Source organism: Flavobacteriales bacterium (assembly GCA_021296215.1).
GTDB lineage: Bacteria > Bacteroidota > Bacteroidia > Flavobacteriales > ECT2AJA-044 > ECT2AJA-044.
The window spans coordinates 1-55,950 of sequence record JAGWBA010000003.1 but is presented as its reverse complement, the minus strand read 5'-3'; the positions used below and the strand labels follow the sequence as shown (position 1 = coordinate 55,950).

General features: G+C 50.8%; 66 protein-coding genes and 1 pseudogene (1 of these 67 only partly in view). 27 read left to right on the top strand and 40 right to left on the bottom strand.

All coding sequences use genetic code 11. The features are described 5' to 3' along the window. The 3 genes in view from J4F31_01075 to J4F31_01065 are tightly spaced (at most 13 nt apart) and all read left to right on the top strand, a layout consistent with a single transcriptional unit that may run on beyond the window. A protein-coding gene (locus J4F31_01075; protein ID MCE2495173.1) for an isoleucine--tRNA ligase crosses the window boundary here: on the top strand, positions 1–1,590 show its 3' end. It extends 1,812 nt beyond the left edge of the window; 1,590 of the gene's 3,402 nt are visible here — the last part of the coding sequence; its start codon lies beyond the left edge, outside the window; it ends in the stop codon at positions 1,588–1,590. A 4-nt stretch (positions 1,591–1,594) separates the two neighbouring features. Continuing rightward, on the top strand, positions 1,595–1,981 hold the full coding sequence (locus J4F31_01070) for a TraR/DksA C4-type zinc finger protein (protein ID MCE2495172.1): 387 nt from the start codon (positions 1,595–1,597) through the stop codon (positions 1,979–1,981). 13 nt (positions 1,982–1,994) lie between these two features. After that, positions 1,995–2,597: a lipoprotein signal peptidase gene (locus tag J4F31_01065; protein ID MCE2495171.1), complete on the top strand. Its 603-nt coding sequence runs from the start codon at positions 1,995–1,997 to the stop codon at positions 2,595–2,597. Between the two features lie 138 nt (positions 2,598–2,735). Here the strand turns inward: J4F31_01065 and J4F31_01060 are convergent, their stop codons facing one another. Next, a complete protein-coding gene (locus tag J4F31_01060; protein ID MCE2495170.1) occupies positions 2,736–3,347 on the bottom strand; it encodes an MCP four helix bundle domain-containing protein in 612 nt (203 codons plus the stop codon). 324 nt (positions 3,348–3,671) lie between these two features. Here J4F31_01060 and folE point away from each other — a divergent pair, with 324 nt between their 5' ends. From folE to J4F31_01045, 3 genes are all read left to right on the top strand, one after another. Further along, the gene (gene folE, locus J4F31_01055; GenBank protein ID MCE2495169.1) at positions 3,672–4,358 is read left to right on the top strand and encodes a GTP cyclohydrolase I FolE; all 687 of its coding nucleotides are present in this window, start codon (positions 3,672–3,674) and stop codon (positions 4,356–4,358) included. Positions 4,359–4,426: 68 nt separating this feature from the next. After that, a complete protein-coding gene (locus J4F31_01050) occupies positions 4,427–5,437 on the top strand; it encodes a hypothetical protein (protein ID MCE2495168.1) in 1,011 nt (336 codons plus the stop codon). 8 nt (positions 5,438–5,445) lie between these two features. After that, complete coding sequence (locus J4F31_01045) at positions 5,446–6,039, top strand: hypothetical protein (GenBank protein MCE2495167.1); 594 nt, start codon at positions 5,446–5,448, stop codon at positions 6,037–6,039. 90 nt (positions 6,040–6,129) lie between these two features. On the opposite strand, the gene J4F31_01040 is transcribed toward J4F31_01045, so the two are convergent. Continuing rightward, entirely contained in the window at positions 6,130–6,819 is a 690-nt protein-coding gene (locus J4F31_01040; protein ID MCE2495166.1) for a hypothetical protein, read from the bottom strand. Positions 6,820–6,866: 47 nt separating this feature from the next. Between J4F31_01040 and J4F31_01035 the strand changes: the two genes are divergently transcribed. The 10 genes from J4F31_01035 (at position 6,867) to lgt (ending at position 16,048) form a co-directional block, all read left to right on the top strand. Continuing rightward, positions 6,867–8,471 (top strand): hypothetical protein, encoded by a 1,605-nt coding sequence (locus tag J4F31_01035; protein ID MCE2495165.1) that lies wholly within the window; start codon positions 6,867–6,869, stop codon positions 8,469–8,471. Between the two features lie 154 nt (positions 8,472–8,625). Then, the gene (cysS, locus tag J4F31_01030) at positions 8,626–10,113 is read left to right on the top strand and encodes a cysteine--tRNA ligase (GenBank protein ID MCE2495164.1); all 1,488 of its coding nucleotides are present in this window, start codon (positions 8,626–8,628) and stop codon (positions 10,111–10,113) included. Between the two features lie 3 nt (positions 10,114–10,116). Next, positions 10,117–10,638, top strand: a complete 522-nt coding sequence (locus J4F31_01025) for a dCTP deaminase (GenBank protein ID MCE2495163.1) — start codon at positions 10,117–10,119, stop codon at positions 10,636–10,638. A gap of 5 nt (positions 10,639–10,643) precedes the next feature. Further along, positions 10,644–10,901 carry a membrane protein insertion efficiency factor YidD gene (yidD, locus tag J4F31_01020; GenBank protein ID MCE2495162.1) on the top strand — a complete coding sequence of 86 codons (258 nt, stop codon included), beginning with the start codon at positions 10,644–10,646 and terminating at the stop codon, positions 10,899–10,901. A gap of 101 nt (positions 10,902–11,002) precedes the next feature. Continuing rightward, complete coding sequence (locus J4F31_01015; protein MCE2495161.1) at positions 11,003–11,347, top strand: helix-turn-helix transcriptional regulator; 345 nt, start codon at positions 11,003–11,005, stop codon at positions 11,345–11,347. A 423-nt stretch (positions 11,348–11,770) separates the two neighbouring features. After that, positions 11,771–12,004 (top strand): hypothetical protein, encoded by a 234-nt coding sequence (locus J4F31_01010; GenBank protein MCE2495160.1) that lies wholly within the window; start codon positions 11,771–11,773, stop codon positions 12,002–12,004. 39 nt (positions 12,005–12,043) lie between these two features. Beyond that, a complete protein-coding gene (locus J4F31_01005) occupies positions 12,044–12,820 on the top strand; it encodes an enoyl-CoA hydratase/isomerase family protein (protein MCE2495159.1) in 777 nt (258 codons plus the stop codon). Continuing rightward, entirely contained in the window at positions 12,817–13,977 is a 1,161-nt protein-coding gene (locus J4F31_01000) for a 3-hydroxybutyryl-CoA dehydrogenase (protein MCE2495158.1), read from the top strand. The genes J4F31_01005 and J4F31_01000 overlap by 4 nt, the downstream gene beginning before the upstream one ends. Positions 13,978–14,201: 224 nt before the next feature. Beyond that, positions 14,202–15,230, top strand: a complete 1,029-nt coding sequence (locus J4F31_00995; GenBank protein ID MCE2495157.1) for a hypothetical protein — start codon at positions 14,202–14,204, stop codon at positions 15,228–15,230. Between the two features lie 17 nt (positions 15,231–15,247). After that, positions 15,248–16,048: a prolipoprotein diacylglyceryl transferase gene (gene lgt / locus J4F31_00990; GenBank protein ID MCE2495156.1), complete on the top strand. Its 801-nt coding sequence runs from the start codon at positions 15,248–15,250 to the stop codon at positions 16,046–16,048. Positions 16,049–16,128: 80 nt separating this feature from the next. Here lgt and J4F31_00985 read toward each other — a convergent pair whose 3' ends face one another. From J4F31_00985 to paaA, 5 genes are all read right to left on the bottom strand, one after another. Continuing rightward, a complete protein-coding gene (locus J4F31_00985; protein ID MCE2495155.1) occupies positions 16,129–16,485 on the bottom strand; it encodes a four helix bundle protein in 357 nt (118 codons plus the stop codon). 120 nt (positions 16,486–16,605) lie between these two features. Next, positions 16,606–17,094 (bottom strand): phenylacetate-CoA oxygenase subunit PaaJ, encoded by a 489-nt coding sequence (paaJ, locus tag J4F31_00980; protein MCE2495154.1) that lies wholly within the window; start codon positions 17,092–17,094, stop codon positions 16,606–16,608. 1 nt (position 17,095) lies between these two features. Beyond that, positions 17,096–17,854 carry a phenylacetate-CoA oxygenase subunit PaaC gene (gene paaC, locus J4F31_00975; protein ID MCE2495153.1) on the bottom strand — a complete coding sequence of 253 codons (759 nt, stop codon included), beginning with the start codon at positions 17,852–17,854 and terminating at the stop codon, positions 17,096–17,098. Positions 17,855–17,860: 6 nt separating this feature from the next. Next, positions 17,861–18,157, bottom strand: a complete 297-nt coding sequence (gene paaB / locus J4F31_00970; GenBank protein MCE2495152.1) for a 1,2-phenylacetyl-CoA epoxidase subunit B — start codon at positions 18,155–18,157, stop codon at positions 17,861–17,863. Then, positions 18,154–19,098 carry a 1,2-phenylacetyl-CoA epoxidase subunit A gene (gene paaA / locus J4F31_00965; protein ID MCE2495151.1) on the bottom strand — a complete coding sequence of 315 codons (945 nt, stop codon included), beginning with the start codon at positions 19,096–19,098 and terminating at the stop codon, positions 18,154–18,156. Before paaA ends, paaB begins: the two co-directional genes overlap by 4 nt. Before the next feature lie 101 nt (positions 19,099–19,199). On the opposite strand from paaA, the gene paaK reads away from it, so the two are divergent. Then, on the top strand, positions 19,200–20,276 hold the full coding sequence (gene paaK, locus J4F31_00960) for a phenylacetate-CoA oxygenase/reductase subunit PaaK (protein MCE2495150.1): 1,077 nt from the start codon (positions 19,200–19,202) through the stop codon (positions 20,274–20,276). Continuing rightward, positions 20,269–20,769 carry a cupin domain-containing protein gene (locus tag J4F31_00955; GenBank protein ID MCE2495149.1) on the top strand — a complete coding sequence of 167 codons (501 nt, stop codon included), beginning with the start codon at positions 20,269–20,271 and terminating at the stop codon, positions 20,767–20,769. Before paaK ends, J4F31_00955 begins: the two co-directional genes overlap by 8 nt. A gap of 45 nt (positions 20,770–20,814) precedes the next feature. Here the strand turns inward: J4F31_00955 and J4F31_00950 are convergent. The 4 genes and pseudogenes from J4F31_00950 to J4F31_00935 all read right to left on the bottom strand — a co-directional run bounded on the left by J4F31_00950 (position 20,815) and on the right by J4F31_00935 (position 24,173). Beyond that, positions 20,815–21,324 (bottom strand): annotated as a pseudogene (locus tag J4F31_00950) (ORF6N domain-containing protein). A 342-nt stretch (positions 21,325–21,666) separates the two neighbouring features. After that, complete coding sequence (locus J4F31_00945; protein MCE2495148.1) at positions 21,667–22,839, bottom strand: outer membrane beta-barrel protein; 1,173 nt, start codon at positions 22,837–22,839, stop codon at positions 21,667–21,669. 27 nt (positions 22,840–22,866) lie between these two features. Further along, a complete protein-coding gene (locus tag J4F31_00940; protein MCE2495147.1) occupies positions 22,867–23,622 on the bottom strand; it encodes an anti-sigma factor in 756 nt (251 codons plus the stop codon). After that, entirely contained in the window at positions 23,619–24,173 is a 555-nt protein-coding gene (locus tag J4F31_00935) for an RNA polymerase sigma factor (GenBank protein MCE2495146.1), read from the bottom strand. The genes J4F31_00940 and J4F31_00935 overlap by 4 nt, the downstream gene beginning before the upstream one ends. 176 nt (positions 24,174–24,349) lie before the next feature. On the opposite strand from J4F31_00935, the gene rnr reads away from it, so the two are divergent. Then, positions 24,350–26,509, top strand: a complete 2,160-nt coding sequence (gene rnr, locus J4F31_00930) for a ribonuclease R (GenBank protein ID MCE2495145.1) — start codon at positions 24,350–24,352, stop codon at positions 26,507–26,509. Here the strand turns inward: rnr and J4F31_00925 are convergent. From J4F31_00925 to J4F31_00905, 5 genes are all read right to left on the bottom strand, one after another. Then, positions 26,506–27,993, bottom strand: a complete 1,488-nt coding sequence (locus J4F31_00925) for a glycosyltransferase family 39 protein (protein MCE2495144.1) — start codon at positions 27,991–27,993, stop codon at positions 26,506–26,508. The genes rnr and J4F31_00925 overlap by 4 nt on opposite strands. 1 nt (position 27,994) lies before the next feature. Then, on the bottom strand, positions 27,995–28,756 hold the full coding sequence (locus tag J4F31_00920; protein ID MCE2495143.1) for a class I SAM-dependent methyltransferase: 762 nt from the start codon (positions 28,754–28,756) through the stop codon (positions 27,995–27,997). A gap of 89 nt (positions 28,757–28,845) precedes the next feature. Then, positions 28,846–29,217 carry a hypothetical protein gene (locus J4F31_00915; GenBank protein ID MCE2495142.1) on the bottom strand — a complete coding sequence of 124 codons (372 nt, stop codon included), beginning with the start codon at positions 29,215–29,217 and terminating at the stop codon, positions 28,846–28,848. A 157-nt stretch (positions 29,218–29,374) separates the two neighbouring features. Continuing rightward, entirely contained in the window at positions 29,375–30,211 is an 837-nt protein-coding gene (locus J4F31_00910; protein ID MCE2495141.1) for a tetratricopeptide repeat protein, read from the bottom strand. A 24-nt stretch (positions 30,212–30,235) separates the two neighbouring features. After that, on the bottom strand, positions 30,236–31,030 hold the full coding sequence (locus J4F31_00905) for a helix-turn-helix domain-containing protein (GenBank protein MCE2495140.1): 795 nt from the start codon (positions 31,028–31,030) through the stop codon (positions 30,236–30,238). A 112-nt stretch (positions 31,031–31,142) separates the two neighbouring features. Here J4F31_00905 and dinB point away from each other — a divergent pair, with 112 nt between their 5' ends. Next, entirely contained in the window at positions 31,143–32,360 is a 1,218-nt protein-coding gene (gene dinB / locus J4F31_00900) for a DNA polymerase IV (GenBank protein MCE2495139.1), read from the top strand. A 397-nt stretch (positions 32,361–32,757) separates the two neighbouring features. Continuing rightward, positions 32,758–35,697, top strand: coding sequence for a DNA polymerase III subunit alpha (locus tag J4F31_00895; protein ID MCE2495138.1), 2,940 nt, complete (start codon positions 32,758–32,760; stop codon positions 35,695–35,697). Here J4F31_00895 and J4F31_00890 read toward each other — a convergent pair. The 7 genes from J4F31_00890 to J4F31_00860 all read right to left on the bottom strand — a co-directional run bounded on the left by J4F31_00890 (position 35,694) and on the right by J4F31_00860 (position 40,182). Continuing rightward, complete coding sequence (locus J4F31_00890) at positions 35,694–36,383, bottom strand: hypothetical protein (GenBank protein MCE2495137.1); 690 nt, start codon at positions 36,381–36,383, stop codon at positions 35,694–35,696. The two genes, J4F31_00895 and J4F31_00890, sit on opposite strands and share 4 nt — an antisense overlap. A 12-nt stretch (positions 36,384–36,395) precedes the next feature. Continuing rightward, a complete protein-coding gene (locus J4F31_00885; protein MCE2495136.1) occupies positions 36,396–36,578 on the bottom strand; it encodes a hypothetical protein in 183 nt (60 codons plus the stop codon). Next, positions 36,579–37,457 (bottom strand): hypothetical protein, encoded by an 879-nt coding sequence (locus J4F31_00880; GenBank protein ID MCE2495135.1) that lies wholly within the window; start codon positions 37,455–37,457, stop codon positions 36,579–36,581. Continuing rightward, positions 37,458–38,336: a hypothetical protein gene (locus J4F31_00875; GenBank protein ID MCE2495134.1), complete on the bottom strand. Its 879-nt coding sequence runs from the start codon at positions 38,334–38,336 to the stop codon at positions 37,458–37,460. A gap of 66 nt (positions 38,337–38,402) precedes the next feature. Further along, the gene (locus tag J4F31_00870; GenBank protein ID MCE2495133.1) at positions 38,403–38,735 is read right to left on the bottom strand and encodes a hypothetical protein; all 333 of its coding nucleotides are present in this window, start codon (positions 38,733–38,735) and stop codon (positions 38,403–38,405) included. Continuing rightward, on the bottom strand, positions 38,720–39,256 hold the full coding sequence (locus tag J4F31_00865; protein ID MCE2495132.1) for a DUF1697 domain-containing protein: 537 nt from the start codon (positions 39,254–39,256) through the stop codon (positions 38,720–38,722). Before J4F31_00865 ends, J4F31_00870 begins: the two co-directional genes overlap by 16 nt. An 11-nt stretch (positions 39,257–39,267) precedes the next feature. Further along, a complete protein-coding gene (locus J4F31_00860) occupies positions 39,268–40,182 on the bottom strand; it encodes a LysR family transcriptional regulator (protein ID MCE2495131.1) in 915 nt (304 codons plus the stop codon). Positions 40,183–40,274: 92 nt separating this feature from the next. On the opposite strand from J4F31_00860, the gene J4F31_00855 reads away from it, so the two are divergent. Then, positions 40,275–41,711 (top strand): NADP-dependent isocitrate dehydrogenase, encoded by a 1,437-nt coding sequence (locus tag J4F31_00855; GenBank protein MCE2495130.1) that lies wholly within the window; start codon positions 40,275–40,277, stop codon positions 41,709–41,711. Between the two features lie 9 nt (positions 41,712–41,720). Next, positions 41,721–41,966 (top strand): hypothetical protein, encoded by a 246-nt coding sequence (locus J4F31_00850; GenBank protein MCE2495129.1) that lies wholly within the window; start codon positions 41,721–41,723, stop codon positions 41,964–41,966. Here J4F31_00850 and J4F31_00845 read toward each other — a convergent pair. Genes J4F31_00845 through J4F31_00835 form a run of 3 tightly spaced genes read right to left on the bottom strand, consistent with a single transcriptional unit; the run spans position 41,963 to position 43,613 of the window. Next, the gene (locus J4F31_00845; protein ID MCE2495128.1) at positions 41,963–42,613 is read right to left on the bottom strand and encodes a hypothetical protein; all 651 of its coding nucleotides are present in this window, start codon (positions 42,611–42,613) and stop codon (positions 41,963–41,965) included. The two genes, J4F31_00850 and J4F31_00845, sit on opposite strands and share 4 nt — an antisense overlap. Positions 42,614–42,633: 20 nt before the next feature. Then, positions 42,634–43,083 (bottom strand): peptide-methionine (R)-S-oxide reductase MsrB, encoded by a 450-nt coding sequence (gene msrB, locus J4F31_00840; GenBank protein ID MCE2495127.1) that lies wholly within the window; start codon positions 43,081–43,083, stop codon positions 42,634–42,636. Continuing rightward, a complete protein-coding gene (locus J4F31_00835) occupies positions 43,080–43,613 on the bottom strand; it encodes a DinB family protein (GenBank protein MCE2495126.1) in 534 nt (177 codons plus the stop codon). The genes msrB and J4F31_00835 overlap by 4 nt, the downstream gene beginning before the upstream one ends. Positions 43,614–43,663: 50 nt before the next feature. Here J4F31_00835 and J4F31_00830 point away from each other — a divergent pair, with 50 nt between their 5' ends. Further along, a complete protein-coding gene (locus J4F31_00830) occupies positions 43,664–44,080 on the top strand; it encodes a hypothetical protein (protein MCE2495125.1) in 417 nt (138 codons plus the stop codon). An 18-nt stretch (positions 44,081–44,098) separates the two neighbouring features. On the opposite strand, the gene J4F31_00825 is transcribed toward J4F31_00830, so the two are convergent. The 11 genes from J4F31_00825 to J4F31_00775 form a co-directional block, all read right to left on the bottom strand. Continuing rightward, positions 44,099–44,281, bottom strand: a complete 183-nt coding sequence (locus J4F31_00825; protein MCE2495124.1) for an SsrA-binding protein — start codon at positions 44,279–44,281, stop codon at positions 44,099–44,101. Further along, a complete protein-coding gene (gene ppk2 / locus J4F31_00820) occupies positions 44,281–45,093 on the bottom strand; it encodes a polyphosphate kinase 2 (GenBank protein MCE2495123.1) in 813 nt (270 codons plus the stop codon). Before ppk2 (J4F31_00820) ends, J4F31_00825 begins: the two co-directional genes overlap by 1 nt. Position 45,094: 1 nt before the next feature. Next, a complete protein-coding gene (gene ppk2 / locus J4F31_00815) occupies positions 45,095–45,940 on the bottom strand; it encodes a polyphosphate kinase 2 (GenBank protein MCE2495122.1) in 846 nt (281 codons plus the stop codon). A gap of 59 nt (positions 45,941–45,999) precedes the next feature. Next, the gene (locus J4F31_00810; protein MCE2495121.1) at positions 46,000–46,428 is read right to left on the bottom strand and encodes an amino acid racemase; all 429 of its coding nucleotides are present in this window, start codon (positions 46,426–46,428) and stop codon (positions 46,000–46,002) included. Continuing rightward, positions 46,421–46,672 carry an aspartate/glutamate racemase family protein gene (locus J4F31_00805; GenBank protein ID MCE2495120.1) on the bottom strand — a complete coding sequence of 84 codons (252 nt, stop codon included), beginning with the start codon at positions 46,670–46,672 and terminating at the stop codon, positions 46,421–46,423. Before J4F31_00805 ends, J4F31_00810 begins: the two co-directional genes overlap by 8 nt. A gap of 45 nt (positions 46,673–46,717) precedes the next feature. Continuing rightward, positions 46,718–47,230, bottom strand: a complete 513-nt coding sequence (locus J4F31_00800) for a dihydrofolate reductase family protein (protein ID MCE2495119.1) — start codon at positions 47,228–47,230, stop codon at positions 46,718–46,720. Position 47,231: 1 nt separating this feature from the next. Continuing rightward, positions 47,232–47,648, bottom strand: coding sequence for a PH domain-containing protein (locus J4F31_00795; protein ID MCE2495118.1), 417 nt, complete (start codon positions 47,646–47,648; stop codon positions 47,232–47,234). Continuing rightward, positions 47,618–48,205 carry a hypothetical protein gene (locus J4F31_00790; protein MCE2495117.1) on the bottom strand — a complete coding sequence of 196 codons (588 nt, stop codon included), beginning with the start codon at positions 48,203–48,205 and terminating at the stop codon, positions 47,618–47,620. The genes J4F31_00795 and J4F31_00790 overlap by 31 nt, the downstream gene beginning before the upstream one ends. Further along, complete coding sequence (locus J4F31_00785) at positions 48,159–50,567, bottom strand: TonB-dependent receptor (GenBank protein MCE2495116.1); 2,409 nt, start codon at positions 50,565–50,567, stop codon at positions 48,159–48,161. Before J4F31_00785 ends, J4F31_00790 begins: the two co-directional genes overlap by 47 nt. A gap of 71 nt (positions 50,568–50,638) precedes the next feature. Then, positions 50,639–51,514 carry a T9SS type A sorting domain-containing protein gene (locus J4F31_00780; protein MCE2495115.1) on the bottom strand — a complete coding sequence of 292 codons (876 nt, stop codon included), beginning with the start codon at positions 51,512–51,514 and terminating at the stop codon, positions 50,639–50,641. 81 nt (positions 51,515–51,595) lie between these two features. Then, complete coding sequence (locus tag J4F31_00775; protein ID MCE2495114.1) at positions 51,596–51,967, bottom strand: hypothetical protein; 372 nt, start codon at positions 51,965–51,967, stop codon at positions 51,596–51,598. Between the two features lie 267 nt (positions 51,968–52,234). Between J4F31_00775 and J4F31_00770 the strand changes: the two genes are divergently transcribed. Continuing rightward, a complete protein-coding gene (locus tag J4F31_00770) occupies positions 52,235–52,597 on the top strand; it encodes a hypothetical protein (GenBank protein MCE2495113.1) in 363 nt (120 codons plus the stop codon). Between the two features lie 9 nt (positions 52,598–52,606). Beyond that, positions 52,607–53,242, top strand: a complete 636-nt coding sequence (locus tag J4F31_00765) for a hemolysin III family protein (protein ID MCE2495112.1) — start codon at positions 52,607–52,609, stop codon at positions 53,240–53,242. Here J4F31_00765 and J4F31_00760 read toward each other — a convergent pair. The 3 genes from J4F31_00760 to J4F31_00750 all read right to left on the bottom strand — a co-directional run bounded on the left by J4F31_00760 (position 53,239) and on the right by J4F31_00750 (position 55,095). Next, positions 53,239–53,601 carry a hypothetical protein gene (locus J4F31_00760; GenBank protein MCE2495111.1) on the bottom strand — a complete coding sequence of 121 codons (363 nt, stop codon included), beginning with the start codon at positions 53,599–53,601 and terminating at the stop codon, positions 53,239–53,241. The two genes, J4F31_00765 and J4F31_00760, sit on opposite strands and share 4 nt — an antisense overlap. A 113-nt stretch (positions 53,602–53,714) precedes the next feature. Continuing rightward, positions 53,715–54,617 carry an SPFH domain-containing protein gene (locus J4F31_00755; GenBank protein MCE2495110.1) on the bottom strand — a complete coding sequence of 301 codons (903 nt, stop codon included), beginning with the start codon at positions 54,615–54,617 and terminating at the stop codon, positions 53,715–53,717. Between the two features lies 1 nt (position 54,618). Then, the gene (locus J4F31_00750) at positions 54,619–55,095 is read right to left on the bottom strand and encodes a GNAT family N-acetyltransferase (GenBank protein MCE2495109.1); all 477 of its coding nucleotides are present in this window, start codon (positions 55,093–55,095) and stop codon (positions 54,619–54,621) included. Positions 55,096–55,367: 272 nt separating this feature from the next. Here J4F31_00750 and J4F31_00745 point away from each other — a divergent pair, with 272 nt between their 5' ends. Next, positions 55,368–55,838: a hypothetical protein gene (locus J4F31_00745; protein ID MCE2495108.1), complete on the top strand. Its 471-nt coding sequence runs from the start codon at positions 55,368–55,370 to the stop codon at positions 55,836–55,838. The last annotated feature ends 112 nt before the right edge of the window (positions 55,839–55,950 follow it).

Below are 55,950 nucleotides of genomic sequence, written 5' to 3'. Positions count from 1 at the left end.
TGGTTCGATTCGGGCTCCATGCCCTATGCGCAATTGCACTATCCGTTCCAGAATAAAGAGCTGATCGACAACAAGGAGTATTATCCGGCCGACTTCATCGCTGAAGGTGTTGATCAGACGCGAGGTTGGTTCTTTACCCTGCACGCTATCGGAACCATGGTATTCGATAGTGTGGCGTATAAGAATGTGGTGTCGAACGGACTAGTACTCGACAAGAACGGACAAAAAATGTCGAAGCGACTCGGCAATGCCGTGAATCCGTTCGAGACATTGAAGAAGTATGGAGCCGATGCTACCCGATGGTATATGATCAGTAATGCGCAGCCCTGGGATAATTTACGGTTCGACCTAGAGGGGATTGCTGAGGTTCAGCGCAAATTCTTTGGAACACTGTACAACACGTACGGATTCTTTGCGCTGTATGCCAACATCGATGGGTTTGACGATTCGGAAGCTGAAGTGCCTGTAAGTGATCGGGCCGAGATCGATCGCTGGATTCTATCGGAACTGAATACGTTGGTCAAGACGGTCGAGCAGGCATACGATGACTACGAGCCTACCCGAGCTGCTCGGGCGATCAGTTATTTCGTAACTGAAAACTTGAGTAACTGGCACGTTCGTTTGAGTCGACGTCGTTTTTGGAAAGGCGAATTCGGCCCCGACAAGCATGCTGCGTACCAGACTCTTTATCGATGCCTTAAAACGGTGGCCAAACTCATGGCGCCAATAGCGCCTTTCTTTGCGGAGCTTTTGTACCGAGATTTGAATGGCGTTACGGGAAAAGAAGCTCATGAAAGTGTGCACTTGAGTTCGTTCCCGGCATATGTGCAAAACGAGGTCGATCATGACTTGGAAGAGCGTATGCGCAAGGCTCAAACGATTACGAGTTTGATCTTGAGCTTGCGGAAGAAAGAAAAAATTCGAGTGCGTCAGCCATTGCAAAAAGTGATGGTTCCGGTACTCGATGAAACCAGTGCAAGGCAGTTAAACGCCGTACAGGATTTGGTCTTGTCGGAGGTTAATGTCAAGGAGATGGAACTTATCTCCGAAGACAGCGGAGTATTGGTGAAGAAGATTAAGCCGAATTTTAAGATATTAGGGCCTCGCTATGGGCGCCTGATGAAACAAATCGCCTCGGCGTTGGCTCAATTTGACCAACAGACGATACGCGAAATCGAGCGAGCTGACGTTTATCAGCTAAATATCGACGGAGAATCCGTTACTTTAAATAAGGATGACGTCGAGATCACCAGCGAGGATATTCCGGGCTGGCTCGTTGCCTCTGAAAATGGCCTAACGGTCGCTTTGGATGTGACGATGACGGATGCCCTGCGAGAAGAAGGTACGGCCCGCGAATTGGTTAACCGTATCCAGAATCTCAGAAAGGATTCGGGGCTGGAAGTGACCGATCGAATTGTGTTGGAAATGAAAAGGCATCCGGCCTTGGTGAGTGCTGTAGAGAATAATCGGTCTTATATTTGCAGTGAAACGTTGGCCGAAGAATTGAATATGGTAGATCAACTTTCGAATGAAGGTGTTACCGTAGAGTTTGATGATGTCGAGACCGAAATTGTGATCAATAAAGTATAAGGCTATGGCAGAGAAGGAAAAAACACACTACAGTGACGAGGAGCTAGGAGAGTTCCGCAAGATCATTCTCGAAAAGATCGGGAAAGCAGAAGCTGACTTGGCCGCCATCAAAGCGACCTATGTTAATGATGTAAATAATGGAACCGACGATACTTCACCAACGTTCAAGGCCTTCGAAGAAGGGTCTAGCACGATGAGTAAAGAGGCTAATGCTCAATTGGCTAGTCGTCAGGTGAAATTCATTCGCGACCTCAAGAATGCCCTGGTGCGAATCGAAAATAAGACCTATGGAATTTGCCGAGTGACTGGCAAGCTCATCAGCAAAGAGCGCCTTATGTTGGTGCCACATGCCACTATGAGCATCGAAGCCAAGAACTTGAGCAAGCGCTAAGGCGCCCCGGGTCTTGAAGAAAGCGTACCTCATCATCGCCGCTGTGCTCCTGATCGATCAGATCGTGAAGGTGTACATTAAAACGAACTTTTATCTCGGAGAAGAGATCAGAGTATTCGACTGGTGGCGTATACACTTTACTGAGAACAATGGAATGGCCTTTGGACTGGAGTTCGGAGGTGTATGGGGAAAGCTCGCGCTGAGTCTGTTCCGCATCGGAGCCGTCATTGCGATTGGGTACTATTTGAAGTCGCTGATCGATAAGGGAGCCAAGGGCATTGTAGTGGTCGCTTTCTCACTCATCATGGCCGGTGCTTTGGGAAATATTATCGATTCGGCCTTCTACGGACTTTTATTCGGTGAGAGCTATGGCCAGGTCGCAGCCTTTTTACCCGATGGAGGCGGTTACGCCGGATTCTTGCAAGGCCGTGTGGTCGATATGCTCTACTTCCCTATTTGGAAGGGTTATTTACCCGACTGGCTGCCTTTTTGGGGTGGCGATTACTTCGTTTTCTTTAGACCTGTATTCAACATTGCCGACAGCGCTATTTCGATCGGTGTGGCTTTGTTGATCTTATTTCAGAAGCAGGCGTTTTCGGCGATGGAAGCTGAGTAGTCCTTAGGGTTTAGTGTTGAGTTCTTAGTCGGCAGTCGGCGGTGGGCCATGAACCATGAACGATGAACCATGAACCATGAACTGTGAGTGTTCTTCGTTTGGTGAAATAAGTCAAGCTCCGGAATTTCGATCAACGATTCAACCTTCCTCCATTTTTTTCCGACGCGGATCGTACATCACGATGATTTGGATCAGCACGGCGATCACGATTAGCAAGTAGATCTCGATCTGGGTGAATAGTTTGACTTTGTCCAGGGCTTTGTTGCTTAGCAGCATTTCGCGACGTCCTTCTTCGAGTTGGATCTTGGAGAGTTCATCGAGGTGGCCCTTTACCACTTCGGTCTGTTCGAATAGGGTATCGAAATTCAGCGGTTTTGAGCTCAGGACCGTAGCTTCAACGTTCTGTAACTTTTTCAGACTACTTTGGAGGTCGCCGAAAACCCTTCCCTCTTTATCCGTGAGCTTTGTGCTGCGGTATTGGTCTAAGATTCCCTGTACATCCTTATTTACTCGCTGGTTTTGAGTTCGAAAAAAGGAGGTGTCGGACCGCAACGCAGCGACTTCCTTTTGGTGTGTGATCTCGTGCAAGTCGAGAATGAGGTCTTTAGCGACCAGTCGATCTTCGTAAATGGTTACGGCGGAGTTGCGGACTTGAGTGAAGTTATTCTGATCGATCAGGTTGGTGGCCACAACCAATCCGAACACGAGCAGTATGCCCAGGGTCCATTTTATCTTTGTGTAGGTCGTCATAGGGTAGACATTTTGACGGAACACATAAATATATGAATAGTAATACTATTATGTGGAAAATGTTCTATTGAGGGCGGTGGGCAGCGGGCCATGGGTATCCTAATAGGTTTCACCTACTCGTTGTGTTGCTATGTACTTGCGGCGCTAGCTAATGTACTTTGGCAAAGCCAAAATCTCCTTTCGCCAATGGCGAAAAGTTGTTTCGTATCTTTGCGGCTTTATTTCATTCAGGCCCAGAGATTGAGATAGCCAAACGCGATGATGTCGCGGGGTCGGATGGAACCTTTCTGTCCGCAGGGCGTTTGTACGGAAAAGCAGAAGAAAATGAGCTTGAAACACGATATAGACACGAAGCGCGAATCGTGCGAGGAGATGGGCGATCACCATGCCTCGGGCGATTACACCCGGACTCCGATGCGCAGTGATGCCTTTGCTATGAGTGATGATCAGAAGATGAACATCATTTCGGAGAAGGTGTACGACATTATGCACACGCTCGGTTTGGATATGACCGACGACAGCCTCAAGGGTACGCCTTTTAGGGTCGCGAAGATGTACGTGCAAGAGATTTTTGGCGGCCTACGGCCGGATGAGAAACCGAAGATGTCGACGTTCAACAACTCGTACCAGTATGGCGAAATGTTGGTGGAGAAGAATATTTCACTGTACTCTACCTGTGAACACCACTTGTTGCCGATCGTGGGTAAGGCCCACATCGCATATATCAGCAATGGCCGAGTGATCGGATTGTCGAAGATGAACAGGATCGTAGATTACTACGCTCGTCGCCCGCAGGTTCAGGAGCGTTTGACGATGCAAATCGTTAAGGATCTACAAGAAGCGTTGAATACCGAGGATGTGGCCTGCGTAATCGACACCAAGCACCTTTGTGTGAATTCGCGCGGTATCCGCGATATCGATAGCTCTACAGTGACTGCCGAATACGGCGGCAAGTTCCAAGACCTCGAAGTGAGGAAGGAGTTCTTGGACTACATCAATATGGAGCTGTAATTGATTACTGCGGCTTGACAGCATTATCATTCATTTAAAGGGTAGTATAAAACCGAGCTTTTGAATAAATGTCTCCGATCGATAGGTCTCGCAGCGGTATTAGTTATACTTCTACCCTGATTTCATCGGAGCAGAGCGTAGATGGCCCTGAATTAGAGGTTCAAAATGCTACACGATTAGAACTGCCAAAGGGTATTTCAGAGCCTTATTTTTTCGAGGACACCAGCGAAGGGGAATTATACGCCTATGCTTTCACGAAGAAACGAAAGGATATGGTCGTCTTTTCCGTGGACCCGGAGCGAGGAACCGTGAGTACCATCATTGAGATTCCAAGCAAGATATATTCCGTTAAAAGGGATGCGGCAGCACCGGTAGATTGGGAGGCTATCAAGGGTAAGCCGGTTTGGGCATTCCAGGGGACGGCCCGTTTCCTATTCACTTATTCGAATGTAAAAGAGGACGTCAAACTTCTTTTGACCCTGGATGTGGATCTTCATGCGGGACTAGTTTCACCAATGAAAGTAATTCACAAGCAGCATTCTGAAAATGGCGATAATGGAGGTATAAAGTTTCAAGTTGATCAGGAACAAAATGCTTTGGCTTTAGGGTCGTATCCTTCCATTGATAAGGAGCCAGCCAAGTTTGATCTTCGAATAATTAACCGGAATCGGACCGACCGGTGGAGAAAGAATTTTGAAATTCCGCCGACCTATTTTTTAATGCGCTTACGCGATATTCAATTTGATTCGCAAGGGCGAATGGAATATGGATTCATGCGTTATGAAGAAGTGGGTGAAGACAAATGGGAAACGCATTTCGACTTTTACCGATTCGACCTCGAATCGGACCGGCCCATGTATGCCACACTCGATTTCAAAATCGATCGGGACCAAGGTCTTTCGATTTCGAAATGGGATAGCCAGTTTTTACCCAACGGAGACTTGTTCATTGAAGGATCGTGCCGAGTAAAGCATTATACCGATTATAACGGTGTTTTTGGAGCACTAATAGACGCTCAATCCTGGCAGTTGGGAAGGTGTTTCACGAATCCGTTTCAAGGGCGCAATCAGAGAAAATAGAACAATTTTTGTCTTTTCACGAGTACACTAAGAAAACGGAAGAAAACTATAAGACCCCGAACTTTAGGATCGACTTCATGGAGCGTACTGAATCAGGAAAGGTGCTTATGCTCATGGAGGATTATCACTGGGAGGAATACACAGAAGGCAACCCTGCAAGTCAAGTTGTTACGCGACAGTACGCGGTTATACGTGGCTATATTCTCGCAGTACAATTCGCTGAATCCGGTGCGATAAACTGGATCACCCTTGTTCCCAAATCTCAAATCGAGCGCACTCCCTACCTAAGCTTGACATTTTTAAGTTATTCGGCTGTTAGAAAGGGTGCTGATCTGTTGATCGCGTACTTGGATGAAAAAGAAAACCTAGGCACTTTTCCGAACATCGAAAAACCTTGGGGTATAAGAAAACCCAACTTCGTAGGCGTTACGATTGACGATCTAGGGGGAATGGATTATAAAGTTATCAATGAGGGTTATGAGATAAAGGACTATACCCTTCGCCCTTCGTTCTACTACAATTATAATGGGGAATATTTACTGTATTTCCCTCACACTCGAGCGCCGGATCATTTTTTAATACTACCGGTCGGAGAGCGGTGATCGGCTCCGAAGTGCTTTTCTCGTATTTTAATAAGCGAGAGTTAACGCTTCACATTCAGGTTCCTGAGCAAATCCTCGGGAAATAGGGGGTTACAATAGGTAGACGAGCTTGTATCCAATGCGCAACATTAATGTGTTTCCTTGGCTCGTGTACAGCCCTGGTGATTCACCTGGTACAGCGGGTTCGAAGTTGTCGCCTTCAGAGAACTGCAAACGAGCATTTCTGACGCCAAACCCGTATAACCCTTCCAAACAAAAGCGTTCGTTGGAGTGGTGAACTGCACCCCAGTTCAAAGAAAAGTCCGTAAAATGCATGAACGTTGGCTGTTCAAAATCTTCGTACGTATAAGTCGAGTTATAGCGGCGGTCGTTGAACTCGATCTCGAAGAAGCATCCTTCGTAGAATTGGTCATCGTAGTAGAAACGAACTTTACTAAAGACTCCGACACTGGCGTCTGGCGACCCGTATATGTCGTAGGTACTTCCGACAAAAGGGTCGTTTCCCGCCAGGAACCCCCACTCCGAGAAGTACCAAAAATTCTTGATCAAATAACTTACTCCAACTTCAACGGAAACCTGTTCAGAAAATCCGTATTCCAATGAAACGGGTATCTCACCACGGAGGGCATCGGTAAAACCGAGCTTCAGTGCCAGGCTCGATTGATATGCCTTTTTTCTGGATGAGTTGCGGACCGTCTCATCGGATTCAATGATTCGTTGCCCGAATAGTAAAGTAGGGATTAGGCAGAAAACCGAAACCAGAGTTGCTTTGGTGAACATTTGCTAGTATTTTGGCCAAAAATAAATATTCTCTCCACCCAATCAAAATGAAACGACTAATTATCCTGCTTTTCGTTATTTGTTCAGTCCTTGTTTCAAGTGCCCAAGTAAGCGAGAATCCATTTCGTCGAAAGCAAACCGTAAGCTTTGAGATTCCGAAAGGAGTTTTAGATCCGAGCTATTATTTAGATAAGGAAAATGACGTCGTCATCGGTGTGGGGCACACCAGAAAGTCAAAAGAGCTCATTTTTTATCAGGTTGATCCTTACAGAGGGGACATGCGGGAGATCGTAGAGATCGATCTCGGAAAATTGAAATACGGCCGCGTGGATGCATGGTATTGGAAGGGGCTCTCGCTCAGTAAGCGTCCGATCATCATCGAAAACGGGGTGGCTACTTTGTTCTTGTTGTCCTACGATAAAAAGACCAGAGTAAAGACCGTACTGGGAATGGATATTGACCTACGCACCGGTGTTTATAGCCGACCTATCGAGTATTGGACTCAAGAAGTCGATCGTAAGGTAACCGGGATTACGAGGTACGACTACAATGAAGAAAAACAGCAGCTGGTTTTTTATTCTACGATGTCTGAAGAAGATCGGGATAGAGCAATAGTATCGGTCGGAATCGTAGACCTCGGTGGTGACTTGGTTTGGAAGAAAACCGTGGATATGGAAACGGATAATGAGTTTCTGACCTTCCACGGAATCGACCTCATGGATAACGGCGAGGTGGTATTGACCATGGAAGAAGAAAAGATGGAGGCGAATGGGACCCCCCGTCAAGTGCTTTACTTCCACAAATTCTCCGCCGATGGAGAAGAACTCCAAACGACATCGCGGGTACAAGAGCTAATGGGAGAGATCACCGCATTTGCCCGAACTTTTGCAACACGAAAGATGGAGTCGGGCGATTTCTTGATTTCCGGAACTTACGGAGGAAGTGAGCGAGGAACATTTGCAGGCGCATTTACTTTTATCATCGATCGCGAAAAATGGGAATGTGGGGAGGTCAACCTAATGCCCCTTTCGAACAGTGTTTGGAACCGTTTGACTGAAAACCACAAGGAAATACCCGATCGCAAGAGTACCGAAGGGTTTAAAGACATGTACATGGATACGAAGTGGTTCAGGCCATCCAATGATGGCGGATACTTCCACGTCGTAGAGAATCATTACGGCCGTTGGGTTCAAATCAGTGATGGTGTGGGCGGCACGGTCACCTATTGGGAGTCTTGTGCCAACGATATTGTGGTAATCAAGCTCGATAAAGCGGGCGTTCCCGAGTGGATGGATGTAGTGCCGAAAGAACAGCGTCAGTCGACGCAAACGACCTATGAATCGACTGTAGGATCAAAGGTTATTGAGCTCAACGACGGTATCGGAATCATGTACATCGATCACCCCAACAACCAAAATCGCTGGCCGGAAGATGTAAGCAAACCCTACATTGGAATGAGAGGCCAGTTAGTTCTGGTCGGGGTAAGTGAAGGGCGCCAAATGGAATACAACAGTGTGATGCCCAACGAATGGAAAAATGTTCCCATTTATTTGAATAATGCACAGTACTACAAAGGAGAAAATGAAGAGTGGCTCATTTTTAGCGATGTGGATAAAGGGAAAAAGGGAGGGTTCATTCTAATGAAAGAATGACCTGAATTCGAGGGAAAATCACTTTCTTTGTACCGGAAACGAGAACTATAATGCGTCATTCTATTATTTCTGTGCTCTACTCTGCCGGCTGTTGCTGTTGTTGCTGATTCACCCCTTTTGAATCGTTCGTTCAACAACCGCAAAACCAGCTATTATGGATCTGACCAAAGAATTTCCCCTAAGTATTTATAACTCTCTCGGACGCGAGAAACAAATTTTCAAACCAATAAACCCGCCTTTCGTGGGCATGTACGTTTGTGGCCCTACCGTCTATGGTGAGCCGCACCTCGGACATGCGCGCGCAGCCGTGGTATTCGATATCGTATTCCGATACTTGAAATACCTCGGGTACAAGGTGCGCTATGTACGCAACATTACCGATGTAGGTCACCTCGAAGACGAGTTGGCAGGCGCAGGTGAAGACAAGATTACGAAAAAGGCGCGCTTGGAGCAGTTGGAGCCGATGGAGATCGTGCAGAAGTATACGTATACGTATCACGACGCCTATGCTAAACTCAATACATTGCCTCCGAGTATTGAACCGAGCGCTACCGGACATATTCCCGAGCAGATCAAGATCGTGGAGACGATCCTGAAAAACGGGTATGCCTATGAGGTCAACGGAAGCGTGTACCTCGATATGGACAAGTACGTGAAGGACTATCCTTTTGGGCAGTTATCGGGCAAGGTGCTCGAAGACCTGCAAAGTGGAAGTCGTTCTCTCGATGGCCAATCGGAGAAACGCGACCCCAAGGATTTTACCTTGTGGAAGAAGGCCAAGCAGGAACACATCATGAAATGGGATTCGCCCTGGGGCGAGGGATTCCCCGGGTGGCACCTCGAGTGTACGGCGATGAGTTCGAAGTATTTGGGCGATACCTTTGACATCCACGGTGGTGGAATGGATCTTCAGTTTCCACACCACGAGGGCGAGATCGCACAGAGTTGCACGGCACATGGCAAGGTTCCGGTGAATTACTGGATGCACAACAATATGTTGACTATCGAGGGACAGAAGATGGCCAAGAGCAAAGGGAATTTCATCAACTTCGAGCAGATGATCACCGGTGATCACGATTTGTTGGAGCGCGCCTATTCGCCTATGATCATCCGCTATTTCATGCTTCAAGCGCATTATCGTTCGCCGATCGATTTCGGAAACGAGGCTTTGCAGGCAGCGGAGAAGGGGTATCAGAAGATGATGCAGGCCATGGCCGACATAGGCCGTATGAAGGCCGGAGGAAATGACGAATTCGATGTTGCAGCTTGGAAGGAGAAGGCACTTGCTGCAATGAACGACGATTTCAATACCCCCATCTTGATCGCCGAGTTGTTCGATGCCGTGCGTGTGATCAACTCGAACATCAATGGAAAGTTGGAGCTGACACAAGGAGCCATTGACGAGCTTTCGGCGTTCTTCACCGCCATGATCGAAGACGTACTAGGTCTCGAAAGGGAAGCATCGGCCCGCGAGGGCCAGAAGGATATGAACGGCGTAATGCAATTGGTGATCGACCTGCGGAATACCGCGAGGGCGGATAAAGATTGGGCGACGTCGGACAAGATCCGCGATGAGTTAGCCGAGCTTGGCATTCAATTGAAAGATAGTAAAGAGGGAACCTTTTGGATCCAAAACGGATAAGGTATGATTCTATCTGGGAAGCAAATTCTGTCGCACATGGGGCAGGACATCAAGATCGAGCCGTTCAATGAAGGGCAGCTGAACCCCAATTCGTACAACTTGCGCTTGCACAATGAGGTGTTGGTGTACGACAACGATGTGCTCGATATGAAGGAGGTCAATACGGCCACCAAGATGATCATTCCGGAGGAGGGGCTGTTGCTCGAGACCGGAAAATTGTATCTGGGCCGTACCACTGAGCATACCACTACGGAGCGTTTTGTGCCGATGCTCGAGGGTCGTTCGTCGATCGGTCGCTTGGGCTTGTTCGTGCACGTGACGGCCGGTTTCGGCGATGTTGGATTCAGCGGATACTGGACACTCGAAATGTTCTGCGTACAGCCGATTCGTATTTATCCGGGCGTTGAGATTTGCCAAATCTTCTACCACAGCATAGATGGCGAATTCGACAAGTACAAATCGAACAAGTACCAGCACAACAAAGAGGTACAGCCCAGCATGTTGTACAAAGATTTTCAGAAGTGAAAACGCTGAGGGCCATACTGCAAGTGCCCTTCATTTTTCTGATTCGCGTTTACCAATACGTTCTGAGTCCGATATTGCCGCGCAATTGTCGGCACTATCCGACTTGCTCGAATTACACCATCGAAGCCATTCGGGAGTGGGGTGTCATTCGCGGAATCTGGCTAGGAGCCAAGCGCATTGCGCGTTGTCGTCCGTGGGGAACCTCGGGTTACGATCCGGTGCCTAAGCGGCACGATGGGAAACACCACGGTCATCAGCATTAGGCGTTCGGCCAATACATCACCTCGTTGGGGCCAAGACTAAAATGCGCATTCCCATTACATGCCTAAAATTCTTATGTATATTTACCTAAGAATCTTAGGTAATGAAAGAAAACTCGTTCTACAAGGGAAGTTTAGAGACCATCATTCTCCGGTTGCTCGAAGAGAATGGGCGTATGTACGGATACGAGATCACCAAGAAGGTGAAGGAGGTGACTTCGGGCGGGCTCGAAATAACAGAGGGAGCGCTGTACCCTAGTTTACACAAGTTAGAAAGTAAAGGATGGCTATCGACAGAAACGCTGCGGGTCGATGGACGCCGCCGAAAGTATTATTCGATCACCCCACAAGGCGGCCATGCGGCTAAGCAGAAAATGGATGAACTGGCCGATTACCTACAAAACATGCAACTCTTGTTGAATCCAAACAATGGACCACTATGGAGTTAAATCAAGACCAAATAGAACAAATCAGAGCTTTCGTTAAACAGAAGGGGATCGAATTCTATGACCACAGGAAGAGTTGGTCGACCACCTAGCCTCATCTGCAGAAGAGCGCATGACCGAAAACCCCGACCTTACTCCGGATGAGGCTATTCGCATAACGCATAAAGAATTCGGGATCTTCGGTTTCGATGATGTGCTCGTGGAGCGACAAAAATCATTGGGCAACTACTACTACCGGCGTTTGTGGGTTCATTTTCTCCATTTTTGGAAGCCACCTCAGATCTTCATGACCCTTTTGTCCGGCATAGGAGCCCGGCACATCGTATTCCGATACGATGTGCCGGTTGGGCCCTCGCGGGTGGGTTCGGAGTGCTGTTCCTTTATTGGCTCCTTCTGGTCATCCGTGATCGCCGTGAACGCAAAAGAATGCCCAAACTACTTTTTGATGGAATCGCACGTAGTGTGTCGTTCTCCCTACTCTTTATACCGCTCAACCTGCTCAATATGTTCAACGTATTCGATGAAACCATGAGTTTAGCTGCCAAGTGGTACATCGTACTCGCCTTTCCGGTAACCTTGGTCTTGGTGCTGGCTTCACGCCGGGTGATCAACGAATCGTTTCGCGATATCCGAGAGCAATATCCCGAGTTGGCTTCGTAATCCGTGAATAGTACCTTTGGGTCAAACGTACATTGACCCATGGATTCCATTCTTTTTGAACAGCGCGATGCCGTTGCGATCATTCGGCTGAATAGACCCGACAAATACAACAGCTTCAACAGACCCATGGCCTTGGCCATGCAAGAGCAACTCGATGCCTGCGAGGCCGATGACAGCATCCGAGCAATTTACATCATTGGGGAGGGAAAGGCCTTTTGCGCCGGTCAGGATTTGGCCGAAGCCATAGACCCCGAAGGCCCTGAGCTTACCAAGATCGTCAGCGAGCACTACAACCCCATCATTAAAAAAATTCGCCGCATTCGCAAGCCGATCGTAGCTGCCGTGAACGGTGTTGCGGCGGGTGCAGGGGCCAACATTGTCCTGGCGTGCGACGTGGTCGTAGCGACCGAAAGCGCGAGCTTTATTCAGGCCTTTAGCAAGATCGGACTCATTCCCGACAGTGGCGGCACCTTCTTTTTACCGCGATTGATCGGATTCCAAAAGGCATGTGCCCTAATGATGCTGGGCGATAAGGTTCCGGCCGTTGAGGCCGAAAGACTGGGCATGCTCTACAAAGTCTTTTCAGACGATACCTTCGCCGAAGAGTCGATGGCCATTGCCGTTCAGCTGTCGCAGATGCCGACCAAGGGGCTTGGATTCACCAAATGCGCGCTGAACCGAAGCATGCGCAATGGCCTCGATAAGCAACTCGCGCTCGAGGACGAACTGCAAACAAGTGCCGGTGGTACGGCCGATTACAAGGAGGGCGTGAATGCTTTCCTGGAAAAACGCAAACCCAAATTCACCGGAAAATGAAGATCGGAGTCGTAGGATCGGGATCGATGGGCAGCGGAATTGCCCAAGTCGCAGCACAAAGCGGTCACGAAGTGGTGTTGTTCGACATCGCGCCGCAGGCGCTGGAAAAGGCCATGGCCGCACTGAAGAAGATCATAACGCGCTTGGTCGAAAAAGGGCGATTGACGGAGGAAGAGACGGGCGCCCTCATCGGGCGGATTCACACCTCTAGCGATCTGCAGGACTTTGCCGGTTGTGGGTTGGTGATTGAGGCCATTGTAGAGAAGATCGAGGTAAAGCAAAAGCTTTTTTGGGACCTTCAAGACATTGTGGGGGAGGACTGCATTTTGGCGACCAATACATCGTCGCTGTCGATTGCGGCCATCGCGAGTTCCCTAGACCAGCCCGAGCGCGCCATCGGCATCCACTTTTTTAATCCGGCCCCGCTGATGCCGCTCGTCGAGATTATTCCGGCCGTACAAACTTCACCTGACATCACCGATGCCGCGCGTCGATTGATCGACTCGTGGGGAAAGGTGACCGTGTTGGCGAAGGATACTCCGGGTTTCATTGTGAATCGAGTGGCCAGACCGTTTTATGGGGAAGCACTCCGTATTTACGAAGAAGGCTTTGCCGATTTCGCGACCATCGATTGGGCCATGAAGGAGCTGGGTGGTTTTCGCATGGGGCCTTTTGAGTTGATGGACTTCATTGGGAACGATGTCAACTACGCCGTAACCGAAAGTGTGTTCGCTGCATTTTACTACGACCCGCGTTATCGGCCCAGCTTCACGCAAAAAAGACATTCGGAGGCTGGCTGGCTGGGGCGCAAAAGCGGTCGCGGTTACTACGACTACCGAGATGGAGCCCCAAAACCCGAGCCAATTAAGGACAAAGAGCTCGGTGAGAACATCGTTTGGCGCATCTTGGCCATGCTCATTAACGAAGCGGCAGATGCCCTGTATTTGAACATCGCAACTCGGGAAGATCTCGATCTGGCCATGACCAAGGGGGTGAACTACCCGAAAGGGCTTTTAAAATGGGCCGATGAAAAGGGTATTCAACACACGCTCGAAACACTAGAAAGGCTACAGGCCGAATACGGTGAGGATCGGTACCGACCGAGCCCAATACTTAGGCGCATGGTGCGTTTGAATGAGAAGTTCTATAGTGAATAGTAGCGAGTTCTTATTTCATAGTTTTAAGTTCTTAGTGGGGTATGTGTTACAATAGATTCTTCTACTTTTCTAAAACATCATTGTGGAGGCCTTGCTCTCCCATCAACTCGCTCGAAGAGCGAATGTACTTTTGTATGGCGAAAATATCCGGGCGTAAGCCAATATCCCATTTTTCCTCGCCCGCAGGGCGAATATCCTTTGGCCGTGCCAGAACTTCCCGGCTTTTGCCAGTATCCCTTTTTTTGTTCATGGTTCACGGTCCATGGTCCATAGCCCAACAGTTCCATTTCGAGCTCGATCGCTTACCTCAAGACATGAGCTGTAGAGCGGCGGAGGCTTGGAACGCGAGTACCTTTTGGTTGGGAGGTGATGACTTTCGCGTAGCGAGTACCTATGACGGGGGTCGAACGTGGAGTGTCGATACGTTGATTCCGCCCGTGGACATTGCCGAGCCCTTGCAATACCGGGCTATTGAAATGCTGGACGACAGTACGATATTGGTGTTATCGGCCGGGAGTCCCGGAGTATTGTGGTGCACGGAAGATGCCGGACAAAGTTGGAACATCGTTTGGCGGGAAGATTCCGAATTAGTTTTCATGGACGCTCTGCGGTTTTCACCGGAGGGCTACGGTTGGATGTTCGGGGATCCATTCGATGGGGCCTTTGCTATCTACAGGTCGCTGGATCGGGGACTGACCTGGAGTCGGATCGATGCGGAACTATTGCCGGAGCCCTTGGAGGGCGAAGCGGGGTTCGCAGCGAGTGATCAGCTGATCGGGTTCGCAAAGAATTGCACGTATATCGCGACGGGCGGAAAAAGCAATCGGATCCTTCGCACGTGTGATCACGGGAGTTCTTGGGATGCGATCGCCACACCGATGCCCAAAGGTTCGGCAATGATGGGACCCATGGGGATGGCGCTGACCGATTCGGTCGGTTTCATGGTAGGGGGTGATTGGGAACATCCGGAGCTGAATACACAGAGTATGGCCCGTACTTACGACGGGGGCCAGACGTGGGTGAATTTTATGCCGTCGAGCAATCCCGGTCACCGTACGGGGATAGTGCTACTTCCTGCCGCAGGCAGAGAACCATCCATATTGGTGGTAGGCCGAAAGGGAGCGGATGTACTAATTGAGGGCGAGTGGAGTTCTATTACCGAACGGGGCTTTTACACGGTGGTGCCCGTGCCCGGAACGCGCCGATATCTAATGGCCGGCAAGGGGATTTGGGCCCTGCTCGATTGGTATTAATTTCTACCTTAGCGACTATGCTCAGCTACATCACTTGGATCGTTGAACCCGAGATTTTTCCGAACGTCGATTGGCTGCCCGTGCGCTGGTATGGGCTCATGTTTGCGTTTGCGTTTTTCTTTGGCTATACGATTGTGCAGCGCATGTTCGTGTATGAGAAACTGAACGAGAAATGGCTCGACGGCCTGTTGATCTACACTATGGTGGGGACCATAGTTGGGGCGCGACTGGGACACGTGTTCTTTTACGATTGGGAGTATTACTCGCAGAATTTGGGCGAGATCATCATGATCAACAATGGTGGGTTAGCGAGTCATGGGGCTGCGATCGGAATCATTCTGTCGCTTTATTTGTGGTCGCGCAAGTATTCGAAGAAATCGGTGCTGTGGATCTTGGATCGAATCGTAATCGTGGTGGCCTTGGCGGGTTTCTTTATTCGAATGGGAAACCTATTCAACCACGAAATCATTGGTGTGGCATCGGATGTACCCTGGGCGTTCATATTTACTAAGGCCTATGTGGCGGATCCTTTGACCCCGAGGCACCCCGCGCAACTGTATGAGGCCCTTTGTTATTTAGCGATTTTCATTGTGATGATCCGACAGTACTATCGAAGCAACTGGAAAGACCTTCAGGGATTTTTCTTCGGCTTCTTTTTGGTGGCCATTTTTTGGGTGCGCTTTTTCGTGGAGTTCATCAAGGAGAATCAGGTTGAGTTCGAAGAGGGCATGGCCCTGAACATGGGGCAATGGTTGAGTATTCCGGCCGTGTTGGTAGGGGCGTATTTCATGTACCGCGGTAGAGGCCATAAGCCGTGAGTCATAAGCCGTAAGCCATGAGCCATGGGCTTTGAACCATGGACTATGAACTGAGGCTTTAGAGGGATAGTAAAACGGGCTTACGCAGCTTTCAGCTTCTTTCGTAAGCCTAAGAGTTGCTTTCTCAACGAAGAGATCATTTCTTGAAGAATATCCAAGTCGATTGGTTTGAGGTAAGATAATTGGTGAGCTGCAATAAGCTGAGTTTCGAGTTCAAAAAGTGATCCGGTTGCGATTTCGATGAACCTCGAGAATTCTACAGGGCTACTACGACTGCTGCCCTCCGCGATATTTGACGGAACTGAGAGTGCCGCACGCCGTAATTGCGAAGTAAGACCATAAACCTCTTCTTTTGGAAATTGCCGTGTGACTTTGAAAATGCTAGTATAAAGCGCCAATCCGTCTTCCCGGACAGTGTAATTTCTAAAATTTCTCATGCTTACAATATCCCTAGTATAAGGGACTGATCATGACACCTGAGGCCAAAACGTAATTTTTAGTGGAAGATCATGAAGTTCATGGTCCATAGTCCATGGTTCACGGACTATTTCAAATGCCTAGAGGCATTTGAAATAGTCAAACGGCTCCAGGCAATCATCACATTGGTACATCGCCTTGCACGCCGTTGAGCCAAACTGACTCACCATATGCGTATTGGTCGATTTACACTGAGGGCAACGCACCTTATCCGCTTCTCCAAATAGGGCTTTTTTATTGACGCTGCCTGCGGCAGGAGGCGCAATTCCGTATTCTTCCAACTTTTTACGGCCGCTGTCGGTCATCCAGTCCGTCGTCCACGCGGGATCCAACACGGTTTTAACTTCCGCATCGGCGTATCCGTGCTCGGCTAGTTTTTCCTTGATCTCTTCTTCGATGGTGTTCATCGCAGGGCATCCACTGTAAGTCGGGGTAATGGTGACCACAGGATTCTCCCCATCCATATCGACCCGGCGAACAATGCCCAAGTCAACGACGGTCAGCACGGGAATTTCCGGATCGCTGACCTCTTCCATCCACTGCCAGATGTCGTGGGTCACCGCCATCATTTTACCATTTTGCGTTTGGAATACTGCGCTGTAGGTACTGCAGGTCGGTCAACAAGTATCCGAGGTGCTCGGAATGCACGCCTTTGCGCCCGCCCGAGTGCATCCAGCCACTTTCCGGAACGTTCAAAGTAGCTTCTTCAAGGATCTCCTTGACCTTGGCTTCCCAAAGTGGTTTCAGCTCGGCTAAATTCGGTGCAATTCCTACGCCTAAGAGTGTTTCATCGACCTCGTCCATCTCGAATAACTCACCGGTGTAGGCCCAGAGTTCATTCAACGGCTCCTGCACTCGGCGGTGACTTTCGTCAGTACCGTCACCGAGGCGGATCATCCACTCGCTCGAGTAACGCAAGTGATAGGTCACTTCTTTCAACGACTTACGGGCTATGGCCCCGAGCTGTTCGTCCGCACTGTTCGACAACCGCTCGAGCTGAAGGTAGTGGAACACATCGAATAAGAATTGGCGAACAATGGTTCGACCGAAGTCACCGTTTGGCAACTCGGTAAGCAACACATTGCTAAACTCGCGTTCGCGTCGCATGTAAGCCAAATCATCTTCGCTTCGGCCTTTACTTTCCAATTCGCCCGCATAGGTCAAGTAACTGCGGCTTTGTCCAATGAGGTCCAGCGCCATATTGATAAGAGCAATGTCTTGCTCCAAAATTGGACCGTGGCCACACCACTCGCTTAAGCGATGTCCAAGGATGAGGCTATTGTCGCCCATGCGAAGGGCGTAATTAAAAAGTGCTTCTTTAATCTCCATGGCGACTTACATATGTCCGACTTCCTTCGGGATATCGTAGAAGGTCGGGTGTCGGTAAACTTTATCGTCGGCCGGTTCGAAGAGCGATTCGCCTTCGGTCGGATTAGAAGCGTGCATGTGCTTCGACTCCACGACCCAAATGCTGATTCCCTCAGATCGGCGCGTATAAACGTCGCGGGCGTTTTCGATGGCCATTTCGGCATCGGCGGCATGCAAGGACCCTACGTGTTTGTGGTGCAGACCTGATTTACTGCGGATAAAGACTTCCCAAAGGGGCCAGTCACTCGGTTTTTTCTCACTCATGCTTCTTGTGCTTTACGCTGACGTCGCTTTTCGGCATATGCATTGGCAGCCTCACGAACCCACATACCTTCTTCCTTGGCTTTGAGTCGAGCCGCAATGCGCTCCTTGTTGCAAGGGCCATTTCCCTTGATCACGTCGTAGAATTCGTTCCAATCGATCTCACCAAAATCGTATTGACTGCGGTCCTCATTCCACTTCAAATCGTCGTCAGGTACGCGCAAACCAATAAACTCGGCCTGCGGTACGGTTTTATCTACAAACTCCTGACGGAACTCGTCGTTACTTTTTCTCTTGATCTTCCACTTCATGCTCTGTGCCGAGTTGGGCGAGTCCGCATCGCTTGGTCCAAACATCATGAGCGATGGCCACCACCAGCGGGTCAGTGCGTCTTGAGCCATTTCTTTTTGCTCGGGAGTTCCATTCGCCAAGGTCGAAATGATCTCGTACCCCTGACGTTGGTGAAAGCTCTCTTCTTTACACACCCGAATCATGGCTCGCGCATAAGGACCGTAAGAGGTCCGGCAGAGTGGAACCTGATTCTGGATGGCAGCACCATCTACCAACCAACCTATGGCACCGATATCGGCCCAGGTCAAAGTGGGGTAGTTAAAGATGCTCGAGTATTTTGCCTTTCCCGTATGCAGATCGTCGATGGTATCCTCGCGCTTTACACCCAAGGTTTCCACAGCACTGTACAGATAAAGCCCGTGACCGGCCTCGTCTTGAATTTTCGCCAATAAGGCTGCTTTACGTCGCAACGACGGTGCACGCGTGATCCAGTTCGCCTCGGGCAACATACCCACCACCTCGCTGTGCGCGTGCTGTGAGATCTGTCGAATGAGGGTCTTCCGATACGCTTCGGGCATCCAATCGCGCGGCTCTATCTTTTCCTCGCGGTCGATCTTTGCCTGAAACGCTTCTTCCAGTTTCTTTTCGTCCATAATAGTAGCTTGAACCAGTTTACAAGTATACGAAAAACGGGTGAGGGCAAAGAATTGTTTGGTCCACGTAAAACCCTATTTTTGCTGAGCTTAACCGACGAATCATGCCTCATTTTCATACGCTTGCGGTCGCAGAGATCCGCCGCGAAACCGAGGAGTGCGTCAGCATTGCCTTCGACGTACCTGAAACGCTCGCCTCCGAGTACCAATACATTCAAGGGCAATACCTGACCCTCAAAACAGATATCGATGGCGAGGAAGTTCGCCGTTCTTACTCCATTTGCAGCTGTCCGCTCGACAACGAATTACGCGTTGCAGTGAAGGAGGTTCCGGGCGGAAAATTCTCGACCTATGCTAATCAGGAACTCAGCCCGGGTGATGAACTCAAGGTCATGACACCCATCGGAAAGTTCTACACCGAGCTCGATGCCTCCAACGGCAAGCACTATGTAGCCTTCGTCGCCGGGTCCGGAATCACGCCGGTGATGTCGATCATGAAGTCGGTTTTGCGCACCGAACCCAACAGTTATTTCACGTTGTTCTACGGAAACAAGAATTTCGACAGTATCATCTTCCGCGACGAGATCGAGGCACTCAAAAACGATTACCTCCAGCGACTGAGCGTGTACCACTTGCTCAGTCGTGAGATCACCGACGCCCCTCTTTTTAATGGTCGCCTCAGCGGCGAGAAGGCCAATCATTTCCTCGATCGACTCTTCGACTGGAAAAAGGTTGATGAGTTCTTTTTGTGCGGGCCAGGCGAAATGATCATGGACATTAAGGACACCCTCATTCAAAAAGGGGTCGACAAGAAAAAGGTGCACTTCGAACTCTTTACTACCCCAGGACAGCCAAAAGCTGCCCCAAAACCGGTAGTCGAAAAGGCCGAAGAAGATTACGATAGCCAATTAGAGGTAACCCTGGACGGAATTACCTACAGTTTCGGTCTCGACGAGGATGGACCCAATGTACTCGACGCCGCTTTGCACCACGGTGCTGATGTTCCCTTTGCATGCAAAGGGGCAGTGTGCTGTACTTGTAAAGCCAAAGTGCTCGAGGGAGAAGTCGAAATGGAAATGAACTACGCTCTCGAGGACGGTGAGCTCGAGGCCAAATATGTCCTTACCTGTCAATCGCATCCGCGCACTGCAAAAGTGAGCATCAGTTTCGATGAGTAGGATCGATGAATTAGTCGAGGCTTTAAAACTGAAGCCTCACCCCGAGGGCGGATTCTTTCGCGAGAACTACCGGAGCGAACGCTATATTCCGCAAGAAGCACTTCACAAGGCCTATCGCGGGTCGCGCAGCCAGAGCACCGCCATCTACTTTCTCTTACCCAAAACTTCCTTTTCGGCATGGCACCGTATCCATCAAGATGAGATCTGGCACCATTACGAAGGAGGGGTCATTCGGATCCATATGATCAGCATCCTCGGAAACTACGCCCGGGTCGATGTCGGCAAGGATCTGGCCGCAGGCCAAGAATACCAAGTCATTATTCCCGGACAAACGTGGTTTGCTTGCGAAGTCGTTGAAGGAGATTATGCCTTGGCCGGATGCACCGTTGCTCCTGGATTCGATTTTTCGGATTTTCAAATGCCTACTCGGGCCGAAATGCTCGGGAAATATTCCGAACACGAAGAAGTCATTACGCGGTTGACGCGGGAATGACCCATTTTCACAACATCTCTTCAGCTATGGTCGGTCGTAAGATCATTAGAAACCGATCGGTTTGGGCTTCGCTTTTTTCTCTTGAACGAACTTTTTAAGGTAGCTAAAGACAAGAGCAATTTGCTCGTCCTGAGCCCCGATCTTTTTCTTGACTTTCTCTAGCTCAATGATCAATTCTTGATGATTCAGAAGCAGTTCTCTCATTCTTGTGAATACCCGAATGATCTGGATATTCACCTGAATGGCGACATCACTGGATAAAACGCTCGATAGCATTGCCACACCTTGTTCCGAAAAAACATAAGGGCGTTTTCGCCGTTCTCCCCACCTTGAAGTCGCAAAATGAGACTTCAAGTTCTTCTACTCCTCTTCTGTGAGTTGAAACATGAAGTTTTCTGGAGAACGGGCCACGTTTCTCTTGACTTGCTCGTTTAACCTTTTGGTCTCCACTTGGTACAACTCGGATAAATCGCTGTCGAGCATAACTTTGGAACCTCTTAATACATAGATCTTACTCAGAAGAACGTCCTCCGAAACTTCCATTTCATTCATGATCCTATCCTGGCTAACAAAGTGAAAAGTACGTTGCCCCAGGGCCGGGTACATAACGAATAGGTTCCGTTATTCCCGGGAAGAATTGATTTGTCGTATGGTTACGGTTTCGGTCAGGTAGGAACTAAAGTAGTCCATACAACGCGTCAAGTAAGCTTGATCGATAGTGCTCACAATAAAAAGCCCCGGACTCCTCCTGGGCTTTTCCACTTTAACAAGCAAGTGTTAAGTGTTTCTGCTACGAAATAAATCTAAACGATAGGTCTATTTGTTCTGATGCAATTCGCTTGCCAAAGTTTAATTAACTCAAACCTTCATCACTAAGACGATCGGCAAGCCAATTCATTACAGCACGATTCCGAAAACTACCGGAGTAAGTTCCGGGCCGCGGTTTTCTTGGAAAAGTGTGTTGAGGGCATAGCGTGCGAAGAAGTTTACTCCGGCCACCCCGATCTGGGCTTGCAAACCATATTGAAAATCCGTCAAGAAGAAGTCCGACTTCACCTTGGTATTAACCTTTTCGTTGTTGCCTTCGCGATACTTGAACTTTCCGCTCGACCCGATGCGGAGCCCGGCGTACCCTCCGATGCCCATATTGAACCCGTTTTCAGTAGCGCGATTATCGCTGAAGTCGAGTTGCAACATCAGGGGAATGTTCAAGGTGGTGACGTTCATTTTGTTTTTGTCGTACGAAGACTGCAGATTGTCAGGAAAAATTGTTTCATCTTCGGTTTTCACCGGAATATGGGTTCCTTCGTAGTTGTAGTTGCTCCAGGCCATTTCGATTCCGTACTTGATGTGGGCCGGACTGTTTTCGTTACCGAGGCGTGTTTTAGCTCCAAAGCCAAGCCCCCAGTGCATGCTCCAAGTGCGCAAAGCGTAATCGTCCGTTCCGGCAGCGGGGAATTGTCCGTCGGCATCGAGGTAGTTATTGAGTCCGATGCTCAGGTCGAAGTAACCGATGGTAGGATCGCCTTCATCGTCCCAGTCCCAATTCCAGTCCTCATCCCAGTCCTCATCCCACTCATCGTCGTCCGACTCCCGGTTGAATTCGTAATCAAAATCTTCTTCATCATCGCCCATGGCCTCGATGATCACACGGCGCCCCATTTCTTCATTGAGGAGTTCCAGGGCTTCCATTTGAGCTTCGAGTTCTTCTTCCATGGCCTCAACTTGGCGCTCGAGTTCTTCTTCTGCGCGCTCGCGTCGCTCTTCAGCCTCGTCGTCGCTGATCTCGCCGGCTTTGCGCGCCTCTTCAATGGCCTTCATTTCGCGAGCCATTTCTTCGCTGGCAGCGGTCATGCTGCGTGTGATCTCCTGCACCATACGGTTGATGTCGACACTCGACAAACCGTTGAGGCCACTGCTCGAGTCGGTCTGAATAATGATCTTGGTACCGTTCGATTCAATGATTACTGTGTCTCCTTCGCCACCGGGAACTCCGGCCGCGAACGTTGGCATACTTACGAAAAGGCCCGCCAACAAGGCCATCGCTAATTTCAGGGTTTTGGTTTTCATAATGATTGGTGTTAAGTGTTGCTGTTATTACTTGCTTCGGTTAAAGAGCTTTCCAAGCGCGCCCTTCTCGATCTTCGGCAAGCTGTTCTTGTCGATCCTGGGCAAGGCCACCTTGCCACGTGGATTCTCGAGTTGTCCCAGTTTCAGGCTGTTCAGCGCTTCCCACTGACTGCTTGCGAATTCTGTGATGCTTTGCTTGGGCGGATTCGCCTGCGCGATGAGGGCGCGGTGATCGGGCTGGGCGAACTGTAACTCCACCTTGAACTTCTTGCGCTTGTCGGATGCTTGCTGCCTTTCGGCAGGATCCGAGAGCGACGCCAGGTTTACTGATGCCCGCGGGAGGCTGATCTTTTCTTCGCTATCGCGCACGACAGTGTTAGAGGTGTTATCAGTTTCATTAGTGTTATAAGTGGCTTTCTCAACAGGAGATGTATTCTCCTCAGACGCGCTTTCATCACCCTCATCACTTATGCCACTGCTATCACTTATATCACTGCTACCGCTACTATCACCTCCCTCACTTCCTTTCGCTTCTTCCAACTCCTCGGTCGGCTTGGCGGCAATTTGGTCGTTCGCCGGGGTGCCGGTCCACTCGCGGCTCATCCAGCCGAGGCCGAAAACGAGCACAATGGCGGCCGCCGCGGCCCATCGGTACCAAAGCACGGGAGCTTTAGCATCCTCCCGCTGAGGGAGAGAACCTTCGATACGCTCCCAAACGGATTCGCTGGGCTTTACCTCGTAGCCCTCGAGGTCTTCGCGAAATTTTTTGTCGGTAGCATTCATAGCTGTTGATATTCTAATTCGGTCATTCTACTTTGTAACATCTTGCGGGCCTTGCTCAATTGGCTTTTGGACGTGCCTTCCGAAATACTGAGTTCGTAGGCGATCTCTTGGTGACTGTACCCTTCGATGGCGAAGAGGTTGAACACCGTACGGTATCCGGTTGGCAGCTCATCGATCAACTTCATGAGGTCCTGTGCCTCCAGTTCGTGCTGCTCGGCCACCGGCTCTAACCGCTCCAGAGTGGCGTCCTCGGTTTCGTCGAAGAAGTCCTTTTGACTGCGCAGAAAATTCAGTGCCTCGCGCACCATGATCTTGCGGATCCAGCCTTCGAAACTCCCCTCGTCTTGATAGTATTCCAATTTGTTAAAGACCTTGATGAAACCGTTCGACAGTACTTCTTCGGCATCGTACGTGCTCCGTACGTAGCGGCGACAAACCCCGAGCATCTTGCCCGAGTAGCGATCATAAAGTGCCTTTTGAGCTTTGCGCTCCCCTTTGAGGCACTTTTTAATCAGCTGCTGTTCCGAATTTCCGAGGTTGATCAGTCGCACTGTTTCCGGGTTTCAATGATATAGACACGGCTTTTGTCCGTAGCGTTGCCTGAATGTGAAGTTTTTTCGCTAAATTTTCACAAGTCACTGATATTCAGTGTAAAGAAAGTTAAAAAATAAGTGCCTCGCGGCACGATGTGGATGTCCCTCGGCATTTCCTTACCTTGCACAGACATATGGCAAAACGCAATAAAGGCGGCAACCTGAAATTCAAAAAGAAGGAACTACAACGCCGCGTCCTTCGTACCTACCGGGAAAACGCCGGTAAAGTACTCAATCACAAACAAGTCGCGTCCCAACTGGGCATTACGAACGCGCACGACCGAAACCTCATAGTACAGATCATCGCCACCCTCGCCACCGAAGGGGTGCTCGAACAGGTCGATAGAGGAAAATTCCGCGCCAAGCGAAAACAGCGACACTACACCGGCTGGGTCGATATGACCAAGAGTGGCGGCGGTTATATCGTACTCGAAGATACCGACGAAGACGACCTTTGGGTAGCACCGCGGAACATGAAGCACGCGCTGCACGGCGATTACGTCCGGGTATATGCCCATGCGCGGCGACGTAATAAAAAGCCCGAGGGCGAGATCGAAGAAATTTTGGAGCGCGCACGCACCGAGTTCGTGGGTAAAATCGAGATCAGCAAGCAATTTGCCTTCCTCGTGCCCGATAACCCGCGCATGCACACCGACATTTACATTGCCCTCGATAAACTCAAAGGAGCCAAGCACGGGCAAATCGCCTTGGTCAAAATGACCGACTGGCCCGAATTGGCCACCTCGCCCTTTGGCGAAGTGATCGACGTACTCGGAAACCCCGGTGAGGCCGACGCCGAAATGCACGCCGTGCTGGCCGAATACGGCTTGCCCTACCGCTTCCCCGAAGAAGTGGAGCAGGCCGCCGCTAAAATCCCTAAAGAACTCGACCCTAAAGAGATCGAACGCCGGCGCGATATGCGCGACGTCACCACCTTTACCATTGATCCGGTCGATGCCAAGGATTTCGACGACGCCCTGTCTGTTAAAGTATTGGGTGACGGACTCTATGAGATCGGCGTGCATATCGCCGATGTGTCTCATTACGTAACCCCCGGCGATATTATCGACCGCGAGGCCTACGAACGAGCCACTTCGGTTTACTTGGTGGACCGTGTGGTGCCCATGCTGCCCGAAGTACTCTCGAACGGACTTTGTTCGCTGCGACCCAATGAAGAGAAATTCACTTTTTCGGCCGTGTTCAAAATGAACGACAACGCCGAGATCTTGAATTCGTGGTTTGGCCGTACGATGACCAAATCCGACAAGCGCTTTGCTTATGAAGACGCGCAAAAGATCCTCGAAGGCGCCGATGGCGAAATGGAAAATGAACTGCACTTGCTCAATCGTCTCGCTAAAAAGATGCGGGCGAAACGCATGAAGGCCGGGGCCATCTCGTTTCACAGTGTGGAGGTAAAATTCAACCTCGACGACAACGGAAAACCCTTGGGCGTTTACTTTAAAGAATCAAAAGACGCCAACAAGCTCATTGAGGAATTTATGCTCTTGGCCAACCGCAAGGTGGCCGAATTCGTGGGTCGCACGCCAGAAGGCAAGTTCAGCAACAAAACCATGGTGTACCGGGTGCACGATGAGCCGGATCCGACCAAGGTCGCGGAGTTCAACAACTTTGTAAAACAGTTTGGCTACCGCATGACCCTCACCAACCGCAAAACCATCACCAATTCGCTGAACAGTATTCTCGATGAGGTGCAGGGTAAGCCCGAGGAGAACATGATCGAAAAACTAGCGGTCCGAACCATGTCTAAGGCGGTTTATACCACCGAGAACATAGGGCATTACGGTTTGTCGTTCGACTTTTACACCCATTTCACTTCGCCCATTCGGAGGTATCCGGACGTCATGGTGCACCGACTTCTGCAGCATTACCTCGACGGCAATCAACAACCTAAAGATGCCGACAAGTACGAGGCGCGATGTGACCACAGCAGTGAGCGTGAAAAAATGGCCGCTCAAGCCGAGCGCGCCAGCATCAAGTATATGCAGGTGCTGTATATGTCGGCCCACATCGGCGAAGAGTACCTCGGTGTTATTTCCGGAGTCACTCAATGGGGTATTTTCATAGAGGTCAACGACAACAAGCGCGAAGGTCTCGTGCGACTATCTACGATCGACGACGATGTCTACACCTTCGAAGAGTCGAGCTACAGCATCATTGGCGAGTACACGGGAAAGATCTACCAACTCGGCGATACGGTCATGGTGCGTGTGGCACGGGCCGATCTCAATCAGAAACAGCTCGACTTTGAGTTGGTTTTAGGAGATGAGGGTTAAGGGGTCATATCTTCGTTCAAATCTCGGGATGGTGAGGACTTCAGGCGGAAGATTTTAATAGATCCTTTTTCTATGACCATCTCTTCCAGCAGAGGGGCTATAACAGGATTAGTGCTGACTTTTTTTGAATCGGAATACAAAAACTCTGCGCCGCAGTTGACCATGTCAAGGAGCTGGTCGAAATTGAGTTGGTCTTCATGGAACCCCCAGCCTTTTTTATCGATGTAGTAAAAGAAGATGAAATGGGATTCGTCGTTACCCGCAACCACTAAGGCATCTTTTGGAACTGCGTTTCGCAACTCTTCTTTGAAAAGGAGTAAATCTTTATTAAACCCAGGGGCATCAGGGTTCCAACGGGCTTGCATGCGCAAGTAGCAAGTAATTGGAAGAAGGATCAAGAGAGCATAGGCCAAATACTTCTTTCCACCTCCGGAGTGTATAAGGTGATAAGCACCATATGAAACGAGAACAAAGAGCAAAGGATAAAAGGGGAAAAGGTAGTAGTCGTGGATCTTTGCAATGGCATTGACTTCGAAAAAAAAATAGGCCAATAAGACTGCGCTAAGGCTAACTAGAAACATGAAGCGAGCATCGCGAAAAGCCTTCTTTTTGATTAGAAAATAGAACGCTGAAAGGAAGAACAATACCGAACCATAATTCAACAGTAGTTCGGGAAGGGTAGAGAATAAGTTGTGCTGATAATAGTCCAGAATTTTTGAAATCGATTTTTGGTTATTGAGCATACCCTGCACGATCGGATTCCCACTCCAATCGGGTATGACGCTGGCGTACCATGATAAGGGTAAAATTGATAACCCGAATACACGGATAGCCGAAGAAATAACTTTCGCACTTAGGTTTCCGGTCGAAAGAAAACGTTTGGCAAAATAGGCCAACGGAATCGCGTAGAAAGCTATAAAAGGAAGCTTGCACAATGCTCCAAGCGAAAGGAAAACCCCACATAGTGTCAGTAACCATTTCTTAGGTTTATTATACCATTGAAAGAAGAAAACGAGCCCCCAAAGAGATAAACAGAGAGCCAGGTTATCAGGAAGTGGGTTTATAGTATAATAGAAGAAACTGGGAGAGAATGTGAATGTCCAGGCCCCGATCATGGACAAGACCGGTCTTCTAAACAATGCCTGAAGGAGTTGATACATGCCCAGTGTGGTTATAAGACCAACTATGAACATGAATATCCTTGAGATAATAATGTGCTTTCCAAAAATTTTGAACAATACAGCGACCAGCCATTGCATGAGTGGAAATTCCATGCGAAATATCCCATCGCCGTCCCCACGGTCGTTTCGCTTGGGGTTCAAAATATTCATGTCTTCTTCATAGAAGTTGTCGATGGTAGACTGTGTTTGCGTCTGCCTCCAAACATGAATACTCATGAGGTCTTTTGGAAAATGCTTGAAGTGGAGGATTGTGCTGAATCCAACGATCAGAAAGAAAACACTATTTCTCAGGAACTTGCTCATCCTACTGCATATCGACTAAATGCTCGAACTCCTCAAAAGTTACCAAGTTCAAATATTCCTTCCGGTTCTCTTCAAATACCCTGAATTCGTAGAACGGATTTGTGTTTTCAATACTCTTGCCGATAGGGATGCTCTTCGAAATGATCCCTACACCCCAGTCGGAATCGATGCAACAGGAGAATACGGAAGAGTCATACCGCCACTTCATAAAAGCTTTCCAAGTGGTTCCATTCCAAGCTTTTCCGGCCGGCGTAAAGTTGTACTGAAAGAACTCCCTGGCATGCCATTCCGTTGCTGGATTGCAATCGTGTATGACAATAAATCCATCATCCTGAATGAATTTCAGTGCATTTGCAATATCTCTATCGGCCTGATGCGCCAAATGAAGACCATCGATGAAAATTAAGTCAAATCGGATTTCTGGATTTAGAATTTCTCCCTTCGATAACTTCGCGAAAAACTCATCGCTCGTTAGTTGAAAGTCCACAGGGTTTTGTTTGAATTCAACTCCCGGATCAACACTATGTTTTTGAGAGGCATTGATCAAATTGAAGTTATACCTGGGGTCATTGACACCTATTTCGAGATAGTTAGGATCGTCTTTTTTAGAAACTAGGTAATTAATAATGTCGGTATGCTTAGGTGACTTTCCAGCCTCTTTATTATTAAGGGCTCTTCCCCTTCGATATTCCGCATGTCGCGTATAGGATTTCGGTACGAAATAGCGATTAATGAAACTAAAGTCTATTGAGAGTTTGCTCATATGAGTTTGCTGAAGTTTTTTGCAAGGCATGTAGTATCATGAATACTAAAAAACATCCTCTAAAATTCAAGGGTTTTAAGCGCCTACAATTAGTTAGAATAGAGCGGTTTTTTACCGACAAGGAGGTTAATGAATACGCGAACTACGGTACTACCCACTACCAATATAAAGGTGGGAACGAGGCGGAAAGAAAAATAAAGCTGGTCCGCCGGCCAAAGCAATTTATTGAGTAAGGGTCCAATGCCAATAACGTACAGGGCTAGCCATAATCCTATGGGAAAAGCTTCTATGAGGACGCTCTTTCTTTTTAGCGTGCTTTCACTCAGGCGTTTGAATATAGTGACGAAAAGGATGAATGAACTGATCACCCCTAAATTGAACGCCAACCACTGTTCAGGATAAGCCTCGAATGTTGAATCGGGTCGTGATATATGTTCCCAGTAGTCATAGGCACTGTACACAAGAACAAGTAAGAATAGAATTCGGATGGGTTTTTGAGTCAAAAAGCGCATAGAGTGGCCGCCTATAAATGATTTGATCTATAGATTAACCTATCCATCAGTCAGTTGTAATGAAAAGTCAACTTTTAGAGTAAAGGGGGATGCCCATTTTGAATAATCAAGGGCAATGAACCATCAGGTTTCCGATGCTCGCCTCGGCAATGCCGTTCTTCTTAGCAACCTGTGCCACGCCGCAAATTTCGCTTTTGCGATCCAGAGCTTCCAAAATTTTGCCTTTGGTCAAGTAGGGGCTCACCCGCTCTTTATCGAGATCGATGGAACGGTTGATGTCGATGAGGCCTGCGACTGCATTCCCCTTCTCCATAAAAATGCGTGCGCGCTGCTCGTACGCCAACGCATTCTGAGGTTCTGCTACAATCAGTTGGTTACAATAATTCATGGCCTCGTCAAAATTGTCTTTCTCCAATTCGATCTCCGCCAATAGCCGCACCACATTGGGGTCGTTACCGCTATCTTCGCGCAATACGTATTCGAGGTCCATAATAGCCTTATCGAGCTCACTGGCGTTGATGTACATCTCAGCGCGACCCAAGCGGGCCGATCGATCCTTGGGGTTTTCTTTGAGTACGCTGGAGTACAACTCAACTGCCTCGCTATAGTAACCCATGGCTGATAACCCGCTGGCCTTGGCGCTAAGCAATTGTGGGTCGGTCGGAAAACTATTCAAGCCCTCCTCATAGATTTCCAGCGCTTTTGGAACCTGATTCAGGTCTTCGTAATAGCCACCTAATTGGGCGTATAAACGAGCATTGTCGGGGTCGTCCGGAAACACCTCGATACATTTCTTGATCGCCACGATCGCACAAGCTTTGTTGTTGCGATCCAGGCAGCCTTGGATTCCGGCCAAATAAGCATCGCGATTCTGTGACCAACCCGTAAATGAGGTGGCCAGCAACGCGATGGAAAGAAGTGAATAACGTAGCATTTTGTTCATAAACAGGGACTTGGTTTGGAGCCGTTAAGTTAGTAAACCATTTTGATTTGCCTTGATTTCTGCCACTTCTCTTTGCAAATTTCTGATCGCCTGAGTCCAAACCCCATCACTCCCAAAATCCGACTCCAAGGCGTCGCTGATATAATGCGTGAACCGCCATACTTCGCGCACTTCGTTAAAGGGGACCAAGTAGAGTTCGTAGGTCGGATTCGTAGAAACGAGCAATAAGCCTTGCGGCTCGATGAACACCTTTTTGAATACAATTCCCTCATCCAGCGTGAGTACAATGCATTCTTGTCCGTCTGATATGGCGTTCCAGTCCTGCACGAACTCCCCAATGACGATGGACCCATCCGGTACGGGCGGCATAGAGTCCCCGGTAATAGAGAAGGCGCGGTACTTGCGCTGACCATTCAGGAAGGGTAGGCGAAAGGTCGGTAGCGAGGCAATGTACTCCGGGTCGGCAAAACCGGTCGTATACCCCGCCTTGGCCTTGGTGTCGACCAACTCGATATTCTCTTCGTTGTCCGAGCCCACGGTGGTGGTCAATACCCTTAACTTTTGCCCGGCGATATCGGCCTCCTGCTGCCACGCCGAGATCTTTTGCTCACTCCACTTCGACAGGTCTTCGCGCAACAACACATCTACCGATAAACGGTAGAATTTGGCCAGCTTCAACAACGTGCTGTAGGGCGGCTCCACCGTGCCCAATTCATAGGTGCTCAACGACGATCGCGAAACGTTCAATTCGCGTGCAACGTCTTGCTGCGACAGGTGCTGACGCTTTCTAAGGAGCTGTAGGTTCGATCCGAAATCCATAAAACTTTTCAACAAAGGGTTGCGTTCTATTTTCGCTATGACTAATTTGTTGTCACAACATTGACAAATATACTGTCAAAACGATTAAAAGACAAGAATACGGCTCGTTAAAATGAAAGAAAAGAACATCGTTCATCTCGATCTCGACACTTTTTTTGTGTCGGTCGAACGCCTCCTCAACTCCGAACTGGTGGGCAAACCGGTCATCATCGGTGGCTCCAGCGACCGCGGGGTAGTGGCCTCGTGCAGCTACGAGGCCCGCAAGTTCGGCATCCATTCGGCCATGCCCATGCGGCAGGCCAAAATGCTGTGTCCCGACGCCATTTACCTGCGCGGAAACTCTATGAACTACAGCAAATACTCGGACCTCGTCACCGAGATCATCAAAGAAGAGGTGCCGCTGTACGAGAAGAGTTCGGTCGATGAGTTTTACGCCGACCTCACGGGTATGGACCGCTTTTTTGGGTGCTACCAATTCGTGTGTGAGCTGCAGCAAAAGATCACCCGTGAATCGGGCTTGCCCATTTCGTTCGGGCTCAGCACCAACAAAACCGTCGCCAAGGTCGCTACCAGCGAAGGCAAGCCACACGGACACATGCACATCATCCGCGGAGCTGAAAAACCCTTCCTGGCGCCTTTATCGGTCCGCAAGATCCCCATGATCGGCGCCGTGACCTACCGCCAGCTGCGCGACCTCGGCGTGGAGTTCATCCGCACGCTGCAAAACATGCCCCTTGAGCTCGTCGAGCGGGTCTTCGGCAAACACGGACGCATCATGTGGCTCAAGGCCAACGGAGTCGATGACAGTCCGGTCATCGCCTACCACGAGCGTAAGTCGATCTCCACCGAGCGCACCTTTCAGCGCGATACCATCGACGTGCACAAACTGCACGATCTGCTCGTGGCGATGACCGAAAGTCTGGCTTACCAACTGCGTCGAGGTAACAAACTCACGGCCTGCATTACGGTCAAAATCCGCTATTCAGACTTCAACACCCACAGCCTCCAGGCCCGAATTCCGTATACAGCCTCCGACCACGTACTCATCGAAAAGGCCAAGGAACTCTTTTACAAGCTGTACAACCGTCGCCTTCTGGTCCGACTCATCGGCGTGCGTATGAGTCACCTCGTGGGGGGCGGACACCAAATCAACCTGTTCGAAGACACTGAAGAAATGATGAACCTCTATCAGGCTATGGACAAAATGAGACACCGCTTCGGCGAAGGATCGGTCAAACGAGCGGTCAGCATGGGCGCTCGGACCATCGGACGTATGCACAACCCCTTCGACGGCCGACCGCCGGAATTACTCGCCAACCGAAAGAGTTAGCAGCGCGGTCGCCAAAATTGGCCCTTAAGGCCAGTGCGATTCGCTTTGGCGAGTCCATTCGCGCTTCGCCCGAGTTTATCGTCCCCCGCTGGTGGGGGTTGGAACCTAGAAGTGAATATTGACAACGTCAATGTGAATTCGCGCTTCGCGCGAGTTAATTCCTTACGGAGTCAATGGTCATTTACTCGCTCGTAGAGCGAATGGACTTCGGCGCAGCCGAAATTGGGACTTGCGATTGAGCTTGCCTCGAGCAAATCAGGCTGCACAAAGCGATCAATTTTTGAAAAAGCCAACAGCTTAAGCCTTGCGTTAGCCTGGTTTTCGAAAAAATGAACTTCGCTAAAGCCAAAGCCAAAGCCAAAGCTCACTGCCAATTAAGAATTAAGAATTCGAAAAAGTGCTGAACAACCACACATACTACAGCCTAAAATACGGTGTCATGAGCGAGCAAGACCTGCTCGAACAGGCGCAAATACACGGATTCAAGACCCTGGCGCTGACCGATATCAACAACACCTCGGCAGCCCTCAACTTCGTCCGCATTGCCCACCGCTATGGGGTTCGACCCGTACTCGGCATCGACTTCCGCCGCGGGGCCGATCAGCACTTCGTGGCCCTGGCTCACGACAACGACGGCTGGTACGAGCTCAACCGCTTTCTCTCGCCCTTTCTCGTGCACGAAACCGACCGCGAGCTACCCGATCGCGCCCCGGCCTTCGAGCACGTTTCGGTCATTTACCCCTTCGCCAAAGCACCGACCAAACTCCGCCCCAACGAGTACGTGGGGATAGGCCCGCGCGACCTCAATAAACTTACTTTCTCGCCCTTCAACGGGCGGATGGACAAGCTCGTCGCACTACACACCGCTACGTTTCGCCACAAACGCGACTACAACGCTCACCGACTCCTGCGCGCGATCGATAACAACGCGCTGTTGAGCAAACTCCCCAAGTCCGAAGAGGCTCACCCCGACGACCGCTTTCTCGACAAACAACAGCTGCGCGCGGCCTACAACGGACACGAGTACCTGCTCGAAAAGGCCGAAGCCCTGCTCGAGCACTGCAGTATCTCGTTCTCTTTCGGCATCAACAACAACCTCAAACGTTTGGCCGATACCGCCGAAGAAGACTTCGCCCAACTCCGCAAACTCACCTATGAAGGAGTAAAATACAGGTATAAGAATCCCGACGATGCACTGTTCGATCGCATCCAAATGGAGCTCGACATCATCGAGCAAAAAGACTACACTTCGTACTTCCTCATCAGTTGGGACCTCATACACTACGCCAAAAGCAAGGGCTATTTTCACGTGGGGCGGGGGAGTGGTGCCAATAGCGTCGTAGCCTACTGCCTCGGCATCACCGATGTCGATCCCATAGAACTCGACCTGTACTTCGAGCGGTTCATCAACCTCTATCGGGAGAATCCGCCCGATTTCGACCTCGACTTCAGCTGGACCGACCGCGATGATGTCACCCACTACCTCTTCAATAAGTACGGGCGCGAACGCACGACCTTGCTTGCCACCTACATCACCTTCCAGTTCAAATCGGTCCTGCGCGAACTGGGTAAGGTGTTCGGACTCCCCAAACACGAGATCGACAGTTTACAGCAAAAGGTGAAGTACAACGGTCGGCTCGATGAAATTGAACAGCTTGTACTCCGCTATAGCCAATACATCCACGGCTTCCCGAGCCACTTGAGCGTGCACGCGGGCGGAATCCTCATCTCTGAACGACCCGTACATTACTACACGGCCACCTACGTGCCGCCCAAGGGTTTTGAGACCACCCATTTCGATATGGTGATTGCCGAAGATATGGGACTGTACAAATTCGATATCCTGAGTCAGCGCGGACTCGGCCATATTCGCGATACGCTCGATGAGGTCAAGCGGAATCGAGGAGTAGACCTCGACATCCACGATATTCCCGGATTCAAGAAAGATCCAGCCATCAAAGAACTCCTGCGCGTGGGCCGAACCATGGGCTGCTTTTACGTGGAGTCGCCCGCCATGCGCCAGTTGCTGCACAAACTCGGTACCGATGACTATTCGGGACTGGTTGCGGCCAGTTCGATCATACGCCCCGGAGTCAGCCAAAGCGGCATGATGCGCGAGTACATTCTGCGCCACCGCTTTCCCGAAAAGCGCAAAGAAGCCCATCCGGTAATGCAGGAGATCATGCCCGACACCTACGGGGTCATGGTGTACCAGGAAGACGTGATCAAAGTGGCACATTACTTTGCCGGACTCACTTTGGGCGAAGCCGACGTGCTGCGCCGCGGCATGTCGGGCAAGTACCGTTCCCGCGAGGAGTTTGCCCGCGCGCGCGAAAAATTCTTCAGCAACTGCCGCGAAAAAGGCTACGGCGAAGAACTGACCGCCGAAGTGTGGCGGCAGACCGAAAGCTTTGCCGGCTACGCCTTCGCCAAGGGCCACTCGGCCAGTTACGCCGTCGAAAGCTATCAGAGCCTCTTCCTTAAAGCGCATTATCCGCTGGAATTTATGGTCGGTGTCATCAATAACTTCGGCGGCTTTTACCGCACCGAATTCTATGTTCACGAGGCGCGCATGGGCGGAGCCAATATATGCGCGCCTTGTGTGAACAAGAGCCGGCACGAAACCACCATCTATGGCCACGACCTCTTCCTCGGGTTTCAACACATGAAATCGCTCGAACAGCGCATGATCCGGCAGCTCCTGGCGGAGCGTAACGCGGCCGGACCCTTTACCGATCTCGAAGATTTTCTCCGGCGTATCTCCATATCGCTCGAGCAGCTGCGCTTGCTCGTGCGCGTCGGCGCCTTCCGCTTTACCGGCAAATCGAAAAAAGAACTCCTTTGGGAAGCCCACATGCACCTCAGCAAGGGCAAGTCGAAACCCCGCAAACACGAGCTGTTCGAGATTCGACAAAAGAAGTACGACCTGCCCCCACTCAACGGATGCGACCACGAAGCGGCATTCGACGAATTGGAGATCATCGGCTTTCCGCTCGTAGCGCCCTATGAACTGCTGAAAACACCTCCCAAAAACAAACTCGGAGCAAGTGGCCTGCCCGAATTCTTCGGCAAACGCATAGAGGTCTACGGTTACCTGGTGACCATTAAAGACACCAAGACCAAGAGCGGTAAACGTATGCACTTCGGTACATGGGTCGACCAAAATGGTCTATTCATCGATTCGGTGCACTTCCCGCCGCAGGCGGAAAAACACCCCTTTAAAGGACGTGGTATCTACCGCATCGCCGGAAAGGTCACCGAGGAGTTCGGCTGCTACGCCATCGATTGCAAGGAGCTCGAGAAGCTGCCTTATGTCGAGGATCCGCGATACGCTTAATCGGACAGCTCTTTGGCTGCCTTCTTCGCCGCTCGCTCGATCTTCCTCAACTCGGATTTGTTGGGTGGGGGATCGACCGAACCCTCGTAAATGGGCTTGCAATCGACGATGCTCACGCCCTTTAAAAAGTTCTCGACCGGACCCAACAAGGTCTTTACGATCTTGACCTTGCTACGCTCCACCTCTTCGATGGTGCCGTATACCTGCTGACCAACCAAGCTGCAGCCCATCCGGTTTACTACATCTACACTTAGATCAATAGTGTCGGCCGCAAGATCTACATAACCGGTTCCCGCAATGCGTGTTTCCGGCGTGGCCATGGCGACATCCGACAGTACGGCTCGGCCATTTTCGACATCGATCCGACTCAAAATATGCGCTACGTGGGTTGTATCTCCCTTCGAAAACAAGGCTAAATTCGCATAGGCCCCACCCTTAGTTGCAGCCAAGCCAATGGGGCCCGTGACGATGACCGCGCCGAGATCTACCAAGTTAAAGTTCTGGCTTCGCTTGAATTTCCGAACGAACTTGTCGATATCGACATCGGTGAGGGTCAAATCCTTACCCTCAAATTGAACGAATCCGTCCAAGTTCCGATAAAGCGATTCACCATAACCCCGCGTGCGCAAATCGATGATAAGCGACCCCGGTCCGTAAAAAGGGATCGAGTCAAACGCGTTGTTCATGAGATCGTGCACCTAGAACGAGCCGACGCGCATGAGCAGCGAGTAATTCGGTATACTATCAAAGGGACGAGCACTGAGCATCCCGGTTCCTAAAGTTCCGAACACCGGAAGGTCTCCCGGATTAAAGCTGTAAGTGCCCGTATCTACCCGCAAAACGAAATTCGTGTGCTTGAGCACATATGGAGACGCACTCAATTAATCAAGCGTTACAAGTCCTTCCAAAGTGAAATTCGTGAAAAAGGATCCCGACCGTAAGGGGTAGTACAGCTCTTTCGATCGAAGCGATATGCTGTCAATGGTCAAGTCGCTCGAATCGGAGTGGTAAAGCAACTCACTCGCCACCAAGTCGATATTGGTGATGCGCAGGTCGTTCTTCGTAGCCACGACGTCCGAATTTATGCTTAGTCGCCCTTCAAATCTCTCTCGATCCAAAAGGTCGTCCTCTCGGTTGAACTGCTCCTCCAAATGGGTGATCACACGGGCCGAAGCGATGGTTGAATCGCCGTGCTGCTTGAATTCCGCATCGAGCCGTTCTATACGCAATTTCAGCTCATCCTCGAATCGATCAGCCCTGTAAATGAACTCGAAATTCCGAGCGTGTACGGAATCAATACTGAGCAACAGGGGATTTCCGCCTCGATCCTTTTCGGTCCGTTCCGTAAAAGGACGCTTCAAGCCTATGGACTCCTCAATACTCAGCTTGCCGCCCCATTCGTCTACCAAGACCATGCGTCCCCCTTCAAAAAAAACGTCCTCAATGGCAAAGTCATTAGTCCAAAGCGACGATATCGGAATGCCGACGTACATATACTGAATGTGTGCAACGGTATCACGCGTCCCAACTTCTTCGGTCTGATGCAGTACGATGTCCTTCACCCGTAATGCGATCTCCGGCCAGTGCCCCAAACCCGTGATCTCGACCTCGCCGTACTCGATTCTCCCTTTGATCTCCTTGTTCGCCTCGCCGATCAAAGCCTTTACGACCTTGTTTCGTTGCGAATTCACCGCCCAAACGCTAGCCAATAGCAGCAGCGACAGCACCAGCAACAGCCGCAAAACAATCTTTCTCTTCATTTATTCAACGATGATTTTCTCAACGCGATCCGCAACCCTAATGAAATAGTCACCTGCCGAAAGGATGAGCTGCGCCTCGCCATTTTTGCCCACCCTTCCGCGCTGAGCTTCCCGATCGGCAATATCGAAAACAATAAAGACTTGGCCCTCGCGGGCCGATGGGATATACACAGCCCCGCTGGTCGGATTCGGATAGAGTTCGAGTTTGTTCTTCACCTCAGACAAAGAGCTCGTTCCATCCAATGCATTGATCATGGTCCAAAGTTGATTGTCGTAGCTGTTCGCTGCTAAAAGTCCCTGTCCGCCGTCATTTCCCAGGCGAATGATCACCCGATCCTGACCGGGTATCACGTACAGTTTTTGATCGTTCTTTCCCGGTCCCGCGAAGAGATCGGCCGGTGCATTCGGAATTAGTGGGCCGTTGAACGTGAAGGCCGTACCGGGCAGCATATAACTGCTTTTTCCATTGAGCCACCAGAGGTAGCCGTACGATAAGTTCGCCGATTGCGAGGTATTGATCATGGCATCGTAGTAGCTGCCCGAGCCGCTGGCCATGATGACGTTCCCGTTCCAGGTACCTTCGTTAAGGACGAGCAGTCCAAACCTAGCCATGGAACGGGCCGTTGAAACGAATACCCGGAGGTCATTCAGGGGCACATAAGACCCGATCACACCGGTGGTAAGCGACAACTTGCCAATGATGTATTGTGCCAAGCCATTTGGTGTCACCGAGTCGAGCATATGCGTTAACAGGGTGTAGGGTGCATTGTGATAAAACCACGGGTCTGGACTTCCGCTGCAAGTGAGACAGCTCGGATTCGTACAATCGAGGTCCCCGCTGTGGTCCGGACCGGTGGTCATGGTCAGGTGCTTAAGCACAGTGGTAGTGTCTTCATATCCCGATCCGCACGACGACCAGTTGGGCCCGAGATAAGCCTTGGAGTTTTAGCCGCGTGAGATAAGCCCATCGGCCTCGGCCAAGCCGATCAAGAAGGAGGTCATGGTTTTTCCGGCCGAAGCCCAGTACCATAAACTGTCCTGTGTGAAGGAATCGAAATACTGTTCGTGTGCGATTCGTCCGTTTTCCAGTAGGATGAATGCCTTGGTACCGGTTGTGTCCAAAAAAGTATTGAGTTCCTGAAGGGCCGTGGGGTCATAGCCTGCATTTTCGGTGTCCCAGTTATTTCCGATCAAAGGCGGGAAATAGCTTTGCGCTCCGGCATAGGCCAAGTACAGCAGGGCGAAGGTCAGTAAAGTCGTTCTCAGAGCTCCTCGCACAATGCTATCATTTTTTGCATGGTATAAAGGTTCCTCGTCGTAGCGCTGACCTTGAGCTTCCGCTCTAAAAAGTTGTTGTTCAACTTTGATTTGCCTGCTCCATCAGGGCTGTAGAGATACACGGTCTTTTGTTGCACGATCACCTCTTCGGGAGAGAAATCGACTCCGGTTAGATCTTCGACGGCTTCCGAGGACGGAGCCTCATGCAAAAGAGCGAAGTAAATGCGCTCGAGCAGGTATTTCTTTCCTTTAAAGGGTATTTGGGCGAGTATGGACTTCATTTCATCAACGGTCCGTACGACTACAGGTACATCCCAGCCGTAGTGTTGGGCGATGCAATCCTTCAAAGCCCTTTCGAGGTCGCTCGGTTGCGCATCGGCCCGTAGGGCCAGATTCCCACTCTGAATATAGGTGTGGACCTCGCCAAACCCGCATTCCGAAAGCTTTTGACGGAGTTTGGCCATTTTTATCTTCTTTTGGCCGCTGACGTTGATGCCGCGAAGGAAAGCGATGTAGAGCATGAATGGAGATTTTATTTGGAGGCTTTAAAGTACTCATTAATGATGGAGTCTTTGTGCTCGTTCACGAATTCGAGGTAGGCTTTAGCGACCGGCGATAGCTTCTTGTCTATTCGCCAGATGAGTCGCCAGGAGGTGGTGAGTGGAAAGTCCGTTACCGGAATGATCTTGAGGAGCCCTTGTTCGAGTTCTTGCCGTATGCCGATGAGCGGCATCACGGAAAATCCGAGTCCGGCCAAGAGTGCCTGTTTCACCGCTTCGTTCGAGGTGAGTTCGAGCCCTTTCCTGAAGGGGATGTCTCTGAATCCAAGATACTCTTCCATGGTCGATCGGGTTCCGCTGCCCTGTTCGCGGAAGAGGAGTGGGTCGGTACGGAGGATCTCATCACCACCCTTGTTGGGGTCTATGCCATCGGGACGCCCCACAAGGAAGAGCTCGTTCTTCATGAGGGTGATGTGCTTTACTGGCAGGCTGTCCGGTAAGATCGATACCAGGGCGAAGTCAAGCGCGCTGTGAGCGAGTTCGTCGAGGACCGCGGACCGACTCGTAACGTCGAGGGAAAGTTCCACCCCCGGATGAGCCCTCATAAAGGCCGTAAGGAAGTAGGGCATCACGTATTTCCCGGTGGAGACGGTCATGATCGAAAGTTTACCGGCCAGGAGGCTGTTGTGTTGGAGTGCGCGGTAGTTGATCTCGTCGACTTCACGCAGGATGTTCTCGGCCACCTGGGCGATATCGCGACCGAAAGGAGTGATGTGCAAGCCTCGGCCGATGCGCTCTGTCAATGGCAGGTCGAAGGCATCTTGCAGACTCTTGAGCTGAAGCGATACCGCGGGCTGGGTGAGGTGCAGCTCTTTCGCCGCGGCCGTAACACTTCCCAAACGTGCGATGCACTCGAATACCCGAAGTTGCTGCAATGAATAATTCATACGATATACTAATGCGAATAATGAAAAATATAAATGAAAATATATGAATATCCTGTCGCAATTTTGCCTCCGAAATCAATAAAAAATACCACATGAAGCGAATTACGGTTGCAAAGGGCGATGGAATTGGCCCGGAGATCTTGGACGCCACGCTGCGCATCCTCAAAGCGGCAGGGGCCCAAATTGAGATCGACGAGATCGAGATTGGCGAGGAAGTATATAAAGCCGATCACACTTCGGGAATCGCACCGGAGTCGTGGGATTCGATCAGACAAAACAAAGTATTCCTCAAAGCTCCGATCACCACTCCTCAAGGTGGGGTCTACAAGAGCTTGAACGTGACTACGCGGAAGGCACTCGGCCTATATGCCAATGTTCGCCCTTGCCGCAGCCTTCATCCTTTCGTGAGCACCAAACACCCCGATATGGATGTGGTGATCATCCGCGAGAACGAAGAGGATCTGTATGCTGGGATCGAGCATCAGCAGACCGATGAGGTAGTACAGTGCTTAAAGCTCATCAGCCGCCCGGGCTGTGAGAAGATCATTCGCTATGCTTTCGAATACGCTCGTCATCACGGGCGCAAAAAGGTCACTTGTTTCACCAAGGACAACATCATGAAGCAGACCGACGGACTGTTCCACAAGGTTTTCGATGAGATCGAGGCCGAATACACCGACATCGAAAATGAACACTGGATCGTGGACATCGGCAACGCGAAATTGGCCGATACTCCGGAGATCTTCGACGTGATCGTGATGCCGAATCTGTACGGGGACATCTTGTCCGATGTCTCGGCTCAGATCGCCGGATCGGTCGGACTCGCCGGGTCGGCGAATATCGGAGAAACGGTAGCCATGTTCGAGGCTATTCACGGGTCGGCGCCACGCCGCGCCGGTCAGGACATGGCCAACCCGAGCGGGTTACTGCAAGGGGCGCTGATGATGCTTCACCACATAGGTGAGTCTGAAGCCGCTGTGAAAATTCAAAACGCCTGGCTCAAGACCATGGAGGATAGTGTGCATACTTACGATGTCTACAAAGAAGGAATAAGTATTCAGAAGGTCGGAACCCGAGCCTTCGCCGAAGCGGTGATCGAGCGGTTGGGACAGAAACCAACAAAGCTGAAGTCCGAAGAGAATATCCGGCGCGGAGCCTTGGTGCCTCCCGCAGTTAAACGAAGAACACCGGCCAAGAAGGAATTAGTAGGGGTCGATTTGTTCGTCGATCGCCGCGATGTGTCGGCCGACGAATGCGGGGCTTTGCTGCAACGAATCAATACCGATTCAGCAGAACTCACCATGATCACGAACCGCGGCATCAAGGTATGGCCAAACGGCTTCGACGAGACTTTTTGGACCGATCATTGGCGCTGTCGGTTTAAGCCGAAGAACAGTGTACAAATGACTCGTGAGATAATTGTGGAACTGATGGATCGAGCGGTGAAGGAGGGAATTGAAGTCATAAAAACAGAGAACCTGTACACCTTTGATGGAGTAGAGGGATTCTCGAAAGGACAAGGACAATAAATACTGCTTATGGAAATTCAACTCATCAAAGGAAGATACTCTCAAAGCGATGCCTTGGAATTAGTCAAGTGCCTCGTCGATTGTAAGATTCGTTTCCTCGAAGAAACCATATCTACCGAGCTAGCCGAAGAGGACATGAAAATGCGTGAACGCCGAATCGTAGAGCTTCAAAACCAGTTGAACGCTTTGCGCTCAGCGGCCAAGGAGCACGGGGCCCAGCGCCTCTCACTTAGTGCGGACATTCAGTTGAACTAACGAAGGACGGACTCCGCCTCGTGTAGGAGTCCGGCCGCTTTCGGGTGCGCGCTGGTACGAAGTAATTGCAGTGGCGTATGATCGCCACCGTAAACGCGCATCGTGGCTCCCTTGTCGGCGCCATTTTCAATGAGTATCTCGGCGATCTCCACCAAATTGGCCGGTACTTGTTGGCGAATGACCTCAACACCGTTGCTCGACACGTAGTGCAGTAAGGTGGCGCGGTGACCATAGGGTGAATGCTCTTCGACGAGTTCGGGGTGCGATTTCAGCAGATCGCGCAGCTCGTCGGCCTTACCCCAGATCACGGCATCTACGGCCGCTTCGAATTCGGGGTCGTATTCGTACCTACAATCGCAGGCCGCCACCATGAGGCTGAATCCGAACTCTTTGGAATGAACCAAGCGAGCATCGTCGGTCTTGAGCGATCTTAACCGTTCAGGAATGAATGGTGTGCCAATGAAGTCCGGGTGAAAATTGGAAAGTAAAACATGTACACGTTCATCGCCCGATTCGATCCCTTTGAACAGGTGTTCGCTCAACGCCTCAAGGTGAGCACCCACACAGGGGAAGTCGAACCGACGCGTCCACAGGTCGCCGTAAAAGGCGCGTACCTGCTGAACCGGTCGGGGTATGTACGCTTCCATTCCCTCTAAGTTAGCGAATTTTACTCCGCTTTTTCAACCAGTTTCAAGCTTTCGGAGTTGATGCAGAATCGAAGCCCTGAAGGGGGTGGGCCATCCGGAAAAACGTGTCCTAGATGGGCGTCGCAAACGCTGCACAGGACCTCAACACGAACCATTCCGAACGAGGTATCTTTTTCGTACTTGATGGCGTTTTGTCTCACTGGCTCTGTAAAGCTGGGCCACCCGGATCCCGATGCGAATTTGACTGTGCTATCGAACAGCGGCTCATCGCAGCAGATGCAGTTGTACTTACCCGCGACATGCGATTCACAATAGGCGCCCGTCCCCGCCCGTTCCGTTCCTTTTTGTCGCGTGATGCGAAACTGTTCGGGAGTCAGTTGACGCGCCCATTCATCTGTCGACCTCTCAACTCGCCGCGAGGGTTCGGGAGAGCCATTATTGGCGTAGCGTATTACGTCGTTCCAATTCATGCTTTCAATATTTGTTGGTCGCGCTTCACCAAAGCCGAGTGGTGTTCGGCATGGTAGATCGTGAAGTACATCATCTCGCGCAAGGTCAATACCCCGATCGCCGGATGCGGGGCTACCATACGATCGAGCTGTTCTTCGGACATGCCCTCTACATGCCGCACGACCGTCTTTACCTGTCTACCCAGCTTCTGCGACCATCTGTCTCGTTCCGAAATAGGAACGCTACGCGGTATGTATTGTTTCTTGGGTACATAGCCCGGCTGGATCTTCGCTAGGTATTTTTCGACCAACGCATCGTACGTCTTGCTTGGACGGTTTGCCTTTCCGAAACGCCATCGAAGCACCGACTCGGGCAAGTAAAGGGCCAAGGCCAGTGGCCGCACCGACTTGGCCAAATGCTCCAGTTGCTTGCCGGGAGTCCACTTTCCTTCCGGCGCTCGCTCAAAGTCCGTATCCGATAACCCGTTCACGAGCGCTATAAAGTCCCCGTAGTTTCGCTCAATGGCCGATGTGATTTCTTTCTTGTCCACGCTTTCAAATGTTGCTTAAATCTAAGAACTTCAGACCGTAATCGTAGCACATGCAAGCCGAACAGATCTTCGCCGAGGCATACGACCACGGACTCCGTTTCTGCGTGGTCATCGCCATTTCAGCCCCGGGGGCGTACTTTCTGGCGCGCCGCAAAACGGAGTGGTGCCGCGGCTTTTCGATCATGACATGGGTCTGGTGCATTGTAAACACCATCGTGGCCATCATGCGGTTCAACCACATCCGCGTGCCCAATCCCGATCAACTTGCTTTCGCCCAAGGTCATTCGCTTTTCTGGATGCTTCTGAATCTCGTTTTTGATTTCTTCGTGATCGTCTCAGGACTGCTCGCCTATTTCATCGGAAGATTCCAGAACGTGGGCAATTTGTTTCTCGGCCTCGCGGCCGGATGGGCAACTCAAGGCCTTTTACCGGCAATACTCGATGCCTATTTTATTTCGCAGGGCTAGTTGATCCTCAACTAGTGATTACCGGTTGGAACTCGTTCCTTTCTTCTTTCGCTCGTCCAAGTAGTTGAACGTCACCCAGCGCTTGTATCCAATGATGGCCATTTGAACTTTCGACATTTTGTCGAGCTCGACCCGTTTCCACAGCATGGGCAAAACCGCCCTGTTGAGGCTACTCAAAAAAGAGAAAAAGGCATAACGCATTAAACCAAAGGTACATCCTTATGCACAACTTCACCTTTATCGGGGTACGGAATCGTACGTAAGAGATGCTTGGCGGCTTCGATCCGCGCATCGGTTTTGTCGTTCGCCTGAACGATCACCCAGGGCGAAGTAGGTAAGTTCGTCTTGGCGAACATGGCGTCTTTATACTTCGTGTAGTCGTCCCAAAGCTCTTGTGCTTTCTCATCGACCGGGCTCATTTTCCACTTTTTCAAAGGACTTTTACTAATGTCCTTGAACCGACTCGCTTGCTCATCCTTGGTGATCGAGAAATAGAATTTGATGAGGTGAATGTTCGATTCCTGGATCATTCGCTCGAATTCGTTCACCTGACTCATAAAGATCTCGTATTGCGATGGCGTGCAAAACCCGTTTACCGGTTCTACGATAGCCCGATTGTACCAGCTGCGATCAAAGAACACGATCTCTCCGCCCTTGGGCAACTGATTCACGTACCGCTGAAAATACCATTGTCCGGCCTCCTCATCAGTGGGTTTACGCAAGGCCACGATCCGGTAGTGCCGCGGATTTATATGCGCGGTGATACGCCGAATAGCGCCCCCTTTACCCGCAGCATCGCGCCCCTCAAAGAGCCCCACGACCTTTTTTCCCTCCTCGATGACCCAGTTCTGTAACTTGATCAGTTCCACTTGAAGTTGGCGTAACCGAAGTTCATACCTGGTATAACGCAGCGCTTTTTCCAAATCGACCTTCTTCTTTTCCAGCAAGTGGGTAACGCCCACCTTGGTGTTCAGAATGGCCACGCCTTCCGGTGTCAGATCTGATGCTTTCATATCAAATGTCGATTTGTTCGAGTTGACGATAATAACGCTGAACGATATTCGGATCGGGGAAGATGGTGGTCTTGGCCCTCGGCTTGCCCGGGTAGTCGATTTGGCTCAAGACGTGGCGAATGCTTTCGAGCCGAGCAGTGCGCTTGTTGTTGGCCTTCACGATGGTCCACGGACTAAAGGCACTGTGCGTGCGCGAGAACATCTGCTCTTTGAAATAGGTGTATTTATCCCAGAGCTCTTGACCCTTCATATCGACAGGACTGAATTTCCAGACCTTGAGGGGGTTTTCGAGGCGCGACTCGAACCGCTTTTGTTGCTCTTCTTTGGAGATCGAAAACCAGAACTTGATCACGTGCACGCCATCTTCGTAAAGCATGTGCTCGAACTCCTGAACTTGCCTCATAAAGAGCTCGTATTGCTGCTTAGTGCAAAAGCCCATGACCGGTTCAACGACGGCCCTATTGTACCAGGTGCGGTCGAAGAAGACGATCTCGCCGGGTTCGGGCAGCACGCGAATGTACCGTCGAAAGTACCACGATCCCTGCTCGGCCACGGTGGGCTTGGTCAAGGCCACCACGCGCATGGTACGCGGATTCAAATGTTCCTTGAATCGCTTTATTGCGCCCCCCTTTCCGGCGGCATCGCGCCCTTCGAAAAGCACGGCCACCCGCATTTTTTTATTGGAGATGTGGCGCTGAAGATTCACCAACTCGACCTGCAGGCGCGATAGCTCTTCTTCGTACCGCAGGTTTCTCTTGAATTTACGCAGGTCCAGATTTTTGTCGTCGGCCAGGTCAATAAGATCCCTACGGGTCTTTAACCCAACCAACTCTTCGGCGGTGAACATAGGCACGTGTTTAGATGACCAATGTACGCACCTTTAAATTCTAATCGCCATGATAATGGTCAGGAAAAGATAAAATCCATGGCCATTTCAGCGTGTAACCTTGTTGTGTCGAGCAAAGGCAGATCGAAGTCCTCAGGGCCGAACATGATCGGCAGTTCCGTACATCCCAGAATAATGGCGTCGGCACCAGCTTCCTTGAACTCCTTCATGCGCTCCGAATAAAACGCACGTGCCTCACCGCTGAAGATCCCGCTAGTAAGCTCCTTGGCGATATAATGGTGCACTTGCTCGCGGTGCTTTTCGGGGGGTAGCAGTACCTCCAGACCGTGCTTATCACGAAGCCGCTCTTTTAAAAATTCCATGCCCATCACCGGTTTGGTGCCCGGCAGACCGAGACGTGGCCATCGGCCCGAGAGGGCCTTTTTAGCCGTAGCATCCGCGATATGCAAGATGGGGATATCGATCTGCGGCTGCACGTGGTCATACACCAAATGAGGCGCAGATGGCGATCCCGTCGGCGCCGTCGTCTTCCAGTAACTTCGCAATGCGCAGATATTCGGAGCGAATCTCGTTGTGATCGCCGCGCCGCATGATGTCGATATTTTGGCTGTAAAGGATCATGGGCGGATTACTCATAGGGCCGAGTTTGTCCGTCGCCATTTCATTCAGGAGGCGGTAATACACGATGGTCGAATGCCACGACGTGCCGGCAATGAGTCCGAGTTTTTTCATGCCCCCGAAGGTCGCGATTTCCGACGACCTGCTCCGTGATGCCGGTTACGGACGGTACTTCACGAAGAATCCGCCCCCGGGCAGCACCCTGCGCTCCAGAATCTCGACCGGCCGCTCCACTGCTTTGTGGTTGCCGAAAAGTGGAATTCCCCGGCCCAGATTCACGGGCATAACGAACTGCCACACCTCTTCTATGAGTCCGGCCCCAAGCGCCCGGCCATTCAAATCGCCCCCGCCGATGAGCCACACGTGCTTTTCGGCGATAGCCCGCAGTTGCCGTAGCTTTTCCATGGGGTTTTGGTTTACGACCTCAACGGTCGGATGTGCGGCCGTAGCGGTCTTGCTCACCACTACGTTATGCGTCGATGCATACGGCCACTCACCAAAGGTCAGTACCTGGCGATAGGTGTTTCCGCCTTGAAAGGTATGCGAACAGCTCGCGTAGAACTCGTTGTAGCCGAAGTCCTCACCATCGGGTGCGGGCGGAATCCAACCGACGCCGCCCTGTTCATCGGCGATGAATCCGTCCAAGGTGGTTGCGATGTACAGGATCACCATGTCACTTTACTTTTAGTTCGATATTGGGGTTGATGTTCCGTAAGAGCGAAATGAATTCTTCTTTATTAACCGGCGAAATCACCACCGCATCGTACTTGCCGAAGCTGATGTGTAGCCGGTCGAGTGACCAGGCCGGGGCCGCTAAGATGGTGCGCGCCGGCTCAATGCTCTTGATGGTACTTATGGGAAATCGCCGCCGTACGAACGGTCCACCGTGCACCACCAAGTCATGTTCTTTGGTGATCGAATAAAAGGTCAAGGCGTAGGTGATGCCCATGAAAATGAGCGTGGCCGCTACAATGGCCGTTGCAGCCCAGGCTCGTTGGTTGATCGTAAGGGCCAACGCCAAGAGCAGCGGTCCGGCCGCCAGCGCAGCCAAGCCCCAGCTTAACTTCGATCGATATATTTTGTGCTCCATTGTTTTACACGCTTGAGTGCCTTATTCCGAAAGTACGGCTTTTGGGCCGTTTCGACGGCGCGTTCAACGATGAGGCAGAACTCCCCCGCCAGCTCCGGATAATGACTCACGTACTTGTGCAGCACATCGACTGCGTGAGCCTTGGTGTACTCCGTTTCACGTTCTTTTTCGAGCTCATCGATCGCCAAATTCAATAACCGATCGCCCTGCTCTTCGGAGAGGTCGCACTTGGTGAGCGATGGAATGAACGATCCGATTTGCTGGTGGGTCTTGAGCTCGGGCAAGGCCGAAGTAATGCGTTCGAGAAAGGGAGTCCAGGTGGAGGGGTTTTGCCGAAAGGCGAATTTCATGACCCACGAGGCTCGCCAAGCAAAGGGGTAGTCTTCGCTAAGGGCCATATAGACCACCGTGGCGCGGTATTCGGGCTCCCGAAGAAAACGGTCGATCAGGGGCTTCATGCCCTTTTGACTCGGATGTTGCAAATCGGCCCGTAGGGCCTCGTATTCTGGATTATTCGTCATCGAAACCACCGCCATCGCTACCCGGACCGCCTTCACGGCGATCGCTGGGGTTGCGCTCTTGTTTGAGGCGGTAGCTAAAGGTAAGCAACCATTGACGTTGTCGCCACTGAAAAGTGTTTTCGCTGTAGTAGCCCGGTTCTTCAATGACCCACCGGCGTTTGCGCGAGTTAAAGAGGTCGCGCACGTTGAGGCTAAGGTTCCCTTTTCCATTGAACAGGTCGATGCCCACGCTGGCGTCGACGGCCGCAATGGCCTGAACGCGACCTTGAGCGTTTTGAGTTGGTCCCCGGCAGAACCCGCTCACTTGTCCTTTGAGTTTGTCGGTGAAATTCCACTGCGAACTAAGTCGGGCGGTCCACGAGGTGTTATCGGCCCCGAAATCTTCACCTTCGTAGGATCCGGCCGTTACTTCGTGGAAAAAATTCACGTTTCCGTTGATGCGCCAATCGTAGTTGATGTCGTAATTCGCGGTAAACTCGAATCCATAGGCGTCTTGTACGGCCAAATTCACCGGAAAACGCACGGTATTACCTACTGAATCGATAAAGGTGATGCGCTGTATGATGCCCGTGCGGTGGCGGTAGTAGGCAGAGGTGAGAACGCTTCCTTTATCAAAGTAATAGAGGTAGCTGGCTTCGTAGCTATCGGTGTATTCCGGGTTGAGGCCGGGGTTTCCTGCCCAGAAGTTTCGGTTGTCGCTGTAGCTGCTGAACGGCAGAAGCCATCGGAATCGCGGACGACTAAGTCGGCGACTGTAACTCATTTGAAGGGTCTGATTTTCGGTGAGCTCATAACCGAAGAAAACGCTCGGGAACCAGTTGAGATAATTGCGGGGGTTCGTTTCACCCGTTTCGACGAGCTCGGTCTCGATGTCGCTGTACTCGGCTCGCAAGCCTCCTTGCCATGACCAACGACCGAGATCTTGACTTAAAATGGCGTACGCGGCATGAATGCCCTCCGTGTAACGGAAGTAGTTGTTGAGCCCATCGACCGGAGTCCAATCGCCCTCCGAACCCTCTCGTGTTTCGACGCTGAAATCGTTGTCGATCAATCTCCAGGCACTTTTATACCCCAATTCGAGCTGTGCACCGTTCGGCAGCGGGTCGATGTAGTCGGTCTGAATGAGGTAGTTGGTTTCGTTCTCGGTATTGGTAGAACGCTGAAATAGACTATCGCTTCCCGGGTATGTGCTGGTTTGCAAGAGGTCACTGTCCTCCACGTCGTTGTCTTTGATGAACTGCAAGTCTATCGTCCATTTTCGGTCTTTTTCGTCGAAGGTGCGCAGCCAGTTCACGTTAACCTCGTAGGTATCTTCCAATTCCAGCTCTTTATCGGCCCGCAAGGTTTCCCCAAGGGTGATGCCCTCGTTGGTTTCGTCGTAGTATAAAAGGTCCACGTAGTTGTTTCCGCGTTCGGTATCGTAGAGTCCGCTCACGGTCAGCGTGCTGTAATCGCCGAGGTAAAAATCGGCTCCGGCCCTAAAGGTATTGCTCCACCCTCCGCGCAATTGATCGCGGTCACTCACAAAGGTATACGAGGTGTCGCTGTTGTCGATGATTTGCGTGGCCATTCCACCCCCCGGGCTATTTCGGTAACGCACGCTGTAACTCCCAAAGAGGTTCACATTTTGGTTGCGGTAGTTGGCGTTGAGTGTAAGTCGGTGATCGTCGGGGTAGCCCGTCACGGCCTGAACCGATCCGTTGAGTCCACTCTTGCGCTCTTTCTTGAGAACGATATTGATGATCCCCACTTCTCCTTCGGCATCGTACCGCGCACTCGGGTTGGTGATCACTTCTACGCTTTCGATGAGGTCGCCCGGAAGCTGGCGCAGGGCGTCGGCCACGTTGGTTCCCAAGAGTCCGGAGGGGCGGCCGTTTATGAGAATCCGAACGTTCTCGGATCCGCGTAGACTCACGTTTCCTTCAACGTCGACGGTAACGCTTGGAACGTATTCGAGAATCTCGCTGGCGTTCAGTCCCGATGATTTCAGGTCTTCACCCACGTTCATGACGCGCTTGTCGAGCTTGAGTTCCATTTCGCTCCGTTTTTCCACCACTTCTACCTCACCGATCACCAAGCTCGATGGACTCAGGTTAAGGGTGCCCAAGGCAAGCGACTTTCCGTTGAAGTCGATGTCGCGGTATTCGTTTTCGTAACTCAGGAAACTAACTTGCAGAATATAGGGCCCGGCCGGAGGTGTCAACCGGAAGAACCCCTCGATATCGGTCGCAGACCCTTCAACGATGCTGCTATCGCCTTGCTCCATCACCACCACCGAAGCATAGAGCACCGGCACTCCTTCGGGGTCCACCACCGTTCCGGTAATACCCGAGTTCTGCGCCCGTAGTGCCGTGGGGAACAATGTGAATAGTAAAAAGAGGAGTAGGGCGTTCTTCATTAGTGTGGTCCGTTCAGCAAAACAACGCTGTAATACTACGCTTGTTCAGCGATCGCAAATTTAGTGTTTTTTCAAGAATTTAGCTTAACTACGCGCTCCACCCTCCGACCTTGGTCCGTTTCAACGACCAATATGTAGTATCCGGCCGCGAGGCCGCCCAAATCGATTTCGGCTTCGTTTTTTTCTGTGCCTGCGGCACGATGCACACCTTTGGCGGTCAGCAGATACCAGCGGAAGGCGCTGTTGGGTAGCGATATACCCATGCGATCCGCGGTGGGGTTGGGCCCAATGCGCAATTCGGGCAAGTGGGTTTCGGTCAGAGACACCGCGGCGGTTCGGTCCCACCAAATCCAATACCGATGCATGGGAATGGCACCATCGGGGTAGTTTGGGTTCACTATCGAGGTGTCGCCGTTGACCGTGAGGTTGGCCCTGTGAACACAACCCGCGATCCAGAGGTCCTCGGGGCCGTCGGGCACGAGGTAAAGGGGTAAAAAGAAGGATCCGGTGAAGTAGCCTTCTTCGGTCCGGCCGGATCTGCCGAAATGGTGCACTTCGACCCGGGTATAGGGGTCGTACACGAAGGTAAAGTACTCGTTTCCGCGCACGAGTACGTCGTTTGCGTTGAAGTGAAAGGACGTGGAGGAATAGGGCAGGGTATCGGTACGCAGGAAATTGCCTTGCCAATTGTACTTGGTGAGTAAAACCACCTCCGGATTATTGACTCCTTGTGGAAAGGTGAGTGCTTGGTGAACGAGGTTGTTATTCGATCGATGGAGTTGATCTTCGACGTCAAAGCTGATGTATGGAGTGAGGTGGCCCCAAATTCGGCTGAGGCGAGCATTGAGTACCACGATATAGTGATAGTAGCTCGACGGTACCGAGGGCGGGGGCAGACTTAGACCCGGAAAAACACCGTTGCCGGTGGTGCCCGTTAAGGCGATCATTCCTTGGGCATTCACTTCGATATCGGAGCAGGTGCGGGCCGGGAAAAAAAGACTGTCGAGTGCTTGTCCGGTCGCCGGATCTCACTTGAGCAGGTAGCTGAACAGCGTATTGTGGATTCCGACTTTGTAGACCGTGTCGTTGGCGAACGTACCGGCCACGGCACCACTGCGGTAGCTCAGTAGTGTGTCGCCGTGGCATTTGGCCCAAAGTACGTTTCCGGCCGAGCCGAGCCGAAGGGTAAAGGAACGTTCGAGGGCGTTGTGCAGGCGCAGGGTGTCTTGGCCCGTTTCGAGATCGGCTCGGAAACTGCCGAAAATGAAGAGCGACCGATCGGGGCCTTCGACGATGTCGTGTATGGAGGCTATACTTTGATCCCACTCGATGCGTTGTATCACGCCATGGCCAGGGCGGTAATAAACGATGGAGGGATCCCCCGTTTCGTGTCCGCCCACGGAGACGGTAATCCCGCTCGGAAGGCGTCGGATGTGTCATCCGGCCTGCAACAGGTCGCCGTTACTCAGGCGTATGGCGGCCGTGATCTTGTGGGAGTCGAGTGGCGAAACGAGCTCGGTGAACGTGTGCACGGGAACTTACCCTTCGGCCCGTAGGGCCAGAAGAAAGAGAAGGAACAAGATTGTTTTACGTAACGGATTCACACTAGTAATGTACGTAAGTCGCCGTTGATGACGTTGGTATAAAGGAAAGCAAAAGAGGAGATTGTGAAAATCAAGTTGATCTTGTCGGTTCTTACGATCGGGTCATTGGCGTTTGCCGTGCCGGGCATGAGGCCTGTTCACGAGCCAACGGAAGAGAATATGGAAACCGTTTCGGCGGTGGTTACGGGTGTTCGGGCTACTGGGAGTTACGACATCTTTTTTAAGGTGCGCGATCACGAGGGCGAAAATTTTTATATCAATCGAGGCGTAGAGCGGGGTCTCGATCCGGAGGCCATTGAGGCATTTGTGAAGGGCAAGGGCGTGGATCTTACTTTCATGAAGCACAAGTCACTTTTTGACCCGAACGGGCGCGCACATCATTTGGTAATGGTCAGCTGCGGCGATTCCCTTATTTTTGCGCAGTAGATCGATCGCATGGCACAAGAATATAGTGGTGCTCACGAACGGGCGAATACCGTAACACATTTTTTGGGATTCTTATTTGGACTCGTGACCTTTCCGCTGTTGGTGCGGCATATTTTGATCGAGGGCGGACGGCCATACGACCCTATTGGGGCCGTGGTGTACGGCATTGGATTCTTAATGGTCTTTGGGTTTTCGTCGCTCTATCATTTTCACAAAGAGCCCAAGAAAAAGAGACTGATGAAGATCTGGGATCACATCAGTATCTACTTTTTGATCGCCGGAACGTATACGCCATTTTTATTGCACTATGCGACGCCTCGGGTGCAGTGGAACATGCTGGCGGTTCTCTGGGGATTAACGGCTTTAGGAACCGTATTCAAGGTGTTCTTTACCGGTCGGTTTAGGTTGGTTTCTACCGGGATTTACCTCGCGATGGGTTGGCTCATTATTTTGGCGCCGACGTCATTTAGAGCTGCGCTGCCCGATGAACAAGTTCAGTGGATTTTCATCGGAGGGGCATTCTATACTTTGGGCACGATCTTTTATTTGATTGAGCGCATCCCGTTCAACCACGCTATTTGGCACGTATTCGTGCTCGGCGGAGCGGTTTCTCATTTTATCGGTATCTGGAAGATCTTCGCTTAGTCGGCGTCGATGAAGTTCACCGGTCCACATTGCGAAAAAGGAAGCATGGCCGGTTCGCTCAACGGAAGCGGATTCTCTTTAATATAACCCTCAAGAAGTTCGGGAAAACGAACCATGTTGTTTTCGTCCATGGACCCCGGCATGAACTTGTACAGCATGTATTGTACTTCGCCCTCAGGGTTGCTGTATAGTCGTACGAAGGCCCGCGTGGGTACTCCCCAGCGGTAATTACGCTCGTTCAAGTGACCGGCGAAATCGGTGAGCCAATTGATCCACTCCGCTTGAAACTCCTCCACTCGGTCTCCCATGACCGGCGATATTGAATCGGGCCCCAGAGCCGGAGGGAAAGCGTTATCCAAAGAATCGATCAATTCAGGGCTGGGCCGATCTTGGAGGTTAATGATGGTTTGAGCTTGAGTAGTAGCGGCCCACAGTAGGGCGATAAAACAAGTCCTTTCTTGATACGGTGTTTTTATTTTTCCGCCTTCGGCGGGAAATTTTTGGTGGCGGCCAAACTCGCCACCATGCTCTGAAGCATATCGCTGGCGGCATTTGGCGCATTGGGTAACATCACGAGGTTGCTGTTCGCGTTTTCACCAACGCTGTGCAAGGTGTCGTAGTGCTGTGTAATAACGATCAAGGCAGAGGCTTCTTGCGGGTTGATCCCGGCTTTATTCAGGACCGTAACCGAATCTTCCAATCCTTTGGCGATCTCTCGGCGCTGGTCGGCGATACCTTGACCTTGTAGCCGCTTGCTTTCGGCTTCGGCCCGCGCTTTGGCTACGATCTTGATGCGGTCCGCTTCGGCCTCATATTCGGCCGCCACTTTTTGTCGTTCCGCAGCATTGATCCGGTTCATGGCGATCTTCACTTCTTGATCGGGATCGATGTCGGTGACCAGGGCTTTGACTATACTGAAACCGTAGGTCTCCATGGCTTGTTCCAACTCGCGCTTAGTGGCTATGGCAATGTCGTCTTTGCGCTCGAAGACATCGTCGAGCTTCATTTTCGGCACTTCGGCGCGCACGGTGTCGAATACGTAGCTCGTTATTTGGTCGACCGGATCACTGAGCTGGTAAAAGGCATCGTAGACCTGTGCGGGTTTTATCTGGTACTGTACCGAGATTTTCATCCGCACGAACACGTCGTCTTTGGTCTTGGTCTCCACCAGCACGTCGAGCTGCCGGATTTTGAGGCTGAGTCGGCCCGCAATTCGATCGATCAGCGGAATGCGAAATTGAAGTCCGGCCCTGCGAACACTTTGGAAGCGTCCAAATCGCTCTACAATGGCCGATGTTTGCTGCTTGACCACGAACACGGATCCCAGAATGAGCAAGAGGACCAGGACCAGGTAAACTATATTCATAAACCCCATATCACAAATGTTTTTCCATGCGGAAATTAGTCATTTTCACGCCTTTTCGCTCTACTTCGTTCTCGGCGATTTCCATAAAACCCATAGCTTCGAAAAAGGGTTTGGCCCATTGACTGGCATCGGAAAATAGTCGATCGAACGCCTTCTTTTTCGCCTCCTTTTCAAGCGCCTTGTACAGTTTTTTTGCTACTCGCCTTCTTTGAAAATCCGGATGTACATATAGTACGTCTAAGTACCCATCCCAGCAAATGGATCCGAATCCAATGAGCTTTCCGGTTTCGTCTTCTGCGACCAGGAAATGATCGTCGCGAATCTTTCGGTGCCATCGGTCGCGGTTGTCGGTACTCGACTTCCAGGCCGATCGCTGCTCCTCAGAGTAATAATCCTCGCCGGCTTTGATCGCCGCTTGGAACACCTCGACCACGGCACGATAGTCGTGCGGCTCTCCGCGTCGGATCTTGGGTTTCCATTGAGGCATAGTGCTTACAAGTTAGTTAAATAGTAAACGGATTGAACTAAAGCGAGGTATTTATACAGTAGTTGATTTCGATTGAATTGGGCCAACCTGAGTGAGGTGAGGTACTGGCTCAATAACTAAAGAGCCAAGAAACTCTCCAAAACCGATAATGATTAGTTTATTATACTTATCGGTTTTGACATCGAGCCGACGGAAAGAACCCCGAAACTTGTATAGGAAAAACGAGAATCAAGAAGTCACTTGTTCCTGTATTGCTTTTAGCCATTGGTTTTTTGTCCTGCGAAAAAACCACCGAAACGGTCATCAGCGGCAAGGTGGTCACTTTTCGGGAAGACTCATTATTATATATCGGACCCATTGAAGTAACACTGTATAAATCTGTTGGCTCACCCGGTGATGAGGTTGAAACAAAATTATTGTGGCCGCCTTATGAGTTTCATTTCGTATCGGAGGCCACGGACTTTGTTTACGAAGGTTTTCAGGTAGGGGTTGACTCCTATGTGCCGAGGCATGCGAAGCATTACGCCGGAGATGCCGATTACATATTGGAGGGCGAAACGGAGCACAACTACTTGGTGAACCTGATGCCCCGCACGTGCATCGCCTATGTGTTGATCAACGAAGACCCACAGCCGGGTGATTATATTTCAATTAATCGCATTGGCGGAGGGGCCTACACTATACATGGGACCACTTCGGAAATTGTTATGGACTGCGGATACTATTGTATTGACCCCCTATAAATTGGACAGAAATTATCAATCAATTTAGCAGAGCTTTTGGGTTTAACAAGTTATTTTCTTGATTTTTTGTGGGTTTATAGTTTTGTTTCCGGACCCGGTCCGGGGTTTTTCT

What these genes read in the sequence shown, in the direction of transcription:
- J4F31_00855 (MCE2495130.1), top strand. Translation starts at nt 40,275, where the DNA reads ATGAAGCGAATTACGGTTGCAAAGGGCGATGGAATTGGCCCGGAGATC.
- J4F31_00795 (MCE2495118.1), bottom strand. Translation starts at nt 47,648, where the DNA reads ATGGAGCACAAAATATATCGATCGAAGTTAAGCTGGGGCTTGGCTGCG.
- folE (MCE2495169.1), top strand. Translation starts at nt 3,672, where the DNA reads ATGAGCTTGAAACACGATATAGACACGAAGCGCGAATCGTGCGAGGAG.
- dinB (MCE2495139.1), top strand. Translation starts at nt 31,143, where the DNA reads ATGAAAGAAAAGAACATCGTTCATCTCGATCTCGACACTTTTTTTGTG.
- ppk2 (MCE2495122.1), bottom strand. Translation starts at nt 45,940, where the DNA reads ATGTTCACCGCCGAAGAGTTGGTTGGGTTAAAGACCCGTAGGGATCTT.
- J4F31_00880 (MCE2495135.1), bottom strand. Translation starts at nt 37,457, where the DNA reads ATGAAGAGAAAGATTGTTTTGCGGCTGTTGCTGGTGCTGTCGCTGCTG.
- ppk2 (MCE2495123.1), bottom strand. Translation starts at nt 45,093, where the DNA reads ATGAAAGCATCAGATCTGACACCGGAAGGCGTGGCCATTCTGAACACC.
- J4F31_00905 (MCE2495140.1), bottom strand. Translation starts at nt 31,030, where the DNA reads ATGGATTTCGGATCGAACCTACAGCTCCTTAGAAAGCGTCAGCACCTG.
- J4F31_01050 (MCE2495168.1), top strand. Translation starts at nt 4,427, where the DNA reads ATGTCTCCGATCGATAGGTCTCGCAGCGGTATTAGTTATACTTCTACC.
- J4F31_00765 (MCE2495112.1), top strand. Translation starts at nt 52,607, where the DNA reads ATGGCACAAGAATATAGTGGTGCTCACGAACGGGCGAATACCGTAACA.
- J4F31_00890 (MCE2495137.1), bottom strand. Translation starts at nt 36,383, where the DNA reads ATGAACAACGCGTTTGACTCGATCCCTTTTTACGGACCGGGGTCGCTT.
- J4F31_00945 (MCE2495148.1), bottom strand. Translation starts at nt 22,839, where the DNA reads ATGAAAACCAAAACCCTGAAATTAGCGATGGCCTTGTTGGCGGGCCTT.
- J4F31_01010 (MCE2495160.1), top strand. Translation starts at nt 11,771, where the DNA reads ATGCCCAAACTACTTTTTGATGGAATCGCACGTAGTGTGTCGTTCTCC.
- paaB (MCE2495152.1), bottom strand. Translation starts at nt 18,157, where the DNA reads ATGAGTGAGAAAAAACCGAGTGACTGGCCCCTTTGGGAAGTCTTTATC.
- J4F31_00860 (MCE2495131.1), bottom strand. Translation starts at nt 40,182, where the DNA reads ATGAATTATTCATTGCAGCAACTTCGGGTATTCGAGTGCATCGCACGT.
- paaA (MCE2495151.1), bottom strand. Translation starts at nt 19,098, where the DNA reads ATGGACGAAAAGAAACTGGAAGAAGCGTTTCAGGCAAAGATCGACCGC.
- J4F31_00850 (MCE2495129.1), top strand. Translation starts at nt 41,721, where the DNA reads ATGGAAATTCAACTCATCAAAGGAAGATACTCTCAAAGCGATGCCTTG.
- msrB (MCE2495127.1), bottom strand. Translation starts at nt 43,083, where the DNA reads ATGAATTGGAACGACGTAATACGCTACGCCAATAATGGCTCTCCCGAA.
- J4F31_00755 (MCE2495110.1), bottom strand. Translation starts at nt 54,617, where the DNA reads ATGGGGTTTATGAATATAGTTTACCTGGTCCTGGTCCTCTTGCTCATT.
- J4F31_00955 (MCE2495149.1), top strand. Translation starts at nt 20,269, where the DNA reads ATGAGTAGGATCGATGAATTAGTCGAGGCTTTAAAACTGAAGCCTCAC.
- J4F31_01000 (MCE2495158.1), top strand. Translation starts at nt 12,817, where the DNA reads ATGAAGATCGGAGTCGTAGGATCGGGATCGATGGGCAGCGGAATTGCC.
- J4F31_01040 (MCE2495166.1), bottom strand. Translation starts at nt 6,819, where the DNA reads ATGTTCACCAAAGCAACTCTGGTTTCGGTTTTCTGCCTAATCCCTACT.
- J4F31_00825 (MCE2495124.1), bottom strand. Translation starts at nt 44,281, where the DNA reads ATGCGTTATGCCTTTTTCTCTTTTTTGAGTAGCCTCAACAGGGCGGTT.
- J4F31_00830 (MCE2495125.1), top strand. Translation starts at nt 43,664, where the DNA reads ATGCAAGCCGAACAGATCTTCGCCGAGGCATACGACCACGGACTCCGT.
- paaJ (MCE2495154.1), bottom strand. Translation starts at nt 17,094, where the DNA reads ATGATGGCGGTGACCCACGACATCTGGCAGTGGATGGAAGAGGTCAGC.
- rnr (MCE2495145.1), top strand. Translation starts at nt 24,350, where the DNA reads ATGGCAAAACGCAATAAAGGCGGCAACCTGAAATTCAAAAAGAAGGAA.
- J4F31_00910 (MCE2495141.1), bottom strand. Translation starts at nt 30,211, where the DNA reads ATGAACAAAATGCTACGTTATTCACTTCTTTCCATCGCGTTGCTGGCC.
- J4F31_01035 (MCE2495165.1), top strand. Translation starts at nt 6,867, where the DNA reads ATGAAACGACTAATTATCCTGCTTTTCGTTATTTGTTCAGTCCTTGTT.
- J4F31_00785 (MCE2495116.1), bottom strand. Translation starts at nt 50,567, where the DNA reads ATGAAGAACGCCCTACTCCTCTTTTTACTATTCACATTGTTCCCCACG.
- J4F31_00985 (MCE2495155.1), bottom strand. Translation starts at nt 16,485, where the DNA reads ATGAGAAATTTTAGAAATTACACTGTCCGGGAAGACGGATTGGCGCTT.
- J4F31_00845 (MCE2495128.1), bottom strand. Translation starts at nt 42,613, where the DNA reads ATGGAAGCGTACATACCCCGACCGGTTCAGCAGGTACGCGCCTTTTAC.
- cysS (MCE2495164.1), top strand. Translation starts at nt 8,626, where the DNA reads ATGGATCTGACCAAAGAATTTCCCCTAAGTATTTATAACTCTCTCGGA.
- J4F31_01060 (MCE2495170.1), bottom strand. Translation starts at nt 3,347, where the DNA reads ATGACGACCTACACAAAGATAAAATGGACCCTGGGCATACTGCTCGTG.
- J4F31_00865 (MCE2495132.1), bottom strand. Translation starts at nt 39,256, where the DNA reads ATGCTCTACATCGCTTTCCTTCGCGGCATCAACGTCAGCGGCCAAAAG.
- J4F31_01070 (MCE2495172.1), top strand. Translation starts at nt 1,595, where the DNA reads ATGGCAGAGAAGGAAAAAACACACTACAGTGACGAGGAGCTAGGAGAG.
- J4F31_00750 (MCE2495109.1), bottom strand. Translation starts at nt 55,095, where the DNA reads ATGCCTCAATGGAAACCCAAGATCCGACGCGGAGAGCCGCACGACTAT.
- J4F31_00925 (MCE2495144.1), bottom strand. Translation starts at nt 27,993, where the DNA reads ATGAGCAAGTTCCTGAGAAATAGTGTTTTCTTTCTGATCGTTGGATTC.
- lgt (MCE2495156.1), top strand. Translation starts at nt 15,248, where the DNA reads ATGCTCAGCTACATCACTTGGATCGTTGAACCCGAGATTTTTCCGAAC.
- J4F31_00805 (MCE2495120.1), bottom strand. Translation starts at nt 46,672, where the DNA reads ATGAAAAAACTCGGACTCATTGCCGGCACGTCGTGGCATTCGACCATC.
- J4F31_00800 (MCE2495119.1), bottom strand. Translation starts at nt 47,230, where the DNA reads ATGGTGATCCTGTACATCGCAACCACCTTGGACGGATTCATCGCCGAT.
- J4F31_00920 (MCE2495143.1), bottom strand. Translation starts at nt 28,756, where the DNA reads ATGAGCAAACTCTCAATAGACTTTAGTTTCATTAATCGCTATTTCGTA.
- J4F31_01015 (MCE2495161.1), top strand. Translation starts at nt 11,003, where the DNA reads ATGAAAGAAAACTCGTTCTACAAGGGAAGTTTAGAGACCATCATTCTC.
- J4F31_00780 (MCE2495115.1), bottom strand. Translation starts at nt 51,514, where the DNA reads ATGATCGCCTTAACGGGCACCACCGGCAACGGTGTTTTTCCGGGTCTA.
- J4F31_01025 (MCE2495163.1), top strand. Translation starts at nt 10,117, where the DNA reads ATGATTCTATCTGGGAAGCAAATTCTGTCGCACATGGGGCAGGACATC.
- J4F31_00940 (MCE2495147.1), bottom strand. Translation starts at nt 23,622, where the DNA reads ATGAATGCTACCGACAAAAAATTTCGCGAAGACCTCGAGGGCTACGAG.
- paaC (MCE2495153.1), bottom strand. Translation starts at nt 17,854, where the DNA reads ATGGAGATTAAAGAAGCACTTTTTAATTACGCCCTTCGCATGGGCGAC.
- J4F31_01005 (MCE2495159.1), top strand. Translation starts at nt 12,044, where the DNA reads ATGGATTCCATTCTTTTTGAACAGCGCGATGCCGTTGCGATCATTCGG.